Here is a 56,225-nt window from a genome sequence, read left to right as displayed (position 1 = left end):
GGAAAAAATGGAAGTTCCTTGATAACGCGCGGTCCAAGCACGGGGCGAGCAGAACCGTTGGCGCGCCGGCAGCCTACGTGACGGGCTGGAAGCCGGTGAGCCGAACGGGCTCGGCATCCTCGTTCGCAACTGTCTGCACCCTCACATGGCTGCCGATGACGAGGCCGGCGAGCGAGAGCATCAGGCCCAGCGCGAGCGGCGCGAACAGGGCCTCTTCCTGAAACAATCCGTTGAGTACAACGACCAGGACGCCGAAACCGGCAAGGCCCTGGGTCAGATATCCGGAGGAGGCGTACAGGCGCCAGGCCTTGAGGGCCATCGCAAAATAGAAGGCCAGCGGCACGAAGGCCGCGATTCCCATCTGGTACAAGAGAACGCCGATCGCGCTTTCGACCGCGCCGTCGATCGTGCCGGCGGCCTGCGCAGCGCTCCAGTCGATGGAAAAATAGCTCTCCGACAGATTGCCGCCGATGCCGAGGCCACGGCCGTAAGGTCTCTGCACGAATCCGTCGAGACCGCCCATCAAGCCGATGACGTGATAGTCGCCGATCTGCAGGCCGAGGCGGATCGCCAGGATCGCAAAGGCGATCATGCCGGCGAACCCCAGCAACAACGTCGCTACGGCACCGATGAGGCGAGTCCCGATCCAGCCCGCAGCCACGAAGACGACGGTGATGAGCGCTCCCTTCACGCTGCAAAAGACCAGCAGCGGCAGGGCTGCCAGGGCGAGCAGCGGGCGTCCGACCGAGAACAGGAACAGGGCGAGAAAGCCGATCCCATAGGCGAAGCTGATCGGGTGCATGTTCGGACCGTTGATGCGCAGCATCTTCGACAGGCCGAAGCCTTCGAGCAAAGGCGTGTTCAGGAAGTCGAAGCTGAAACGATCCTTGAGCGTGACCGGCACGTTGCCGGTCTGCCGCATCTGGGCCTCCCAGACGCCGGAATGGGTCGCCTTGAGCTCGTCGAAGCCCCAGAACGTATGGCCGTTGGTGACGGCCAGCCAGACATCGCGCAAGACCAGCTCGACATAGCCGCACAGCATGAGGATGACCGCGAGCGCGACCAGGAACGGCGTGATGCGCACCTCAAAGGTTGCCGCGGTCAGGAGCGACAGCTGAAACAGAAACAGCGGCAGGACGATGTTGCGCAAATAGACCGCCGCCGGCTGTCCATCCTGGACGAACCCAATCGCGAAATAGAGCGAGACGACTGCGAGGGTGAAGACGCCCCAGCGCATGATCTGATTGATTTCCCTCGACTGACTCCTGCGGCCGAGCACGTAAAGCCCGAACGTCGCCAGCCACATCACGGAGCAGACCAGGAAATTGTAGCCCTTGATGAAGTCGAGATCGGACGGAAGCGGGACCAGCGGCGACAGCACGGAGACGAACAGGTTCTGGAAGAACAGGACGAAGATCGCGACGGCCGGCGCGGAGGTCGGGACCGCAACGACGATGGCGATGCCGATCAGGACCTCGACGGTGATGGCCAGGGCCGGATTGGCGAGGTGCAGAACCGGCGCAGAGCCGATCGTCGCGATGGCGACGCAGAAGGTCACGGCCAGCTCGCGCCAGGCCGGAGGCGACGGCGCGGTCTGCACGCTGTGGCCTTGCGGTGAGTACCCGGCGCTCATCAATGGTCCTTTGGCATCGCGCCGGGACACGATAGCCGCGCGAGGGGTAAGGATCCGTTAACGATCACCGCGCGCGGCGGGAGACCTTTCAAGCCGGCCGGGCGCTCCGAGCAGCGCCCGCATCACGTCGGGATCGGGCTTGCCGGTTCTGGCATCGACGAGACCAAAGCCCTGCGCCAGTTCCCAATGCGCCCAGCCCCAGCAATGTGCGCGGGCATAGGCGGTGACCTCCGCCAGCCAGCGCAACCGGCTCTGCCTGGGGGCGCCGGCTTTCAACACGCCGAACTCGTTGACGATGATCGGCCGCGAAAATTGCTGCTGCCATGCGAGCGCGGGCGCGAGCCAGCGATCGGCCCCCGGCTTGTCCTTGGCGGCGGCAATCGCGGTATCGAGCATGGCGAGCGCCTTGACCGCGCCCCTCGCCTGCAAATCCTGCCGAAGCGCCTGAACCTTGGGATCGCCCGCATTGATCGGGTAAGGCAGATCCATGATGTCGTGCAGCGGATCGCGCGCGTCCCAATGGCCCTGATGGCTGAACACCATCGGATCGTAGAAATGGATGGCGTAGACGACGTCAGGGTCCGCCAGCGGACGAAACCGCGGCAGCGAGTCCGCGCGCTGCCAGTTGACCGGACCGACGATGAGCGTGGTGGTGGGCAGCAACCCGCGAACGAACGCGGCGAGCGCCTCGACCTCCTTCTGCCATCTGTCCGCTTCGATATCGGGCTCGTTGAGCAGCTCGGCGAAGATTCGATCGGCAGGATGGGATCGAATGACCTCTGCAAGTCCGCGCCAGGCCTCCTGCATCTCACCCATCGCCGCATCCGGATCATCCTTGTGCAGGCGATTGAAGCGCTCGCCCGGATGAAGGTCGACCGAGCTGGAATAGCCGAGCGAGGTCAGCTGCTTCAACGCGCTGTCGAGCACGCGCAGGGTCGCCGCGCGCTCGTCCGTTGCGGCAAAGCGCGGCATCACGCGCTCCGCCGGCACCGGCAGGCGGACATGGCTCATGCCGGCCTTGCGCAGCTGCTGCAGCAGCGCGCGGCTCGGCGGCGCACCGTTGATCCAGCCGTCGGCGTTGAAGCCGCGCGAGAGCGCGGCAAGCCGCTCGGGGGAAACCGTCGACGGCAGGGGCACGCAATCCTCGGCGAACACCGGCCGGCCGGCCGCGATCGACACCAGCATCGCCGCAGCCAGCAGACGGCGGCGCAAGGCTGTCATCGTCACACCGCAAGGCCCAGAGCGCCACCGTCGGGCTGAGGTGCCATTGAACCGGCGGGCACGTGATTGACGACGAGGCCGGTTGGCACGGCCGCGTATCTCGACAGCGCCGCGGTCACCCTGCGCATCGCGGACGAACCAAGCTCGCCGGCGCGCGCCACCAGGACGATCAGGTCGGCGTGGGCGGCCAGGGCAATGGCGTCGGGCTGCAAGGCGAGATTGCCGGCGTGGACGACGATCAGGTCGAACTCCGAGCGGATATCGTCCTCGGGCCGCGCATCCCCCTTCCGCCCGGCACTGAGCAGCTCGTCGATCGACTGAAGTCCCGCCGTGGTCGAGCCGTCCTGCCATTCGGTCACCGGCGGCTGGGCGCCTGCAAATTCCGCCTGGAGGCGGATCAGCACGCTCATCATGCCCAGGCTCACGGCCGCGCGATTGAGGGAGCGCGCCACGGTGTTGCCACCGGCGCTCTTGCCGACCGACAAGACCAGCGCGACCTTGCAGCCGCGCACCGGCAGGCGGTCGATGCGTTCGAGCAGTGGCCGCAGATGAGGGCCGAGATCGAGCTCGGCCGACGCGCTGACCGGTCTCTGCCAGACCGTGTTGATTCCGGCGCCTGGCGCCAGCTCGGGGATGCGCGCCCAGACAGGAAGGCGGGGCATCGCCTCGGCTGGGCGCGCAGCGGCGGCCGAAGGGGAAACTTGCGGGCCGGGCGCCTCCTCCGCTTCACGTGAGGCAGGCGCCTGAACGGATTCGGGCTTGTCGGCGGACAGGCTCGTCGTCACCGCAACGGCGGCGGTCGAGGTCAGCAGCGAGCCGATCGCCAGCGCCGCAAGCAGCAAAGCGAGCGGCGGACGCGTCGAGCGCAACGGCGGAATCGCAACCGAGGCGATCTTGGTTTGCGAGGCCTGCAGCTGACGCTGCTCATTGGTGGTCTTGAACCGCGACAGGAACTGCTCGTAGATGTTGCGGTTGGCATCGGCGTCGCGCTGCAGCTCCTGCAGCTTCACCAGCGCCTGGCCGTCGCGCAGCATCTTGGTCTCGACCGCCTTGAGCTGCTTTTCCAGCGCGTTCTGCTGCTCCAGCTGGGCCTCGTATTCGGACTTCGCCGTGTCGATGTTCTTCTTTCGCTCGATCTCGATCTGCCGGTTGATGTCCGCCAGCTGGCTGTAGGAGATCGCAAGGTCGGGATGGCGGTCGCCATAGACCGCCTTCTTCTGCGCGATCTGGTCGTTCAGGGCCGAGCGCTGCGCGCGCAGCATGCTGAGGAGATCCTGCTTCACCGGCCCTTCGACATTGGCCTTGACGTCGCGTTGCACCTGCTCGTAGCGCGCCTTGGCCTCCTCGGTGCGGGCGCGGGCGGCAGAGACCTGCTGGGTCAGGTCGGTCACCCGCAATTGCTGCGTGGTGGATTCCTTGCCGGCATTGACGATGTTGTGCTCGAGCCGGAAGGCGGCGACGGCGTCTTCCGAGGCGCGCAGGCGCTCGCTCAGCGTCTTCAGCCGGTCCTGGAGCCAGCCGGCCGCCTCGTCCGTCGCCTCGGTGCGGACGCGGCCCTGGCTGGCGACGAAGGCCTCGGCGATGGCATTGGCATAGTAAGCCGCGCGATCCGGCCGGTTCGAGGTGAAGGAAATCGCAATGACGTAGGTGAGCCCGCGCCGGGTGATCTCGAGCCGGTTGCGGAATTTCTCGAGCAGGCGCGTCATGTCGGTATAGCCGCCCGCGACGTCCTCATCGTCCGCGATCTTGAGCTGCTCGATCAAAGGACGGAGGAAGCCGTCGGACTTGGCGATCTCGATCTGGCTCTGCAGCGCCGCGGCATCCTGGCCGATGCCGGGCAGCACGTCCTGATCCGAGGTCACGCGCAGCTCGCGCGGATCGAGCACGACTAGCGCCGTCGCGGCATAGCGGACCGGAAGGATCATCAGAGCGACGACGCCGAGGGCGAACAGCGCCAGGGCCAGCGTCAGAATGCGCCGGCCATTCTCGCGCAGGAAGGACAGCGTGCCGGAGACGGTCAGCGATCCCTTGGTCAGGCCCGGCGCGGCGCCGTCAGGCTTCGCCTTCGCAGCCCGCGGCGCTTCCCACGAAGCCGCTTGCTCCGTCGGGGCGATGCTTCGCGGAGATGGCCGGCTACCGAACGCCATGGGTTGGACTCGAAATCAACTGACAGTCATAGCTCAGAGGCTTGCTACACCGTAAATATCCATGGTTAACCGGCGGTTACGGCTGGGCTGGCCTTGGGCGGTGAACGCTTCGTTAACGAGACGCGGCCAGCCACGCGCTGTCTGCGCTCGCCGCGATGTGCGTCCGCTCACAAGCCGATGACATACCCGTCCCGCCTCGGATCGGCGGCACCCGTCATCACGCCGGTCACCGGATCGAGCGCGACGGCCTGCATGCCTCCGCAGAGCATGGTCCATCCGGTGTCCAAAATCTCGATCTCGTGGCCGCGGCGCTTCAGTTCGGCGATGGTCTCCGGCGCGATGCGGTTCTCTGCCTGAATGAAGCGGCCGTCCCACAGCCGTGAACGCGGCGCCTCGATCGCCTGCTGCAGCGGAAGGCCGAACTCGATGTGCTGCACATAAGCCTGGGCCTGGGTTTGCGGGATGCCGTAGCTGCCGGGCGTCCCCAGCGCGAGCACCGGACGGCTGCCGCGCGTCGCAATCGACGGTGCCATCGTCACGGGCAACGCGTCGCCCGGCCTGGCGAGGTTCGGGCTTCCCGGCTGCACGTCGGCCCAATGCAGATGATTGTTGAGGCAAACGCCGGTCCCCGGCACCACGACGCCGCTGCCGAACGGGCTGCCGAGACTTTGCGTCATGCAGACCAGATTGCCTTCGGCGTCGGCGATCGAGAACGAGGTGGTGTGGCCGGGATCGGCACGATCCTGCGGCATCCATTGCTCTGTCGGGCCCGTGATCGGCCGGCGGTCGCTCACACGCTGGCGAAGCCGCGCGATCGTCGCGTCGGACATTGCTCCAGCGGCTTGATCCGGTCCCAGATCGCCGTGGGCGATGCGCTCGCCGGCGGCGAGACGGATCGCGCGATAGACCGTATCGAGATGATCGGCGCCGTCCTTCGGCAGACGCCCGAGGTCAAAGCCTTCAAGGATCTTGAGGGTCAGGGCGAACTGGAAGCCGCCGCATTGCTGCGCCGGGACGTGAAGCTCGAGCCCGCGATAGGACACGGTCAGGGGATCGAACCAATGCGGCTTGACGGCGATGACATCGTCCAGCGTCAGGCTGCCGCCGAGCGTGGCGAGATAGTCCACGATCCGCCGGCCGAGCTTGCCGCCATACAGATACTCGGGCCCCAATTCGGAGATCTCGGCAAGAGTCTGCGCGAGATCAGGCTGCGCGACGATGCTGCCAAGCTTCACCGGCATTCCATCCGGGAGATAGTTCCTGACCAGTGCGGCGTGCAGCTCCGGCCAGGGTTCGAGCAGCGGCACCTGCTCGTTGATCTCATCAACACCGAAGTCCGAGAGCGCGAAGCCGTCGCGCGCCAGCGTGATCGCCGGCGCAAAGACGTCTGGAAGCGATTTGCGTCCATAGCGCGAGAGCAGCTCGCACCAGCCCGCGAGATTGCCGGGCGTCGAGGCCGCCTGCGGACCGCGCTCGAGCTCGAATCTGCTGGTGTATCTGCCGACCGGGAAGCTTGCGGGCACCGGCGGAGCGAAGTCGAGCACGCGAATGCGCTGCTCGATCGCCACCCAGATCGTGGCCAGTCCAAACCCGGCAAGCCCCGACATGAACGGCTCGACCACGTTGAGGGCGGCCGCCGTGGCGACGGCCGCATCGAACGCATTGCCGCCCTGCATCAGGATTCGTGCACCGGCCTGTGCCGCGAGCGGATGCGCGGCGGCGACCATACCGTGCCGCGAGAACAGCGTCGGACGCCCATATGTCCTGGCGATTTGCATCCGGTCAGGCCTTTCGCCGATCAGTGCGTCGTCGCAGCAGCCTGGATCGCCTCCGACATGATCTCGAGACCGCGATCGATTTCGGCCTCGGACACCGTGAGCGGCGGCGCGATGCGGAATACGCCGCCCATGCTGGGCAACTTGACGATGTTCATGCTGAGACCGCGACGCATGGTCTCCTCCATGATCCGCGCGCCGAGTTCAAACCCCGGCGTCTTAGACTGCCGGTCGACGACGATTTCGAGACCGAGCAGAAGCCCGCGGCCCCTGACGTCACCGATGCATTCGAACTTTTGCTGCAGCGACAGCAATCCATCCCGGAGCCTGTTGCCCCTGGCGGTTGCCTGCGCCACCAACCCGTCGCGCGCGACCACGTCGAGCACCGTGACGCCGATCGCGGCGGGCAAGGGATCGGAGACATGCGTGGTGTAGAACAGGAAGCCGCGCTCGAACGCGGTCTGCTCGATGGCCTTTGTCGTCATGACGGCGGCGAGCGGCAGACCGGCGCCGAGCGTCTTCGACAGCGTGAGAATATCAGGCACCACGCCGTCACGCTCGAAGGCAAACATGTGCCCGGTGCGGCCGATTCCGGTCTGAGCTTCGTCGAGGATCAGCAGCATGCCGCGCTGCTGGCATTTTTGCTTCAAGGCCGCGAGATAGCCGAGCGGCAGTTCCAGAATGCCGCCGCTGGAGAGGATCGGCTCGGCGATGAAGGCCGCCAGATTACCGGTCGACTGGCTGTCGATCAGTGCGAACGCATCGTCCAGCTCGGTCTGCCAGTCGTTGCTGCCGTCGACGTTCCTGAAGCGCGGCCGATAGGCGTTCGGCGCGGGAATGACGAACGACCCGACCGCGGCCGGCCCATAACCGCGCCGGCCCGCGCTGTAGGTCGCCGACGCCGCCGCGCCGGTCATGCCGTGCCAGCTTTGCGCGAAGGCGACGATTTCGTGCCTGCCGGTGACGAGCTTGGCCATCCGGATCGCCGCTTCATTGGCTTCCGCGCCTGTCGTCAGCAGCTGCACGCGGTCGAGACCGGGCGCAAGCGCAGCGAGACGCTCGGCTAGCGTCACCACCGGACGCGAGAGCATGCCGCTGAAGAGATGAGCGACCGCCCCCATTTGCCGTGCGACCGTGGCGACGATGTCGGGATGCGTGTGCCCCAGCACGGCGCTCATCTGACCCGAGGTGAAGTCGAGGATGGCGCGTCCGTCGGCGTCGTAGACGAAACTGCCGGCCGCACGCTCGATGATGACGGGTTCGAAACTCGGCCCATAGCGGGTCAGATGCGTGTTGGCGGACGCCCAGAAATCGGGATCGGCATTCAAGGTCATGACAGCCACCTGCGCTTGGGACGTCTGACCTCTAGTCAAGAATTTGACTTCAGGCTAATTGATATAATTCAATCTGGATATCAATCTTCCTGATGTCGATGCTGGATCTCACGCTTCTGAGGAATTTCGTCGTCGTGGCCCGCACCGGCTCGATCAGCCTGGCGGCCTCGCAGATTGGCCGGACACAGTCCGCGCTCAGCATGCAGATGCAACGGCTGGAACAGACGATCACGCAGCCGCTGTTTCACCGCAGCGGATCCGGCATGAGGCTGACCGCGGCCGGCGAGAAACTGCTCGCCCACGCCGAGACGCTGCTGGCGCAGCACGACGAGATTCTCGCCGACATGAGCGGCGCGAGTCTCAAGGGGACGCTGGGCCTCGGCTGCCCGGAGGACTATTCGATCGCTTTCCTGCCGGCGCTGCTGAAGGGGTTCTGCGCGCTGCATCCCCATGTCGAGCTGCGCATGGTCTGCGCACCGACCTCCGAGCTGCGCCCGATGCTGGTGCGGCGCCAGATCGACATGGCGCTGGTCTCGCTGTCCGATGCCGGAGCGAGCGAGGTGATCCGCGAGGAGCGCTTCGTCTGGGTCGCGAACGAGGCCGAACCGAAAATACTGACGCAGGATGTGCTGCCGCTGGCGCTGGCGGCGCCGATGAGCCTGGACTACCGGGCCGCCTGCGCCGCGATGGACGCGGTCAATCGGCGCTACAGGGTCGCCTACGCGAGCAACAGCCTCGCCGGCCTGATCGCGATCGCGCGGTCCGGTCATGCGATCAGCGTCCTGACACGAACCGCCGTTCCGTTCGATCTTCACGTCGTCTCGGCCGGACTGCCCCTGCTTCCGACCATCGGCATCGCGCTCGAATTCTCGGAGGCGAAGCCCTCGCTGCTGGCGACGACGCTGGCCGAGCACGTCCGCACCGTGTTGCCCGGACTGAAGACCAAGGCGGAGATCGATTAGTGACCCGCGCGTGCGCGGCGAGCGCAGCGCTCAGCTGATGTTCAGGAGGATCCGTCCCGACGTGCCGCCGCGCATCAGATCCAGGGCGGCATTGATGTCGTCGAGCGCGAATTCGTGGGTCACGATGCCGCGGTAGCTCACCTTGCCGGCGTCGCCGAGACGTACCAGGCGCGGGATATCGCGCGCAGGCTGGCATTGCCCGCCTTCCGAGCCCTTCAGCACCTTCTCGAAGTGCAACGGCAGGGTATAGATCTCGGCCTTCTCGCGGGGCACGCCGACGAGGATGCAGCGGCCTTTCTTGGCCGTGATCTCGTAGGCGAGCTCGATCAGAGTCTTGACGCCGGTGGTCTCGACGACCTTGTCGGGTCCGTCGGCCCCCGTGATGGACCGGACCTCGGCGGCCACATCCTTCACGGTCTCGGAATTGATGAGGTGGGTGGCGCCGAAATCCTTCGCCATGGCCAGCTTGTTGTCGAGGCGGTCGATCGCAATGACCGGCCAGGCGCCGACCATCGCGGCGAATTGCACGATGTTCAAGCCGACCCCGCCGACGCCGAACACGACGACGGCTTCGCCGATCGCGATCTGCGCATCGTTGTTGACGACGCCGAGCGCGGTCGTCACCGCGCAGCCGAGCAGCGGCGCGCTGGTGCGATCGATCGTATCAGGAACGGGGGTGACGCGGTTTTCCGACACCACGGCGTATTCGTTGAAGGTGGTGACCCAGCCGGCGTTGAGGCGCTTGCCGCGCCAGGCATAGACCGGCGTGTTGGACTGGATGCCCTTGCCCGGGCGCCAATGCATGACGACGGTGTCGCCCTGCTGGCAGGAGACGACGCCAGGCCCGGTTTCGACGATGGTCGCCAGCGCCTCGTGCCCCAACAGGTGCGGCAGGAATTTGTCGACGCCTTTGACGGCGTCGATCTCGTTGATCTGTGCGCCGCAAATGCTCGACGTGTGCACATGGGCGAGCACCTGACCGTGCTCGAGCCTGTCAGGCAGATCGAACTCGTCGACGATCAGCGGCTTGCCGGATTCGACGAGGATCGCGGCCTTTGCGGTCTTGATGTCCATGGATCGCGCGCCCGGTCACTCGAAATAGATGAATTCGTAATCGCCGGTGTAGCCGAGCTTGCCGTAAAGCCAGATCCATTCCGAGGTGTGCAGGATGGATTCCGCCGTCAGCGCCCAGCATTCGAGATTGTGCAGCTCGGCGACGTTCCGGTAGCCCTCGACCATGACGTATTTGTTCTTGCCGACCCGCTCGATCTCCTTGAGCGCGGCATCGAGCTCGTAGAGCCTGAGATTGTGCAGGGTGCCGAGCGAGATGACGAGGTCGAAACTGTCGTCACCATAGCGATAGACGTCCTGGGCGCGATAGTTGAACAGATACGGCTTCACCTGCTCGTGCGCATTGGCAAGACCATGCTTGGAGATATCGAAGCCGGTGACCTTCAGGCCCGGCAGGATCTTCTGCATCTCGTAGAGCAGAAAACCCTTGCCGCAGCCGACGTCGAGCACGCTCGATCCATCCTTCAGGCCGTAGGTCTCGATCAGCGCCTTGGCGACCGGGGCCCAGCGCCCCTCGATGAAGCGGTAGCCGCCATAGCCGAAGCGGCGGTCGCCGTCCCAATAATCGGCCTCGTATTCCCGCGCCTTCAGCGAGCAGCCGATCTTGTCGTCGTTCATGCGGCCCATGTAGTCGCGCTTGGTCGCAGTGTGCAGCGGCGTCACGATATTCAGCAGTCGTCCCATTGAGCCCTCGGATTTGCATCACGCACGGAGAGTATCTTGACCGGCCTGGGGAGCCTCGCACGCGACCTCGCGACTCGCCCTAGCATTTGTGGCGAAGACCATCATTGTTTCAGATCAATGATGTGGAAATGCTGCGGCGGCGCCGGTCAAGAACCGGCCGCCGATTCGCCAGACCGGCCAGCGCCAGGTTCCAGCTGCGGCCGCCGCTGGCCGTGACATGGAGACGCTGGAACGAGAAAGCGGCGCGCAGCGTTCGGCAGCAAGGAGATCATGCCATGCCGACCCAGCCGACCATCGCCCGCATCTGGCGCGGCCGTACCCGCCGCGACATCGCCGACGCCTACCAGGCCTATCTGCAAGCCGAAGGCATCCCGCCGCTGCTCAAGACCGCGCTCGGCGTTCAGCAATTGCGCGAGGACCGCGACGAGGAGACGTGGTTCACGACGATCTCCTACTGGGCCGACATCGCGGCCATGACAGCCTTCACCAAGGGCGAGCCGACCAAGGTCCATCATCTCGCCCGCGACGCGGAGTTCCTGATCGAGCTACCCGAGCGCATCGAGATCCATCGCATCCTGATCGACGAGCAGGGCCTGCGGTGAAAGCCGGGGCCGCTGGGCGGTCACCCAGCCCCGTCACATTTTCCCGTACACCCGCGCGGCGACCGCCTTGAGGCGCTCGACCGAGCCGGACTCCGGATGCGGCTTGACTGGTGCGAACACGATCGACGCCTGCCGGCCGTTCTTCCAGACATAGATGGTGACGGCGTTGCCGTTGCCCTTGGTGCAGGAATGCTCGCCGAAGGCTTCGCGGCCGAGCTCGGGAATCGCCACATGCGTGCAAGGGCCCGCGCGCTTCATCATGCCGACGACGGTGTCGCGCGACATCGCGATCACCGCGACCGTCATGGTGTTGGCCTCGCGATCGAACATCATGCAGCTGCCCGCGCCGGTGCGCTGCACCGTCAGCGTGCCGTTGTCGAGAAAGCCGTCGGCATCGGCGGCCGTGAGCCACTCGCAAGTGCCAAAACGCTCGCTGCTCTTGCTCACGCTGGCGATGGCAATGCGTGCGGCTTCGGTGATCGGTCCGAGCAGCGCATCGTCGGCGCGCCGGCCGATCGGATAGACGCTGATCTGCAGAATGTAGTCGCCGGACAGAGCGACGACCGAGGCCTCCTGCCGCTCGGCGCCGGCGGCGCTCGTTCCGCCCTGGCCTTCGTCGCCGATCCCGGCCACAGCGCTCAGCGGCATTCGCTCACTGAGCGTCTTGACGAAGGTTGCGTACAATTCCCTGGCACGGTCCTTGTCGGCATTGCGGAACACGCTCAGCATCATCGTGTCGCCGCGCCCGGCCTGGTAGATGCAGCCGCGGCCGTCCTGATTCGAGATCAGAGACCATTTCAGCGCCGGCATCGCGGCGGCGAGCTCCTTTGCGCTGATGAACGGGCAGGTCTCAGCCGCGCGCGCGGGAAGCACCGGCGCGGCGACAGCAACAAACAGAGCGAGGCAGGAGAACAGACGATCGATTGTGCGCATGCGACTCCTTATTATCGCAAATGCGCGCCATTCAGAATAAAATCACGAACTCATACACAATTGAAATTCCTCGTCATTTTGCAGAGCACCAAATGACGCGATGGTCATCGGTCACCGGTTTTCCGCCCCCAAATCGCGCCTCACAACTCCCCGCGCCATGACGGCTGCGGAATGCTAATATCGTCGAGGCCGCAAGACCGAAGATTTCGCCGAAGCGATTGAATCGCGGTCAAGAAGATGCGCTCGAAGAGGCGCACTCCAAGAACGATGCCCGACCGTAATTGCGGCCCGTCGGCTGGGAAATGGAGGACGCTATGGCTTGGCGTGACGACAAGGCCCGGGCAACTCTGATCCACGAGGCAGCAGGAAGCGTGCAGCCGGGCAAGGCCCCCCGGGCCTTTGCCGAGCTTCTGTTCGCCTTCACCAATGTCGAGGACCTCGCCAGTTGCGATGCCTCCTCGCTTGCCTTCCTCGCGGAGCAAGCCTGGGAGCATGTGCAGCGGCGCACGGCGGGGCGTGCCGATATCCGCGTCGTCAATCCGCTGATGCCGGACGGGCGCGAGATCTCCGTGCTCGAAATCCTCAACGACAACATGCCCTTCCTGTTCGATTCCACTATGGCGGAGCTCACCGAGCAGGGCATCGAAGTCACTCTCGTCGCTCACCCCATCATCGCGGTGGAGCGCGATGATGGGGGCAAGCTCCTGCGCTTCTACGGCGAGGCACTGCCGGAAGGGGCAAAGGGCGCGCGAGAGAGCCTGATTCACCTCCACATCACCCGCCTGGACGCCGACGCGGACCGCGAGAGGCTGATTGACGGCCTCACCAGGACGTTGAACGACGTGCGCGCTTGCGTCGCGGACTGGCGCGCCATGCGCGACCGCGTCGAGGACGCGGTCAAGACGTTCTCGTCCAATCCGCCGCCGCTTCCGATCGACGACGTCGCCGAGGCCAACCAGTTCCTGCAATGGCTGTGCGCCGACAATTTCACCTTTCTCGGCGTGCGCGAATATCGCTTCTCGCCCGGCCGCGACGCGTCGGACGACATCACGACCGCCGAGGGCCTCGGCATCCTCCGAGATCCCGATGTGAAGGTCCTGCGCCGCGGCAGCGAAATGGTGGTGATGACGCCGGAGATTCGCGAGTTCATGCGCGAGCCGACCCTGCTCATCGTCATCAAGGCCAACGTGAGCAGCCGCGTCCATCGCCGCATCCGGATGGATTATGTCGGCATCAAGCTCTATACGCCCGACGGCCGGCTCGAGGGTGAATTGCGAGTCGTCGGCCTGTTCACCTCGGGCGCCTACACGCGCTCGGCACGACAGATCCCCTATGTTCGCCACAAGGTATCGCGGGTGCTCCAGCGCGCCGGCTTCGACCCGAACAGCCATTCTGGCAAGGCTCTCCAGCACATTCTCGAAGACTATCCGCGCGACGAACTATTCCAGATCGACATCGATACCCTCTTCGATTTCGTCATGGAGATCCTGATCCTCTATGAGCGCCCCCGCGTCCGGGCGCTGGCGCGGGTCGACAAGTTCGATCGCTTCGTTTCCATCCTCGTTTTCATTCCGCGTGACAAATACGACACCGACGTGCGCATGCGCGTCGGCGCCTTCCTGTCGCAGAGCTACAAGGGGACACTGTCGGCCTCCTACGTGTCCTTCCCCGAAGGCGCATTGGCGCGCGTCCACTACATCATCGGACGCTATGAAGGTAAGACTCCCGCCGTCGAGCGCGCCACGCTGGAAGCAGGGATCAGCGCCATTGCCGCGACCTGGGCCGACAAGCTGAAGGCCGCGCTGGCTGCGTCGACCGACGGCATGCGGGCGCGCATGCTCGCAAATCGCTACGTCCAGGCCTTTAGCGGCGGCTATACCGAGGCTTCCACGGTAGAACAGGCGGTCGCCGATATCGCCACCATCGAGAAGCTCACACCGGCCCGCCCGGTGACGATTTCGGTTCACCGCTTCGAGGACGATGATCCCAGGCGCTTCGGCCTTAGGGTGTTTTCGGATGCCGCGCCGCTGTCGCTGTCCTACCGCGTGCCGGTGATCGAAAATCACGGCCTGCGCGTGGTCAACGAACGCACCTATCAGATCGTGCCCGGCAACAGGCCCGAGCCGGTCTGGCTGCACGACATGACGATCGAGACCAGCGACGGCCAGCCGATCGAGATCAGCCGGGACTTCAGCCATCGCCTGGAGGCCTCGATCATGGCGGTGGTCACCGATCGCGCCGAATCCGACGGGTACAATGCCTTGATCTTGCGCACGGCCCTGGGCTGGCGGGAAGTCTCGACCATCCGGGCGCTGTCGCGCTATTTGCACCAGATCCGCGCACCGTTCACCCAGGACTATATGTGGGAGACCTTGCGCAAGAACGCCGCGATCACAGCCAACCTCGTCGCGCTGTTCCAGGCCCGCCGCGATCCACGCCTCGTCCTGACCGATCGCGAGCGTTCGGCGCGCGAGATAACTCTCCTTGCCGAGATCGAGGAGCAGCTCAAATCCGTCGCCTCGCTCGATGAAGACCGCATCCTGCGCCGTTTCACCAATCTGGTGCAGTCGACCATCCGCACCAATTTGTGGCAGCTCGGCCCGGACGGACATCCGCGTCCGGTAATCTCCTTCAAGTTCGACGCGCGCAAGATCGAGGATCTGCCCCCTCCCCGACCGCTCTACGAGATCTTCGTCTATTCACCGCGTGTCGAAGGCATTCACCTGCGCTTCGGCAAGGTTGCGCGCGGTGGCTTGCGCTGGTCCGATCGGCCACAGGATTTCCGCACCGAGATCCTCGGCCTCGTGAAAGCGCAGCAAGTCAAGAACGCCGTGATCGTGCCGGTCGGCGCCAAGGGCGGCTTCGTGCCCAAGCGCTTGCCGCCGCCTTCCGATCGCGAGGCGTGGCTCGCGGAGGGCACCGAAGCCTATCGCATCTTCGTGCGCTCGCTGCTCGAACTCACCGACAATCTCGACGGCGACATCGTGGTGCCGCCCGACTTGACCGTGCGGAATGACGGCGACGATCCTTATCTAGTCGTCGCCGCCGACAAGGGCACCGCCACCTTCTCCGACGTCGCCAACGCGATCTCGGCCGAGAAGAACCATTGGCTCGGCGACGCCTTCGCCTCCGGCGGCAGCCAGGGCTACGACCACAAGAAGATGGGGATCACGGCGCGCGGCGCCTGGGAGGCGGTCAAGCGCCACTTCCGCGAGCTCGGCACCGACATTCAGACCGTGCCTTTCACCGTGGTCGGCGTCGGCGACATGTCCGGCGACGTCTTCGGCAACGGAATGCTGCTCTCGCCGGCGACGAAGCTCGTTGCGGCGTTCGATCACCGCGACATCTTCATCGATCCCTCCCCCGACCCGGCGATCAGCTTCACTGAGCGCAAGCGCCTGTTCGACCTGCCGCGATCGAGCTGGCAGGAATATGACAAATCGCTGATCTCGCAGGGCGGCGGCGTGTTCTCGCGCTCTCTCAAGGCGATCCCGCTCGCGCCGGAAGTGCGCACCCTGCTCGATCTCGACAAGGAGCAGGCAACGCCGTTCGAGGTGATGACGGCGATCCTGAAGGCGCGCGCGGACCTCCTGTGGTTCGGCGGCATCGGCACCTATGTGCGGTCGTCGGCGGAGAGCGACGATCAAGCCGGCGACCGCGCCAACGATGCGATCCGCATCACCGGTGCCGACGTTCGCGCCAGGGTGATCGGCGAAGGCGCTAATCTCGGCGTAACCCAACGCGGGCGCATCGAAGCGGCGCAGAAGGGCGTCAAGCTCAACACCGACGCGATCGACAATTCGGCCGGCGTGAATACGTCAGACCTCGAGGTCAACATCAAGATCGCATTGGCGCGCCCCGAGCGCGAGGGACGCCTCAGCCCGGCTGACCGCAACACCCTGCTTGCCGCGATGACCGGCGAAGTCGGTACGCTGGTGCTGCGCAACAACTATCTGCAGACGCTGGCGCTCTCGCTCGCCGAACGCAAGGGCATGGCCGAGACCGGCTTCCTCACCCGCCTGATGCAGTCGCTCGAGCAACGCAGCCTGCTCAGCCGCGCCGTCGAATTCCTGCCTGACGATGCTGCGATCGCCGAGCGCACACGACGCGGCCAAGCCCTGACACGGCCGGAGCTTGCCGTGCTGCTCGCCTATGCCAAGCTGACGCTTTACAGTGACCTGCTCGAAACCGGCGTGCCTGACGATCCATATCTCGCCCGCAGACTGTCCCTGTATTTTCCGCACGAGATTCTCGACAAATTCCCGGCCGCGGTCGAGCACCATCGCCTCCGACGCGAGATCATCGCGACCAGTCTCGTCAATGCCGTGATCAACCGCGGGGGTCCGGCCTGCATCGTACGCCTGACCGACGAGACCGACGCCGATATCTCGACCATCGTCATGGCCCAGGTGGCGGTGGACGCGATCTATGAGCTCAGGCGGCTCAATGACGGGATCGACGCGCTCGACACCCTCATCGACGGCCAGTTGCAGCTCGGCCTCTACGCGGCGATCCAGGATCTCCTGCTCTCCCGCATGGTCTGGTACGTGCGCAATGTCGATTTCAAGGACGGTCTCAGTGCAGTGATCGCTCGGTTTGGTCCTGCCGTCCGTGAGGTCGCAGCCTCGCTCGACAGCGCCCTGCCACCGGACTTGCAAGCCGCGCGCAGCAAGCGCCGGCAGGACCTGATCGATGCCGGCGTCCCGACCGGACTCGCCGGCGATCTGGCCGACCTCGACGCCCTGGTCTCGGCGCCTGATATCGTGACGGTCGCCGAGCGCACCGGCCGCAGCATCGGTGATGCGGCCGCGACGTTCTTTGCCGCCGAGGCCAATTTCCGTCTCGACCGCATCACCGCCGCTGCGCGCAACGTGCCGGCCAGCGATCATTTCGAGCGCCTCGCCATCGACCGCGCCGTCGACCTGATCGCAGCTGCCGAAAGACGCCTGGCCGCGGACATGCTGACCATCGGCCAATCAGGTCAGCAGGCCGCGGAGACCTGGCTTGCAGCTCATCCCGAGGCGACGCGCATCCGCCGGGCGGTCGAGGAGATTGCCGCCGGCGGCCTGACGCTCGCGAAGCTGATGGTGGCGGCGAACTTGCTGGGAGACCTGGTCAAAGTCTGAGGGCGTGCAAGACATGCAATGCTAGCGGAGGAATCCAATGATCCACGCCACTTGCCATACCGCCGACAATGTCCGCTGCATCGAGTTCGATGCCACGCCGTGGTTCAGCGAGGCTGATGCTCCGAGCATCATCGATTTGGCCCAACGAGGATGGACCAGCACGGCGATTGCAGAGTCCCTCGAGCATCGACGAGGATACGAAGGCTTGCACGACCTCGTCGAGTATGCGGCGAAGCGACTGCAAGCGGAATCCCTGGAGGACCCGACCTGGGAAACCTTCGAGTGCGTCGTCGATGGACCCGAGGCCGTCGCCTGGCTCAAGCAGAACCGGCCCAAAGTCGCGGCAAGGATCCGGTAAGCCACAGGAAGCGCAGCAAAGGCCACCATTAGCATCTCCTGAAGGACGAGCTCGATCGAGCGCGATTGCGGCTTCCTCGCCCTCGAATGGCAGTGTCCGATCTTACAAAGCGCGATCCGCGCGTCATCATACTTTGGTCCTGATCGTACTTTGGTCCTGATGCGGGACCGTAGTGGCCCGTGTACATAGCATTGCGCTTGATCAATTCAGGCGGGTCCCGTCCGGACAAATTACCGGCTCTATTGCATTGGAGACGCGTATGGCTGGAAATGGATTGACGTCGATGGCCGCCCCATGCGCGGCTCATCAGAATGCGGCAGATCGAATCGTCTATCTGATCTTCGACAACATTGCCGGACGGCCCGGCAGAGCCGGCCGGAAAACCGAGGTCGAGCGGACTGACATCGAAACCGTCATCTCGAACCTGATCGCCGGCCGTTTCAACGACCCCGTCCGCATCGTCGCCTTCGATCCGCTAGGTCATTGGTCGAAGGACGTGTCGAGAGAGCTTGCGGAAGAAATCCAGACGCGTTGCGACATCGACACCACGCCCGTGCCGGAGCACATCCGGGACTTCGTCAGGAGCCATTGGGCCACCCCGGCAGCGGTCGCTTTTTGATCTGGTCGTGCTGAACGGGTCAGCTTGCGGTTGTCGTCACCGCCCTTGATATTCGGCCCAACAGTCCGCCGTTTCGTAAACTCGTATTGCGGAAAGCTGGTGGAGACGCGAGCCCAACCGGTCCCATATCCAGATCGCGATATTCTCAGCGGTTGGGTTCTCGAGTCCTTCGACGTCGTTCAGGCATCTGTGGTCCAGGGCCTCCAGGACGCCGGCAAAGCATTCTTCAATATCGAAGAAGTCCGCGACGAAACCCGTGTGCGGGTCCACGGGTCCCTCCAACTGAACCTCGACCCGATAGGAATGACCGTGCAGCCGGCTGCACCGGTGCGTTTCCGGCACGTTCGGCAGGCGATGTGCCGCCTCGAATTTGAATGCCTGCGATATCTTCATCTGATTTCCAAGGGCGCGCCCCATCCGCGATCTCGGAAGAGCGACCGGACACTGCATTGCTTTTGCCGGCATCGGAAGAAGCTGGCGCGCCCGGAACGATTCGAACGTCCGACCCTCAGATTCGTAGTCTGATGCTCTATCCAGCTGAGCTACGGGCGCGTTTTTCGCGACAGTGCGGGCGGGGCCCGCAAGCAGCCCCCGGCGGAGCCGGAGGGGGTGCGAAAGAGCGCTCTGACTAACCGCTCTTGTCCCGATTGGCAAGGTCCGGGATGGGGAGATTTTTGCGCATCTCGACTTCACCGTCGTCATTCCGGGATGGCCCGGAGGGCCAGGCCCGGAATCCATAACCCCAGCTGGTGGTTATGGATTCCGGGCTCGCGACTTCGTCGCGCCCCGGAATGACGGCTTCAGTCGGCCGCCGGCCGACTTAAGCCCTCTGCCGCTCGTTGCGGATGGAGAGCAGTTCCACGGGACGGTCGGGGATGACGATGCGGAAGGTGGCGCCGATGGTGCCTTCGACCAGGTGGATGTCGCCGCCATGGGCGCGGACCAGCTCGGCGGCGATGGCAAGGCCAAGGCCGCTGCCGCCGGGGCGACCCGAGGTCTGGAAGGCCTCGAACAGGCGCTCCCGGGTCTTCGGGGGGACGCCGGGCCCGGTGTCGGAAACCTCGAGAATCGCGACGGCGCCTTCGCGCTTCCCGGTGATCCGGATCTGCTGCACACGCCCCTCGCCCGCCGCATGGCTTTCGAGCGCCTGGGCGGCGTTGCGGACGAGGTTGAGCAAGACGCGGAACAGCTGGTCGGGGTCGGCATCGACCGCGAGCCCGCGCTCGATCGCAGCGACCCAGGCGATCGAGGCCTCGTTGGCGAGCCCCGCGGTCTCCCGCACCTCCATCACCACAGGCTCGATCAGGATCATGCGGCGGTCGGGCGCGGCCTCCTGGGCCCGGCCGTAGGACAATGTCGACTGGCAGAAGGCGATGGCGCGCTCGAGCGAGCGCACGAGCTTGGGCGCAAAGCGCTGCACGCGTGGATCCGGCACGCTGGCGAGCTGGTCCGACAGCAGCTGGGCCGAGGCGAGCAGGTTGCGCAGATCGTGGTTGATCTTGGAGACGGCAAGACCGAGGGCGGCGAGCCGGCTCTTCTGGTGCAGCATCGACATCAGGTCGCGCTGCATGTCCGACAATTCGCGCTCGGCGACCCCGATCTCGTCGCTGCGCTGGCTCGGCACGATGATGCCGGCCGAGCTTTCGGGATTTTCGTGGAAGCCGACCAGGCTCGCGGTCAGCCGCCGCATCGGCCGCACGAAGAGATAATGGAGCGCGAGATAGACGAGGCCCGCGGTCAGCACCGCGATGATCAGCGCAACCACGACGACGTTGCGGGAGAAGCGGTACATCTGCTGCCGCAGCGGCAGCTCGTCGGTGACGATCTCGATGAACTGGGCATTGCCGACGCCGGGGCCGACGATGCGGATGGCCTGGTTGCCGGTCTCCAGCATCATGCGGAACGAGCCGGTGATCGCCTCCCAGGCGGTCACGTCGCGCAGGTCGATGTCATGCTCGATGGCGGCGGGAATGTTGTCGCTCGCGAGCAGCCGGCGCTGCTGGCCCATCTTGATGGCGACCGCACGGGCGTTGATGCTTTTCAGGATCTGGCGCGACAGCGAATCGGGGACCATGCCGAGCGGCGCCGCATCCAGCACCAGCGCCGCGGTGTTGGCGGCCGCAACGCGGTCGTTGAGCCGGTTGACCCAGAAATTGGCGATGGCGGGCACGTAAAGCAGGCTGGCGGCGATCATCACCAGGGGCACGGTGAGCAGCAGCAGCTTGCCGGACAGCCCCAGCCCGCGCGAGCCGCGGGGCCGCATCGCCGGCTGGTCCGGCTGATCCAGATCCTGGATCTGCTGGCGATCTGTGGCTGCCACGAAACTCGCCCCTCTTGACCTTGGCTGATGGAGGATGCGACCCGGCCGATGTCCGGTCAAATTACGGATCGCTAATCTGCCGAGGTGGGATGTAAGCGCTGTTAGCGCGAGTCGCTACCTCAAGGGTTAAAAACCTCGCACAAACAGCGATATTCACCAAAATCGCGCGCTTGTGCGGCGTTGACGAAAACAAGGCGCTCCCTTATAAGCCGCGCGAATTGTCCGCGATGACCCGGTGCGACACCGGGAGCGGCTCTCTTGGGGCCGAAAAGGGCCCGTTTTGGGCCGCATCTTCCGGACTTTACCATCAATTCTACAGGCAAATTGCCCGGTCAGCGGAGAAAAACCCGTGAAGCGGACTTATCAACCCAGCAAACTGGTGCGCAAGCGCCGTCACGGCTTCCGCGCCCGTCTCGCCACTGCCGGCGGCCGCAAGGTTCTCGCCGCCCGCCGCGCCCGCGGCCGCAAGCGTCTGAGCGCCTGAGCCGGACCCCCTTTTTGGGATTTCATCATGGATCGGCTGAGGCAGCGGGCGGATTTCCTCGCCGTTGCCAATGGCGCGCGGGTGAATAGTCCCGCGTTCATCCTGCAAAGTCGCCGCCGCGATGATTCCGGCCCTGTCAGGATCGGCTTCACCGTCACCAAAAAGAACGGCAACGCCCCCGAGCGCAATCGCATCCGGCGCCGGCTGCGCGAATTGGTGAAGCGGCTCGATCCGACATCGATGCAGCCCCACCACGATTATGTCCTGGTCGGACGAAGAGACGCGCTCTCGCGCGACTTCGCCACCATGCTCGACGATCTGCGCATAGCGTTCACGAAGCCCGCGCGGCATACGGCCAAGGCGCGCGGCCAGAGGCCGGGTCACGCCGCAGCGACCAGCCGCAAACCGGATTGATGACGAGACAAACGAGATGACCGACAATCGCAATACCATCCTCGCCGTCATTCTGTCCGGCCTGGTGCTGATCGCCTGGCAGTATTTCTACAACGTGCCGCAGATGGAGAAGCAGCGCGCCCAGCAGCAGGCGCAGACCGAGCTCCAGAAGACGACGCCGCAGCCGACCGCCTCGGCGACGCCAGGCGGCGCGCCGGCGACGCCGGGCTCCGCGCCGCAGCCGGGCGGTACGGCCCAGCCGGCAACGCCGGCCGCGAGCCAGCCCCAAGCGGTCGTTCCGCGCGAGACCGCCATTGCAGCGAGCCCGCGCGTCAAGATCGAGACGCCGCGGATCGCCGGCAGCATCTCATTGAAGGGCGGCCGTATCGACGACATCGCGCTGGTGCAATATCGCGAGACGGTCGATCCGAAATCGCCGCCGATCGTCCTCTATTCGCCGTCGGGCACGGCGGAGCCCTATTACGCCGAGTTCGGCTGGGTTGCGGCGACGGGCGTGACGGCAAAGATGCCGGATGCCCAGACCGTCTGGCAGCAGGAGGGCAGCGGCAGCCTGACGCCGTCGACACCGGTGGTGCTGAAATGGGAGAACGGCGACGGCCTGACCTTCCGCCGCACCATCACCGTCGACGACCATTATCTCTTCACCATCAAGGACGAGGTGAGCAATGTCGGCAACGCCCCCGTCACGCTCTATCCGTTCGCGCTGATCTCGCGCCACGGCGCGCCGCATGTCTCCGGCTACTATATCCTGCATGAGGGCCTGATCGGCTATCTCGGCGAACACAGGCTGCAGGAATATGCCTACAGCAAGATCGACGAAGCCAAGCAGGTGAACTTCAAGGCCACCAATGGCTGGCTCGGCATCACCGACAAATACTGGGCCTCCGCGCTGCTGCCCGACACCAACGCCCAGCTCCAGGCACGTTTCTCGTCGAACCCGGTCGGCAAGGTCCATACCTACCAGACCGACTATCTGCTCGACCCCGTCACCGTCGCGATCGGCGGCACCGCGACGGCCAACGCGCGGCTGTTCGCAGGCGCCAAGGAAGCCGGCGTGGTCGGCATCAACTTCCCGCTCGCCGGCCTCGGCGGCTACAACAAGGCGCTTGGCCTCAACCAGTTCGACCTGCTGATCGACTGGGGCTGGTTTTACTTCCTCACCAAGCCGATGTTCCTCGGCCTCGACTTCTTCTACCGCTTCTTCGGCAATTTCGGCATCTCGATCCTGCTGGTGACGGTGATCGTGAAGCTGTTGTTCTTCCCGCTGGCGAACAAGTCCTACGCCTCGATGGCGAAGATGAAGTCGATCCAGCCGCAGCTGCAGGCGCTCAAGGAGCGCTATCCCGACGACAAGGTGAAGCAGCAGCAGGAGATGATGGAGATCTACCGCAAGGAGAAGATCAATCCGGTCGCCGGCTGTCTTCCCGTGCTGATCCAGATCCCGGTGTTCTTCTCGCTCTACAAGGTGCTGTTCGTCACCATCGAGATGCGGCACGCGCCGTTCTACGGCTGGATCAAGGACCTCTCGGCGCCGGACCCGACCAACCTGTTCAACCTGTTCGGGCTGATCCCGTTCGACCCGACCACGATTCCGGTGTTCGGCTATTACCTCGCGCTCGGCATCTGGCCGATCATCATGGGCATCACGATGTGGTTCCAGATGAAGCTGAATCCGACGCCGCCGGATCCGACGCAGCAGATCATCTTCAACTGGATGCCGCTGATCTTCACCTTCATGCTGGCGGGCTTCCCGGCAGGTCTCGTGATCTACTGGGCCTGGAACAACCTGCTCTCGGTGGTCCAGCAGAGCTACATCATGCGCCGCAACGGCGTGAAGGTGGAGTTATTCGACAATCTCAAGGCGACGTTCGCGAGGAAGGCGACGTAAGCGCCGTCATTGCGGGCGCAAATGCCTCCACACCGTCATGCCCGGGCTCGTCCCGGGCATCCACGTTTAGGAGGGTGCTGGACAGCCAGACGTGGATGGCCGGGACAAGCCCGGCCATGACGAGAGGATAGACCGCTCGCATGAACGACAAGACCGACGAGCGACTGATCGAGGCCGGGCGAAAACTGTTCGCCCGCGACTGGCAGTTCATCTGGGCCTCGCCTTCGATCCAATCGCTGCCGCCGATGGCGGGGCTGGAGATCGCCTTTGCCGGACGCTCCAATGTCGGCAAGTCGAGCCTGATCAACGCGCTCACCGGGCGCAACGCGCTGGCACGCACCTCGCATACGCCGGGCCGCACCCAGGAGCTGATCTTCTTCGAGGTCCCCGGCAAGAACGACCTGCGCCTCGTCGACATGCCCGGCTACGGCTATGCCAAGGCGCCGAAGAGCCAGGTCGCGTCCTGGACCGAGCTGATCCACAAATTCCTGCTGGGCCGCGCCAGCCTCGCCCGCGTCTACGTGCTGATCGACGCGCGGCATGGGATCAAGGACGTCGATCTCGAGGTTCTGAAGACACTCGATCGCTCCGCCGTCAGCTACCAGATCGTGCTGACCAAGGCCGACCAGGTGAAGGCCGCCGAGCTGCAGGCGCGCATCGCCGAGACCGAGGCCGCACTCGCCAAGCATCCGGCCGCGTTCCCGACCGTGCTCGCGACCTCGTCACGCAGCGCGACCGGCATGGAGAGCTTGCGCGCCGCGATGGCGAAGCTCCTGGAAGAGCGGGCCGCGTGATGCTGGCGCAGCGCCTGCTGATCGGGCTTGCCGGCTTGATGGGCGCCGCCGGCGTCGCGCTGGCCGCCGCCGCCGCCCATGGCGCGGACGCTAATCGTCTTGCCTCCGCCAGCACCATGCTGCTGTTTCATGCAACGGCCATACTCGCGACGATCGCCTTGCTCACGCGCGGCCTTCTGCACGGCGGAATTGGGCTCGTGGCGGCGTTCGGCTTCGCGATCGGTGCCGCGCTGTTCGCAGGCGACCTCACCTTGCGGCAATATGCCGGGCACACGTTGTTTCCGATGGCGGCGCCGACGGGCGGAACGGTGATGATTTTGGGCTGGCTGGCGGTGAGCGCGGCGGCGGTGGCGGCAAAAAGGTGATGCTCGTGTCCCGGACGCGGTGCGGCACGCAGTGACGCTCCGCAGAGCCGGGACCCAGAAGCGACATGGGCCCCGGCTCTGCAGCGCACCGCTGAAGAAGCGCTGCGCTGCGTCCGGGGCACGAAGACCACTTTGCGCCACGCCCGCCAATCGGATAGAACGCGCAGCATTCGACCCGCCAGCGAGACCCGCGACATGACCGACATCTCTCCGCTCGACCAGGCCCGCATCCTGTCCGAAGCGCTGCCGCACATGCAGCAGTATGACGAGGAAACCATCGTCATCAAATATGGCGGCCATGCCATGGGCGACGAGGAGACCGCGAAGAACTTTGCCCGCGACATCGTGCTGCTCGAGCAGACCGCGATCAACCCGGTGGTGGTGCATGGCGGCGGGCCGCAGATCGCGACCATGCTCAAGCGCCTCGGCATCGTCTCGGAATTCGCAGCGGGCCTGCGCATCACCGATGCCGCGACCATCGAGATCGTCGAGATGGTGCTGGCCGGCTCGGTCAACAAGCAGATCGTCGGCTACATCAACGAGGCCGGCGGCAAGGCGGTGGGGCTATCCGGCAAGGACGGCAACATGGTGAAGGCGACCAAGACGACGCGCACCATCGTCGATCCGGACTCGCATATCGAGAAGGCGGTCGACCTCGGCTTCGTCGGCGACCCCGAGAAGGTCGACCTCACTTTGCTCAACCAGCTGATCGGCTACGAGCTGATCCCGGTGCTGGCCCCGCTCGCGACCTCCAAGGAGGGCCAGACGCTCAATATCAACGCCGACACCTTTGCCGGTGCCGTCGCAGGCGCGCTCAAGGCAAAACGCCTGCTGCTGCTCACCGACGTGCCCGGCGTGCTCGACAAGTCGAAGAAGCTGATCCCGCAATTGTCGGTGAAGGACGCGCGAAAACTGATCGCCGACGGCACCATCTCCGGCGGCATGATCCCGAAGGTCGAGACCTGCATCTACGCCCTGGAGCAGGGCGTCGAGGGCGTCGTCATCATCGACGGCAAGATGCAGCACGCGGTGCTGCTCGAGCTCTTCACCAACCAGGGCACGGGCACGCTGATCCACAAGTGATGCAGGAGCGGCGAAGAAAAGAGGGCGTCATGCCCGGGCTTGACCCGGGCATCCACGTTCTTTCTTTGCCGAAGCAAGGCGTGGATGGCCGGGTCAAGCCCGGCCATGACGAACCGACAGAGCGTCGCCCACGCCGCTCCCCCCTCACCCGCTTCCTGATGACGCTGCCCGCGGCCGTCGTCTCCTTCTTCTTCTCCTCCGCGCCGGCGATCGCCGACCTCAAGATCTGCAACCGCATGTCCTATGTCGTCGAGGCCGCGATCGGCATCGACGACAAGGCCGCCACCGCGACGCGCGGCTGGTTCAGGATCGATCCCGCCGCCTGCCGCGTCGTGGTGCAGGGCACGCTGACCGCCGACCGCATCCTGCTCAACGCCCGCGCGCTCGGCGCCTACGGCGCGTCCCCGATCCCGCAAAGCGGCAACGACATGCTCTGCGTCGCGCAGGACAATTTCGTCATCGCGGCGGCGCGGCAGTGCCGCAGCGGCCAGACGCAGGTCCCGTTCACGCAGGTGACGCCGACGCAAGGCGCGGACGGCAACCTCGTCGCCTATCTCGCCGAGGATTCCGAATATGACGACGAGCAGGCGCGCCTCGCCGGCATCCAGCGGCTCCTGGTGATCGCAGGCTACGACGCCGCGCCGATCGATGGCGTCGACGGGCCGAAGACGCAAGCGGCGCTGGCCGCCTTTCTGAAGAGCCGCGGCTTGTCGGCCGACATCGTGGGCTCGCAAAACTTCTTCAAGACCATGGTCGATGCGGTGCAGACGCCGTCCGCGACCGGCCTGACCTGGTGCAACGACACGCCGCACAAGGTGATGGCGGCGATCGCGACCGACGACGGCAAGGCCGTGACGAGCCGCGGCTGGTATCGCATCGATCCCAAGACCTGCCTGCACCCCGATGTGAGCGGCCAGCCGAAGCAGATCTTCAGCTTCGCCGAAGCGGTCGACGCCGACAACCGCGTCGTGAAGCTGAAGGACAAGCCGTTGAACTGGGGCGGCGACAGGCAGCTCTGCACGCGCGAGACCAAGTTCGAAACCAGCGAGCAGACTGATTGCGGCGCGCGCGGCTTTGCGCCAACGGGCTTCGGTGCGGTGGACATGTCGAGCGGCGGCAAGACGCTGCGCTTTGCCGTGCCGTGAACGAGAGACTTGTGATGAGCCCACCCCGCAGCTTCAGCCATGTCGACACCTGGGTGTTCGACCTCGACAACACGCTCTATCCGCATCACGTCAATCTGTGGCAGCAGGTCGATGCGCGGATCGGGGAGTTCGTCTGCAACTGGCTGAATGTCGGGCCGAAGGAAGCGCGGGCGATCCAGAAAGACTATTACCGGCGCTTCGGCACCACGATGCGCGGCATGATGACTCTGCATGGCGTTCGCGCCGACGACTATCTCGCCTATGTCCACAAGATCGACCACTCGCCGCTGGAGCCGAACCCGGCGCTCGGTACGGCCATCGCAGGACTGCCGGGGCGAAAACTGATCCTGACCAACGGATCGGTCGACCATGTCGATGCCGTGCTGGCGCGGCTCGGCTTCGCCGGCCATTTCGACGGCGTGTTCGACATCATCGCCGCCGAGTTCGAGCCGAAACCGGCGGAGCAGACCTACCGCAAGTTCCTGAGGGATCATGTGGTCGATCCGACCCGCGCCGCCATGTTCGAGGATCTCGCCCGCAACCTCACCGTCCCCTACCGGCTCGGCATGACCACCGTGCTGGTGGTGCCCGACGGCACCAAAGAGGTGGTGCGCGAGGATTGGGAGCTGGAAGGCCGCGACGCCGCCCATGTCGACCACGTCACGGATGATCTGGCGGGGTTTCTGGCGGGGCTGTCACCACAATAACCGCTGTCGTCCCGGGGCGCGAAGCGAGCCCGGGACCCATAGCCACAGGAGTGATTGTGGCCCGAGATCGATAACTCCGAGTCCTCGCCAAACGAATTCCTGTGGTTATGGGTCCCGGGCTCGCGCTTCGCGCGCCCCGGGACGACGGTGGAGTATGCCTTGACTCTGCCCCTTCAAATCCCGAAAAAGCGCTCCAATTCCCGCGAAACCACGCGCTCCCCAGAGGAAATCACGATGTCCCTTGCAGCCCTCGAATCCACCATCAACAGCGCCTTCGAGGCGCGTGACGGCATCTCGACCTCGACCAAGGGCGAGGTGCGCGAGGCCGTGGACCAGGCGCTGGAGACCCTGGACAAGGGCGAGGCGCGTGTCGCCGAGCGCGGGGCTGACGGCAAGTGGAAGGTCAATCAATGGCTGAAGAAGGCCGTGCTGCTGTCGTTCCGCCTCAACGACATGGACGTCATTGGCGGCGGCCCCGGCAAGGCAAGCTGGTGGGACAAGGTGCCCTCGAAGTTCGAAGGCTGGGGCCCGAACCGCTTTCGCGATGCCGGTTTTCGCGCGGTGCCGGGCGCGGTGGTGCGCCGCTCGGCCTTCATCGCCAAGAACGTCGTCTTGATGCCGTCCTTCGTCAATCTCGGCGCCTATGTCGATGAGAGCACGATGGTCGACACCTGGGCCACTGTCGGCTCCTGCGCTCAGATCGGCAAGCGCGTGCACATCTCCGGCGGCGCCGGGATCGGCGGCGTGCTCGAGCCGCTGCAGGCCGAGCCCGTCATCATCGAGGACGATTGCTTCATCGGCGCGCGCTCGGAGGTCGCCGAAGGCGTGATCGTGCGCAAGGGCGCGGTGCTGGCGATGGGTGTGTTCCTGGGTGCCTCGACCAAGATCGTCGACCGCGAGACCGGCGAGGTCTTCATGGGCGAAGTGCCCGAGTACTCCGTGGTGGTGCCCGGCGCATTGCCCGGCAAGCCGATGAAGAACGGCCAGATCGGCCCGAGCACCGCCTGCGCCGTCATCGTCAAGCGCGTCGACGAGCGCACGCGCTCCAAGACCAGCATCAACGAGCTGCTGCGGGATTGATGCAAGGCGAGTAGCGAATGGCCAGTGGCGAATAGGGCGCGCGCCCTACGCGATTGGCTATTCACCATCAGCTGCCAGGATCGAACCCACCCTCCCTCTATCGCGACCAATTTCCGGGCGGTCCCGTTCCGCCCGGAGCCGTTCGCATGAACTGGACCTGGTACCTCTTCCGCTTCGACGGCCGCATTGGCCGCGCCGAGTTCTGGTACAGCCTGATCTTTGTCCTGTCCGGCATGATCCTGCTGCTCTTGCTCTGCCTGAGCGTCATGTCCGCGCTCGGCAGCGAGGTCAAATCCTTCAATCTGAATGCTGAGGACGTCTTCAAGATCGTCGATCCCGCGGCCTATCGATGGTCGCTGCTGGACGATTTGCCGCTGCTGCTGCTCAAGCTGGCCGCAACCGGATTGATGCTCTGGATCGATCTCGCGATCATGGTGAAGCGCCTGCATGACCGCAACAAGAGCGCATGGTGGCTACTTGCCTATTTCGTGCTGCCGGGCCTCTACAAGCAGTTCGAGGACCGCCTTCCGGACAGCTATTGGATGCTGCCGCTCGCGTTGGCGAGCGTCATCCTCCCCCTCGCCGCTTTCATCGAGACCGGCTTCCTGCGCGGCATCGTAGGGCCCAATCGGTTCGGTCCTGATCCGGCAGCCGAGGGCGATTCCACATCCGCCGCGCCTCCTGCGAAACGCTGGGACCAGAGCCGCGAGATCGAATTTGTCCCGCCCAGCGCTAGCCCACCCGGCGGCATGCATGTTAAGCGGGGCGCATGACCGATGCTCTCTCCATTGCCCGCGATCTGATCCGTTGCCCCTCAGTCACTCCGGCCGATGCCGGCGCGCTCGGGGTGCTCGAAAAAGCCCTGAACGAAGCCGGCTTCACCTGCCACCGCGTGACCTTCAGCGAGCCCGGCACGCCTGACGTCGACAATCTCTATGCGCGGATCGGCACTGAAGGCCCGCACATCACCTTTGCAGGCCACACCGACGTGGTGCCGCCGGGCGATGAGAGCGCCTGGAGCGTCGGCGCCTTCTCCGGAGAGGTGAAGGACGGCGTGCTGCACGGCCGCGGCGCGGTCGACATGAAGGGCGGCATCGCCTGCTCGGTCGCAGCGGTGCTGGAGCATCTGGCCGCCAACGGCGGCAAGCCGCGCGCGGATGGGACAGGCTCGATCTCGTTCCTGATCACCGGCGACGAGGAAGACGTCTCCATCAACGGCACCATCAAGCTGCTCAATTGGGCCGCCGAGCGCGGCGAAAAATTCGATCATTGCGTGCTCGGCGAGCCTTCCAACGTCGAGACGCTCGGCGACACCATCAAGGTCGGCCGGCGCGGTTCGCAATCCGGCACGCTCGTCGTCGACGGCGTGCAAGGCCATGTCGCCTATCCGCACCGCGCCTCCAATCCGGTGCCGGATATTTCGCGGCTGATCGTTGCGATCTCCGACGAGCCGCTCGACCATGGCAGCGCGCAATTCCAGGCCTCCAATCTCGAATTCGTCTCGGTGGATGTCGGCAACAAGGCCTTCAACGTCATTCCCGGCGAGGCCCGCGCGAAATTCAACATCCGTTACAACGACAACCACACCCAGGCGAGCTTGCGCGAATTGGTCGAGACGCGCCTCGCCAAGGCCTGCGGCAACCGCATCAAGGCCCGCATCGTCTGGGAGCCCTCGAACTCGAACGTGTTCGTGACCAAGCCGGGTCCGTTCACCGATCTCGCAGTGTCCGCAATCGAGGAGGTGACGGGCCGCAAACCCGAGCTGTCGACGTCAGGCGGCACGTCGGATGCGCGGTTCATTTCCAGCTATTGCCCCGTGATCGAGTTCGGCCTGGTCGGGCAGACCATGCACCAGGTCAACGAGCGCGTGCCGGTGGCGGATCTGGAAAAGCTGACGAAGGTGTATCGCGGGATTTTGGCAAGGTATTTTGCTTGAGGCACTGTTGCCTCCATAAACACAAGTGTCATCGCCCGGCTTGACCGGGAGATCCAGTATTCCAGAGACGGCAGCGATTGAGCCGAGAGGCCGCGGCGTACTGGATGCCCCGCCTTCGCGGGGCATGACACCGAGGGTTTAGTAAGAGCGTGCCCGCTCTCTGCGCCGCGCGCCTAATAATCCACCTTCATCAGATACAGCCCCTCGGGCGGGGCGACGATGCCGCAGGCGGCGCGGTTGCGGGCTGCGAGGGCGGCGGAGAGATCGTCGGCGGTCCAGCGCCCTTCGCCGACCCAGACCAAAGATCCCACCATCGAGCGCACCTGGCTGTGCAGGAACGAGCGTGCCGAGGTGATGATCGTGATCTCGCGGCCATCGCGCAGCACGTCGAGCTGGTCGAGCGTCTTCTCCGGCGATTTGGCCTGGCACTCGGTGTCGCGGAAGGTGGTGAAATCGTGCTTGCCGAGCAGGCGCTGCGCCGCCGCATGCATCGCGCCAGTATCGAGCTTGCGCGGCACGCGCCAGGCGTGGCCGACATCGAGCGCGAGATTGGCGCGGGTGTTGACGATGCGATAGCGGTAGTGGCGCTTGACCGCCGAGAAGCGTGCTTCGAAGGTGTCAGGCACGATCTCGGCCTCGAGCACCGCGATCGGATGCGGACGCAGATGCGCGTTGAGACCGTCGCGAAAACGGCCCGGCGGAAACTGCTTGTCGACGTCGACATGGGCGACCTGACCGCGCGCATGCACGCCGGCATCGGTGCGGCCGGCGCCGTGCACGCGCAAATCCGCTCCGGTCATCGCCTTCACGGCCGCCTCGAGCGCGCCCTGCACCGACGGCAGCGTGTCCTGCACCTGCCAGCCGAAGAACGGCGCGCCGTCATATTCGATGGTGAGCTTGTAGCGGGGCATCGTGTCCAGTTTCGCCGTCATTGCCCGCGAAGGCGGGCAATCCAGTACTCCGTAGCCTATCCGATTGACCGAGAAGCCTCGGCGTACTGGATACCCCGCCTTCGCGGGGTATGACAGTGTCAGGTGAATTTGGATCCCGACCTCAACGGCACGCCGCGCAGGAAGTCCGCGGCCTGCATGCGGGCCTTGCCCTCGCGCTGCAGCTCGATGATGCGGATGGCGCCGTCGCCGCAGGCGACGGTGAGGAGATCGTCGAGCACCTCGCCAGGGGCGCCGGCGCCTTTCGCCAATTCGCAGCGCAGGATTTTTACGCGCGCATTCTCGAGCTCGGCCCAGGCGCCGGGGAACGGCGACAAACCGTGGATGTGGCGCAGCACCGCGCGCGCGGGCTTGCTCCAGTCGATCCGCGCCTCGGCCTTCTCGATCTTGGCGGCGTAAGTGACGTCGTCCTCGCTCTGTGCCTTGAGCTGGAGGCCACCGCGTTCGAGCGCGGCCATGGCGCGCACCATCAGGTCGGCACCGAGGCGCGAGAGGCGATCGTGCAGATCGAGCGCGGTCATGCTGTCGGTGATTGCGATGCGCTCGGCCATGGCGACGTCGCCGGTGTCGAGACCGACATCCATCTTCATCACCATCACGCCGCTCTCGGCATCGCCGGCCATGATGGCGCGGTTGATCGGCGCCGCGCCGCGCCAGCGCGGCAGCAGCGAAGCGTGCAGATTGTAGCAGCCGAGCTTTGGTGCATCGAGGATCGCCTGCGGCAGGATCATGCCATAGGCGACGACGACGGCGGCATCGGCCTCGAAGGCGCGGAACTCCGCCAGCGCCTCCTCGGTCTTCAGCGTCTTCGGCGTCAGCACGGGAATTCCGAGCTTTCGCGCGGCGTCCTCGACCGGCGTCGGCTGCAATTGCAGGCCCCGCCGGCCGCCCGGCTTCGGCGCGCGGGTGTAGACCGCCGCGATGTCATGACCATGCGCGACCAGCTCGAGCAGCGTCGGCACGGAGAAATCGGGCGTGCCCATGAAGATGAGGCGGAGGGGCATCGACGGAGACCCCTACTCCGCCGCGCGCTTGGCGGCTTTCTCGAACTTCTTCATGACGCGGTCGCGCTTGAGCTTCGATAGATAGTCGACGAACAAGACGCCGTTGAGATGGTCGATCTCGTGCTGGATGCAGGTGGCGTAGAGGCCTTCGGCATCCTCCTCATGCACCTTGCCGTCGAGATCGGTGAAGCGCACGCGCACCTTCGCGGGCCGCTCGACCTCCTCGTAATATTCGGGGATCGAGAGGCAGCCTTCCTCGTACACCGACAGCTCCTCGGACGAGGCGATGATCTCGGGGTTGATGAAGACCCGCGGCAGCGGCTTGGTCTCGCCGTTCTCGTCGCGCTTGGCGAGGTCCATGGTGATGAGACGCAAGGGCTGCGCGACCTGGATCGCCGCCAGGCCAATGCCGGGCGCGTCGTACATGGTCTCGAACATGTCGTCGGCAAGCTTGCGGATCTCGGCCGTGACCTTCTCGATCGGCTTGGAGACCAGACGCAGCTGCTTGTCGGGCAGGATAATGATTTCTCTGAGGGCCATGGCCGCGATTTAAGCCGCGCGCCGGATGCGGTCAATGCGGCCAGGAACCCGTTAACCCCTCGCTAACCATAAAACTTCGCCTTTCGTTAACCATAAAAATTAGGGGGTGGTTAACCCCGATCGTTCCCTCTTCGTTCGCGAATATCGGCGAATCGCGTTAGAAGGGCCCATGAACGAGATCATTTTCATGCTGGGCGACTGGCCGGTGCGCACAATCGATGCGCTGATCGGCTTCGGCGCCCTCGTCCTCATCCTGCTGCTGGTCATCGCGGTGGTGATCGCGCGCTCGGGGCGGCGTGGCGCGGAACTCGCCATGGCGCATGCGATCCGGGCCGACGAGCTCGAGGAGCGCCTCAGCCAGGTGCTGCACGCCCAGAGCGAGGCCTCGGGGCGGGTCGACGCCATGACCCAGGCGCTGGCGGGACGTCAGGCCGAGATGGCGCGGGCGGTCAACGAGCGGCTGGATTCGGTGACGCATCGCGTCGGCCAGTCCATGGAACATTCGACCCGCAACACCATGGAGAGCCTGCGCGCGCTGCATGAACGGCTCGGCATCATCGACAACGCGCACAAGAATCTCACTGATCTCACGACGCAGGTGACGACGTTGCGCGACGTGCTCGCCAACAAGCAGTCGCGCGGCGCGTTCGGCCAGGCGCGGATGGAGGCGATTGTCCAGGACGGTCTCCCCAAGGGATCCTACGAGTTCCAGTTCACGCTCTCGACGGGCAAGCGGCCGGACTGCGTCGTGTTCCTGCCCGACCAGCGCCCGCTCTGCATCGATGCAAAATTCCCGCTGGAGGCGATGACGGCGCTGCACGACGCCCGCACCGACGAGGAGCGGCGCGTGGCCACGCAGCGGCTGCGCAGCGACGTCATGAAGCATGTCAGCGACATCGCCGAAAAATATCTCGTCACCGGCGAGACCCAGGAGATGGCGCTGATGTTCGTGCCGTCGGAATCGGTCTACGCCGAGATCCACGACGGCTTCGACGACGTGATCCAGAAGGCCTATCGCGCCCGCGTCGTGCTGGTGTCGCCGTCGCTGCTGATGCTCGCGATCCAGGTGATGCAGCAAATCATGAAGGACGCGCGCATGCGCGATGCCGCCGACCAGATCCGCACCGAGGTGATCAAGCTCGGCGACGATCTCGGCCGCCTGCGCGACCGCGTCCTCAAGCTGCAGAAGCATTTTGCCGACGTGAACGAGGACGTGCGCCAGGTGCTGATCTCCGCCGACAAGATCGAGAAGCGCGCCGGGCGGATCGAGGAGCTCGATTTCAGCAAGAGCGATGCGGTGGAGGGACCGCGGCTGGTGGCGACTGGCGCGGGCGAGTTGTTCCCGCGGAAGCTCCAGGCGGGGGAGTGAGATGTTCACCTCTCCCCGCTTGCGGGGAGAGGTCGGATGAGGGGGTACAGGTCTCACGGCCACCTCCCGTGTGGAGAGAAGCCCCTCACCCCAACCCTCTCCCCGTAAGAACGGGGAGAGGGGGAAGAGGCAGCGCCCCCAGAATCTGCTAACACCTCCCCATGACCGCACCCGACGCGACCTCCTCCGCCGTGACCGCCGCCCCTGCGCCCTCCTGGCGCGAGAGCCTTGCCGTTTACCTGCAGCCGCGGGTGCTGATCGTGCTGTTTCTCGGCTTCTCCTCGGGGCTGCCGCTGGCGCTATCAGGGTCGACGCTGCTGGTGTGGATGCGGGAGGCTGGGGTCGATCTCAAGACCATCGGGCTGTTCGCACTGGTCGGCACGCCCTACACGCTGAAGTTCCTGTGGGCGCCGCTGGTGGATGCGATGCATGTGCCGCTGTTCACCCGCGCCTTCGGCCGGCGGCGCGGCTGGCTGGTGTTCTCGCAGTTGCTCTTGATCATCGCGATCCTGCTGCTGGCGATGACCGACCCCGCACGCTCGCCGTTCTATGTCGCGCTCGGCGCGCTGCTGGTCGCAACCATGTCCTCAACCCAGGACATCGTGGTCGACGCGTTCCGGGTCGAGAGCCTGCCGGAGAGCGAGCAGGCCGCGGGCATGGCCGCTTACGTCGCGGCCTACCGCATCGGCATGCTGGTCTCGACGGCGGGCGCGCTGTTCATCGTCTCGGGCTTCGAGGGCACCGGCATTCCGCGCCAATCAGCCTGGATGTGGGGCTATGTGGTGATGGCGGCGATGGTGCTCATCGGGACGATCACGGCGCTGCTCGCGACCGAGCCCGAGCAATCGGCGCGGGCCGAGGCCGCGACACAGGCCGATACGGCTTTCGCGCGGGTTCTGCATGCGGCCATCGGCGCCTTCTCGGAGTTCCTGTCGCGCAAGGATGCGCTCGCTGCACTCGCCTTCGTGGTGCTGTTCAAGTTCACCGACGCCTTCTCCGGCACGATGACGGCGCCGTTCGTGATCGACCTCGGCTTCACCCGCAACGACTATGCGGCGATCGTGAAGGGCGTCGGCCTCGCGGCGACGCTGATCGGCGGCTTTGCCGGCGGTTTTGTCGCGCGGCGCTATCCGCTGGCGACGAGTCTGTGGATCGGCGGCGTGGTGCAGGCGCTCGCCAACCTCTCCTTCTCCTGGCTGGCCATCGTCGGCACCAACCAATGGGCGCTGGCGCTCGCCATCTGCGCCGAGAATTTCACCAGCGCCATCGGCACCGTGATCTTCGTCGCCTACCTCTCTGCGCTGTGCCAGAACCCGCTGCACACGGCGACCCAATATGCGCTGCTCACGGCGCTCGCGGCGGTGGGGCGGACCTATCTCTCATCCGGTGCAGGCTTCGTGGCGGATACCACGGGCTGGGCGATGTTCTTCGTGATCTGCGTGCTGGTGGCGATCCCGAGCCTGATGCTGCTGGCGTATTTGCAGAAGCGCGGGCATTTCGAGGCGCTGGGGCCGGTGAGGGTTTAAGCTGACGCTCTCACCACCGTCATTGCGAGCGAAGCGAAGCAATCCAGACTGCCCCTGCGGAACGATTTCTGGATTGCTTCGCTTCGCTCGCAATGCCGGCCGAGGGAGTGGAGCGCCCCTACTGCTTCTTGATCAAGCTCCACTTCGTGATCACGGCTTCGCTCATCTGGCCGGGATCGCTGGCGCAGGCGACCTCGTCCACCTTCACGGAGATCTCCTTGCCGACGAAGGATTTCAGCTGCGCGGCCTGCGCGTCGCTGGAGGTGACGAGCTGGAACGTCTCGGGGCCGGTTTCGAGATTGCACAGCCCGTTCGGCGGCGGCAGGCGGCGCGGTTCCGACGTGATCTGGTAGGTCGCGACGCGCTTGCCGTTCTTGACGTCGCGCACCTTCATCGCGTTGAGCTCGCCCGAGAGCACGTCGCCATTGTTGATCGGCTTGCCGGGCTTGGACGGCGGCGGCGCCTCGTCGCGTTGCTGCGCGGAGATGGCCGGGGTCACCAGCATCAGCATCGTCGCGACCAAAGCGAAGCGTGTGGCGAAAAGTTTCGTCATGTCGTCCGTTCCGTGGAAAGTCTGGATGGCTAGAACAGGGTGCGCTGCCGCATCGCAGCCGATAGCGTACCTTCGTCGAGATAATCAAGCTCGCCGCCGACGGGAACCCCGTGGGCGAGCCGCGTCACCTTCACATTGGCGTCCTGAAGCAGGTCGGTGATGTAATGCGCCGTGGTCTGGCCGTCCACCGTCGCATTCAGCGCCAGGATGATTTCATGCACCTCGGCTGCGTGGGCACGCGCCACCAGTGCGTCGATGGTGAGGTCCTGCGGGCCGACGCCGTCGAGCGGCGACAATGTCGCGCCGAGCACATGATAGCGACCCTGGGTCGCATTGGCCCGCTCCAGCGCCCAGAGGTCGGCGACGTCGGCGACAACGACGATGATGGAGGGGTCGCGCTTCGGATCGGTACAGACCGTGCAGGGATTTTGCGTGTCGATGTTGCCGCAGGTCTTGCAGACCTGGACCTTGTCCAGCGCCACCTGCAAGGCGCTCGACAGCGGCATCATCAGCGCTTCGCGCTTCTTGATCAGATGCAGCGCCGCGCGCCGCGCCGAGCGCGGACCGAGGCCCGGCAGCCGCGCGAGCAGCTGGACCAGCCGCTCGATCTCAGGACCTGCAACAGCGCCCATCTTATTGGCCGAACAGCCCCGGCGGCAGGCCGAGCCCGCCGGTGAGGGCCTGCATCTTCTCCTGCATGGCGGTCTCGGCCTTGCGGCGCGCATCACTGAGGGCGGTGACGAGCAGGTCTTCCAGCACCTCGCGCTCTTCGGCCTTCATCAGCGAAGGATCGATCCTGACTCCCTTGACGTCCATCTTCGCCGTCATGCGCACGGCGACGAGGCCGCCGCCGGAGATGCCCTCGACCTCGACGTTGGCGAGCTCGTCCTGCATCGCCTGCATCTTGGATTGCAGCTGCGCCGCCTGCTTCATCATGCCGAGAAAATCAGCCATGGGTGCGTGTCCTTGAAAACAAAGAATTGGCGCTAGAGATCGTCGTCGCCGTCGGAACCGTCAGGCGGATCGTCGCTGCCATAGTCGGCGTTAATATTGGTCTCCGGCGCCTCGGGGGCAAGCCTGCGGACCTCGACGACCTTGGCGCCGGGGAAACGCGACAGCACCTCCTGCACGCGCGGATCAGCTTCCGCGGTACGGGCATGCTCCTGCTTGGCCGCCTGGTTCACCGAGCGCAGCGTCGGCTGTCCCTGCTCGTTCGAGACGATCACGGTCCAGCGGCGGCCGGTCCACAGCTCGAACTTCTTCGCAAGCTCCGAGATCATGGTCTTGGAGGCGTTGGGCTCGAGCGCGACCTCGAGCCGGCCCTCCTCGAAACGCACGAGACGCATGTCGCCTTCGAGCGCGCCCTTGGTCATGAGGTCGCGCTTCTGCCCGGCGAGCGCAACCAGCTGGGTGAAGCTCGTGATCCGCAGCTGGGGTGCCGCCCCTTGCGGATCCGGCGCGGGCGCCGCCATCTGAGGTCGGGCGCCACCGCCAAACGCAGTCGGAGACGATGTCGGCATCCGCACAGGTGCTGGCGAAATCGGCGCAGCGGAGGCAACCGGCGCGGCGGGGGCGCCGCTGCGCGCGCTACTTCCACCGCTCACGACCGGCGAGCCGCCGCCGTTCTGCTCGAGCATCTTGATCGCTTCGTCGGGCGTCGGCAGGTCGGCGACATAGGCGATGCGCACCAGAACCATTTCCGCCGCGACCGCGGGGCGCGTTGCGGCCTGCACCTCGGTGATGCCCTTGAGCAGCATCTGCCACATCCGCGACAGCACGCGCATCGAGATCTTCGAGGCGAACTCCTTGGCGCGCACGCGCTCGGTCTCGCCATAGGCGACGTTGTCGGCAGTCGCCGGAATGACCTTCACACGGGTGACGAAATTGACGAACTCTGCGAGGTCCGAGAGCACGACGATCGGGTCGGCGCCGACATCGTACTGGTCACGGAACTCCTTGAAGGCGGCCGCGATGTCGCCGCGCGCCAGCGACTCGAAGAGGTCGATGACGCGGGTGCGGTCGGCGAGGCCCAGCATCTGCCTGACCGCATCGGCCTTCACCTGCCCCGCCGCATGCGCGATCGCCTGGTCGAGCAGCGACAGCGAATCGCGCACGGAGCCTTCCGCGGCCCGCGCGATGATGCCGAGCGCCTCCGGCTCGATCTCGACGTTCTCCCTGGCCGCAATACTGGCGAGGTGCTTCATCAGCACGTCGGCCTCGACGCGGCGCAGGTCGAAGCGCTGGCAGCGCGACAGCACCGTGACCGGAACCTTGCGGATCTCGGTGGTCGCGAACACGAACTTGGCGTGCTCCGGCGGCTCCTCCAGCGTCTTCAGGAAGGCGTTGAACGCCGCCGTCGACAGCATGTGGACTTCGTCGATGATGTAGACCTTGTAGCGGGCGCTGGCGGGGGCATAGCGGACGCTGTCATTGATCTGGCGGACATCGTCGACGCCGGTATGGGAGGCGGCGTCCATCTCCAGCACGTCCATGTGCCGGCTTTCCATGATCGCCTGGCAATGCACGCCCAGCGTCGGCATGTGAATGGTCGGCCCCTTCACCGATCCATCCGGCATCTCATAGTTGAGGGCACGGGCGAGGATTCGCGCAGTGGTGGTCTTGCCGACGCCGCGGACGCCGGTGAGGATCCAGGCCTGCGGGATGCGCCCGGTCTCGAACGCGTTGGAGACGGTGCGGACCACGGCCTCCTGCCCGATCAGGTCGTCAAATGAGGAGGGGCGGTATTTGCGCGCCAGCACCCGGTAGGGCGCGTTGCCGGCCTGACCGGCGCTGTCGGGATTGGGAGGGGCGCCAGCGTCGGTCATCGGTCGATCCGCAATGAAATGTCTCTTGGCCGGCTTTTGCGGAAAGGAGCGCGCTGGCGGCTGGTGCCGCCGGCGCTGGTTCGCTCGGAAAAACAGGTAGGAGACTGACGAGCGACCCGATCCGGACCTCGTTAGGGCTGCTTCCTTCCGGACCTGACCCGGTTGGCGAGTGGCTCGTCCACCGCCAATCTCCCGGTCCCTATTTGGGGCCAAAGGGAGCGGAAAGCAAGCGGGTATCGGCTCTTGCCGCTTGATCCTGCCCAGCATCCGGGCAAATTTCGGCCTGCCCAGCCGATAGGCTGTGCTTTCGCTGCCGGGACCACCTTGCTAAGAACGCTGCCGGAACTCCACCCAACCAGAAAAGCGATTGATCCCAATGGTTACACGTCGTGATGTTGCATCGATTGTCGGACTTGGCGCCGTGGCCGCGGCCGCGCTGGCTGCGCCGGCGGTAGCCCAGACCGCCGATCCGAACGAATCGACCTTCGCCCGCATCCGCCGGACCAAGAAGATGCGGATCGGCGCCGTCGGCGGCGGCGCGCCCTATTACATGAAGGATCTGTCCAGCGGCCAATGGAAGGGCTTCTACATCGACATCGCCAAGGGCCTCGCGGACGACATGGAGGCCGAGCTCGAGATCACCGAGACCACCTGGGGCAATTCGGTGCTCGACCTGCAGGCCAACAAGATCGACATCTTCTTCGGCCTCAACCCGACCCCAAAGCGCGCGCTGGTGATCGACTTCTCGGTGCCGGTCTTCAACAACGCCTTCGCCATCCTCTGCAAGAAGGATTTCAAGCCGAAGAGCTGGGCCGAATTGAACTCGCCCGACATCAAGATCGCGGTCGACCAGGGCTCCTCGCATGACCAGGTCGTCAGCCGCCTGACGCCGAAGGCGCAGATCACGCGGCTGAAGACCGCCGACGATGCCACCGCCGCGCTGCAGACCGGCCGCGTCGACGCGCAGTGCCTGATCACCATGCTGTCGCTGACCGTGCTGAAGAAGAACCCCGCGCTCGGCCAGCTCGTGCTGCCGACGCCGATCTTCGCCACCACCTCGAATGCCGGCTTCCGCCGCGAGGCCGACAAAACATGGCGCGACTACGTCAACACCTGGATAGACTTCAACAAAGGCCTCGGCTTCATCCGCAACGCCATCATCACCAACATGGAGCTGGTCGGCGTGACGGAAGCGGACATTCCGCCGGGCGTGTCGCTGTAAGAGTAATGTTCGAGGCCGGCTCGCTCCGCACACTCCACTCCGCCCCCTCCACCGCTTGCGGGGGAGGGTCGGGGAGAGGGTGCCTCCACGGAGAGACTCCCCCAGAGGAAAGAGCCCTCACCCGCATCGCATCTTCGATGCGATGCGACCTCTCCCGCAAGCGGGAGAGGTGAAGAAGAGAGCACGCATGTATCAGTGGGACTTCGGAATCCTCTGGAGCTATCGCTGGCTCTTTCTCAACGGGCTCGGCGTCACGGTCGGCTTCACGATCGTCATCGTCGTGTGCGGACTGCTGTTCGGCCTGCTCGGGGCGTTCGGCAGCCTGTCGCGGATCAAGGCATTGCGGCTGACCGCGCTCGCCTTCATCGAGGCGTTCCGCTGCACGCCGATCCTGGTGCAGCTGATCTGGTTCTATTACGCGCTGCCGATCCTCGCCGGTGTCGAGATGACCCCGATCACGGCTTCCGCGCTGGCGCTCTCGCTCTATGGCGGCTCGTTCTATTCGGAGATCATCCGCGGCGGCATCGTCTCGATCGACAAGGGTCAGTCCGAAGCCGGCGCGGCGCTCGGCATGACGCCGAGCCAGAGCATGCGCCGCATCGTGCTGCCGCAGGCGATCAAGCGCATGATTCCGGCGCTGATGAACCAGTCGATCATCCAGTTCAAGAACACCTCACTGGTCTCGGTGCTGGCCGTGCCTGATCTGGTCTATCAGAGTCAGGTCGCCGCCCATGACAGCTACCGGCCGCTGGAGACCTACACCGCGGTCGCGCTCGCCTATGCGGCAATCCTGATTCCGCTCACCATCCTCGTCCGCCGCGGCGAGAAGCAACTGGCGGTGAGCGAATGAGCGAGACGCCGAAAATCGAGATCCGCAGCCTTCGCAAGAGTTTTGGCAGCAACGAGGTCCTCAAGAACATCAATCTCGACGTCACCAAGGGCGGTGTCGTCGCGCTGATCGGGCCATCAGGCTCGGGTAAATCAACGCTGCTCCGCTGCATCAATCTCCTGGTCGTGCCCGACGGCGGCAGCGTCCGCGTCGGCGACACCCGCTTTGCGTTCGGAGACGGCGCCAAATTGCCCGATGTCAAAACGCTGGCGAGATTCCGCGCCACCACCGGCATGGTGTTTCAGCACTTCAACCTGTTCCCGCACATGACGACGCTGCAGAACGTGATGGAGGGGCCTGTCACGGTGCGGCGCATGGCCAAGGCGGAGGCCGAAACGCTCGCGCGTGCGCAGCTCGCCAAGGTGGGACTTGCGGAGAAAGCGGACCAATATCCGGCGACGCTCTCCGGCGGCCAGAAGCAGCGCGTCGCGATCGCGCGGGCGCTCGCGATGGAGCCCGATGTCATGCTGTTCGACGAGGCCACCTCCGCGCTCGATCCCGAATTGGTCGGTGAGGTGCTGAACGTGATCCAGCAACTCGCGTCGGAGGGCATGACCATGGTGATCGTGACGCACGAGATCGCGTTCGCCCGCGAGGTGGCCGAGCGTGTCGTGTTCATGCGCGACGGAATCGTGGTCGAGGAGGGTTCGGCGCGGCAGGTGATCGACAGCCCGCGGGAGGCTGCGACGCGCGCCTTCCTCAGCCATTTCCACCGCACCGGCGCGCTGCCGCCGGCAAATGCGATATCGTGATGTCCGGCATCAATCGCGTCTATCTCGTCACTGGTGCCGCCAGCGGCATCGGCCGCGCCACCGCAAAGCTCCTTGCGGCGCCGGGCACTGCGCTGCTGCTCCACACGCGCGCGAACACAGAAGGCCTCGACGCGAGCGCGGCTGAGGCCGAAGCGAAAGGTGCTATCGTCGCAAAGTGTCTCGGCGATCTTGCCGAGAAAGCCGCCATTACTGCTGCCGTCACCGCCGCGAATGCCGCCTTCGGCCGGCTCGATGGACTGGTTCTCGTCGGCGGCCACGCCCGCCGCGGCAGCGCCATTGGCACGCCGGCGGATGAATTCCGCAAGGCGATGGACGAATCGGCGCTGGCGTTCACGCGGCTGGTCGATGCCGCGCTGCCGCTGCTGCGCGCCGGACGTGATGCGCGCATCGTCGCGATGTCGTCCTTCGTCGCGCACGCGATCCGACCCGAATTCGCGCCCTTTGCTGCGACCGCCGCGAGCCGTTCCGCGCTGGAGGCGCTGGTGCGGCTGGCCGCGATCGAGCTCGCGAAGGACGGCATCACCGTCAATGCGGTATCACCCGGCCTCATCGTCAAGGACAGACCGAGCGAGAGTCGGCTGTCGCCCGAACAGATCGCCGCAACCGAAGCGCTGATCCCGATGCGCCGCCGCGGGCGGCCGGAGGAAGTCGCCGAGATCATCGCCTTCCTGGCATCACCGAAGGCGTCCTACGTCACCGGCCAGGTCTGGCACGTCAATGGAGGCCTGACATGACCGAAGCAACCATCGAGCGCATCAGGCTGTTCCTGATCGAAAGCCCGATCAAGATGGCGCGCCTGCAGGGCGTCGGCAACGTCAAGGGCACCGTGAAGCGCGTGCTGATCGAGCTGACGTCGAGCGACGGCGTGATCGGCTGGGGCGAGGCGGCACCGTGGGAAGTGTTCACGGGAACGCCGGAAGCCGCGTTCGCCGCGCTCGATATCTATTTGCGTCCGATCGTGCTCGGCAAATCCGTTCGGCGCATACGCGCGCTGATGGCCGAGCTCGACCGTGCGCTGGTCGGTCACGCCGAAGCCAAAGTCGGCATCGAGATGGCGCTGCTGGACATCGTCGGCAAGTCGTCTGGGCTCTCGGTTGCCGACCTGCTCGGCGGCCGCGTGCGCGACACCATCCCCCTCTCCTTCTCGATCGCCGATCCGGATTTCGCGGCCGATCTCGAGCGCATGCGGAAAATGGTTCCGGACGGCAATGTCATCTACAAGGTCAAGGCCGGCGTGAAGCCGCATCGCGAGGACCTCGATCATCTCGAAGCGATCCGCAAGGAATTCGGCGACAAGGTCGACCTGCGCGTCGACTACAACCAGGCGCTGGCGCCGTTCGGCGCCATCAAGATCCTGCGCGACGTCGAGGAATTCGCGCCGACCTTCATCGAGCAGCCGGTGCCGCGCAAATATCTCGACGTGATGGCGCAGCTCACCGCGGCATTGGAAACGCCCGTGCTGGCCGACGAAAGCTGCTTCGACCGCCGCGACATGATGGAGGTGGTGCGGCGCGAAGCGGCCGATGCCGTCTCGATCAAGCTGATGAAGGCCGGCGGCCTGTTCGAGGCCCAGGCGATCATGGCGATCGCCGACATCGCCGGCCTGCCCGGCTATGGCGGCACGCTGTGGGAGGGCGGCATCGGCCTTGCCGCCGGCACGCAGCTGATCGCGGCCACGCCGGGCATCTCGCTCGGCTGCGAATTCTACATGCCGCATCACGTGCTGACCGAGGACGTGCTCGAAGAGCGCGTTGCGAACCGCGCCGGCCATGTCGTGGTGCCCGACGGCCCGGGCCTCGGCATCCGCGTCAGCGAAACATCGGTCCGCGCCAATGCAAGGGTGCTGGCGGAGGCGTGAGATAGGCGCCAGCGCTGCCACAAACTCGATTGTCGTCCCGGGGCGCGAAGCGAGCCCGGGACCCATAATCACAGGATCGAGTTTGGCGAAGATTCGGAGTTGCCGCCTCGGCGCAACAACTACTCCCTGTGGCTGTGGGTCCCGGATCTGCGCTTCGCTTGTCCGGGACGACGAGCGCGTATGCGGTGACAGCGGGGCGCCATCCTTCCCCTCCGGGAATCCCTATCGTATGGTCGCACCCAACAAGCCCGTTTCCCATCGGGCCATCCGGAAACGCATATGCCCGAACCCGCCTGGTCGCTGCACTCCCGCCTGAAAGAGGACACCATCGATATCGGCGATCTGCCGCTGTCGAAGGTGCTGGTCATCAAGGACGCGCATTATCCCTGGCTGCTGCTGGTGCCGCGGCCGGGTGGATGCGATCGAGATCATCGATCTCGACGAGGTGCAGCAGGCGCAGCTGATGACGGAGATCTCCCGCGTCTCGCGCGCGCTGAAGGAGATCACCAAATGCGACAAGCTCAACATCGCCGCGCTCGGCAACCTCGTGCCGCAGCTGCACGTCCACATCATCGCGCGCCGGACCAGTGACGCGGCCTGGCCGCGGCCGGTGTGGGGCGTGATGCCGCCATTGGCGCATGACGCCGCGGAGGTTCAGAATTTCATCAGCGCGCTTCGCCGCAAGATCTGGCTGGGTTGAAAGAGCAATAATGTCAGCATTCGACGCATTTCCGCTGGGGCAGCCGGCCTTCGTCACCAACGTCCTCGACCGCGCCGCGCATCTGCGCCGCGACGACGAAAAACTGTTCGCGCTGGAGCAGAAGCCGTCCTCGCGCGCCTATGTGGTCTATCGCGACTCGCTGCTGGTGAAGCGCGAGGGCGACAAGGTGCGTGCGCTGCTCGGAATCGACGAAGCGCTGAAATGCGGTGCCAATCCCGGCACGGTGTTCCTCGGACTTCGCGAGGGTGCGGCCGTGTTCGGCATGGGCCTGTCGCAGGCGGCCGCGGAGAAGCTGGTCGGCGGCGGTGACTACACCGTCACCGAGCTGCGCGGCATGGCGATGCAGGGCGCGATCCCGCCCGAGGAGCTCTCGGCCGTGGCGATGGCGAAGTCGATGGTGGGCTGGCATCAGCGCCACGGCTATTGCGCCAATTGCGGCGCTCGCACCAGCATGAAGGAAGGCGGCTGGAAGCGCGACTGCCCGGCTTGCAAGGCCGAGCATTTTCCGCGCACCGATCCGGTCGTGATCATGCTGGTGGCGTCCGGCGACAAGTGCCTGCTCGGCCGCCAGAAGCAGTTTCCGGCAGGCATGTATTCGTGCCTCGCCGGCTTCGTCGAGGCCGCCGAGACCATCGAGGACGCGGTGCGCCGCGAGATCCTGGAAGAGTCGGGCATTCGCTGCACGGACGTGCAATATTACATGGCCCAGCCGTGGCCCTATCCATCGTCGCTGATGATCGGCTGCAGCGCGCGGGCGCTCAACGAGGACGTGGTGGTCGATCACGCCGAGCTCGAGGATGCGCGCTGGTTCACGCGCGAGGAGGCCGCCAAGATGCTGACGCGGACGCATCCCGACGGGCTCGCCGGACCGCATCCCTTCGCCATCGCCCATCATCTGCTCGGCCGCTGGGTGCACGACAAGAACGGCGCCTGAGCCGAGGCCGACGATGGCCGGGATCGCGCCGCGCATCCTCTGCATCGGCATGCCGGTGCGCGACCTCATCCTGCGCGTCGAGGCCCTGCCCGAACGCGGCAGCAAGGCGAACGCCAGCCATCTCGCCGAGATCTGCGGCGGCAACGCGCTCAATGCCGCGATCGCCATTGCGCGGCTCGGCGGCCGCGTCGCCTTCGCGGGGCCGATGGGCGATGCGCGGGAGACGTCCAGCGGCTTCATTCTCGCGCAGATGGCGCAGGAGGGCATCGATGGCACGCACATCGTGCGCATGCCGGGCCTGGGCACGCCGGTCTCGGCAATCTTGATCGAGCCCTCGGGAGAGCGGACGCTCACGATCTATCGCGATCCCGCCTTGTGGACGGTGAAGCTGCCCGAGGCCGACGCGTTGCTCGCTGATTGTCAGGCGGTGCTCGTCGAAAGCCGCTGCGCGGCGTTCGCAACCTCGCTTTGCGCCGAGTCACGCCGGCGCGGCATTCCCGTCATCGTCGGCGTCGACCGCGCGATGGCGTTGCAGGACGGTCTGCTCACAGCCTCCTCGCATCTGCTGTTCGCCAGCGCCGAGCTGCAGGAGACGGCTGGCATCACCGACGACGGCGCGGCCTTGAGGCGCCTGGCGGAGCTGACGCCCGCCTTCCTGGCGGCCACAAGGGGCCCGCGCGGCACGATCTGGCTGAACCAGGCGGGCGCGCTGGAGGAAACACCGGCCTTTCCCGTCCAGGCGGTCGATACGCTGGGCGCGGGCGACGTCTTCCATGGCGCGTTCGCGCTGGGCCTCGCCGAGGGTAAGGGGGTGCGGGAAGCGCTGCGATTCGCGGCGGCCGCTGCGGCGCTGAAATGCACCCGCCATGGCGGCGGCCCGGCTGCCCCGCAACGCGTTGAAGTTGAAGAGCTTTTGCGCAATCGCCGGTAGAGCCATTCCACTGTAACGTCGAGATTATAGGCTTGCCGTGGAAAGATTTTCTCTATATCAGGGAAATCTGCCCCTGAAATGGAACAAAGTTCTTCAAATGACTGATGTCGCCGTCCAGATCCCTGAGACCAGCCGCCGCCTCGACGCCATCGACCGCAAGATCCTGATGGTTCTCCAGGAAGACGCCTCCCTCTCCGTCGCCGAGATCGGCGACCGGGTCGGCCTGTCCTCGACCCCCTGCTGGAAGCGCATCCAGCGCCTGGAGGCCGACGGTGTGATCATCAAGCGCGTCGCCCTCGTCGACCAGAACAAGATCGGGCTCGGCATCTCCGTGTTCGTGTCGGTCGAGAGCTCCGACCATTCGGATGCCTGGCTGAAGCGGTTCGCCGAAGCAGTCAGCGCCATGCCGGAGGTGATGGAGTTCTATCGCATGGCCGGCGACGTCGATTACATGCTGCGCGTCGTGGTCGCGGACATGCAGGCCTATGACGTGTTCTACAAGAAGCTGATCAGCGCCGTGCCGCTGAAGAACGTCACCTCGCGCTTCGCGATGGAGAAGATCAAGTCGGTCACCGCGCTGCCGATCCCGGCGGTGGTGGCGGCTTAGGATTCACTACACGAAAACTGTCATCGCCCGGCTTGACCGGGCGATCCAGTACTCCGAGGCGGCTGTGATCGAACCGAGAGGCCGCGGCGTACTGGATGCCCCGGTCAAGCCGGGGCATGACAGCGAGATTGCGGCGCGGGCTGTGTTTCCCTGACGCCTCACCTCAAATCTTCTGATTGTACTCGCCGACCTCGGGATGCGTGCGCAGCACGCTGTTCACCATCTCGAACATGTCGTGCATGCGCTGCTCGGAGACCGGGCTCTCGACCACGACGACGAGCTCGGGCTTGTTGGAAGAGGCGCGCACCAGGCCCCAGCTGCCGTCCTCGACCGTGACGCGCACGCCGTTGACCGTGACGAGATCGCGGATCGCCTGATCGCCGATCTTGGCGCCCTTCGCTTGCAAACCTTCGAAGTGCTTCACCACCTTGTCGATGACGCCGTATTTGACCTCGTCGGCGCAGTGCGGCGACATGGTCGGCGACGACCAGGTCTTCGGCAGCGCATTCTTCAAATCGGCCATCGACTTGCCGGGCGCGCGATCGAGCATGTCGCAGATCGCGATCGCCGAGACCAGGCCGTCGTCATAGCCGCGGCCGAACGGCTTGTTGAAGAAGAAGTGGCCCGACTTCTCGAAGCCCGCCAGCGCGCCCATCTCGTTGGTGCGGCGCTTCATGTAGGAATGGCCGGTCTTCCAATAGGCGACCCTGGCGCCCTGCTTCTGCAGCACGGGATCGGTGACGAACAGGCCGGTGGACTTCACGTCGACGACGAACTGCGCATCCTTGTGGATCGCCGATATGTCGCGCGCCAGCATCACGCCGACCTTGTCGGCGAAGATCTCCTCGCCGGTGTTGTCGACGACGCCGCAGCGGTCGCCGTCGCCGTCGAAGCCAAGGCCGACATCGGCCTTGTGATGCAGCACCGCATCGCGGATCGCGTGCAGCATCTCCATGTCTTCCGGGTTCGGATTGTATTTCGGGAAGGTGTGGTCGAGCTCGGTGTCGAGCGGGATCACCTCGCAGCCGATCGCCTCCAGCACCTGCGGCGCGAACGCGCCGGCGGTGCCGTTGCCGCAGGCCGCGACCACCTTGAGCTTGCGCGTCAGCTTCGGACGGGAGGTGAGATCGGCGATGTAGCGCGCCGGATAATTCTCGTGGAACTGGTAGGAGCCGCCCGCCTTGTTCTTGAACTCGGCATTGAGCACGATCTCCTTCAGCCGTGTCATCTCGTCGGGGCCGAAGGTCAGCGGGCGGTTGGCGCCCATCTTCACGCCGGTCCAGCCATTGTCGTTGTGCGAGGCCGTGACCATGGCGACGCAGGGCACGTCGAGGTCGAACTGCGCGAAATAGGCCATCGGCGTCACCGCAAGGCCGATGTCGTGGACCTTGCATCCCGCCGCCATCAGGCCGGAGATCAGCGCGTATTTGATCGAGGCGGAATAGCCGCGGAAATCGTGGCCGGTGACGATTTCCTGCTTGACGCCGAGCTCGGCGATCAGCGCGCCCAGCCCCATGCCGAGCGCCTGCACACCCATCAGGTTGATTTCCTTCTGGAACAACCAGCGCGCGTCGTATTCGCGAAAGCCCGTCGGCTTCACCATCGGCTCGGATTCGAAGGCGTAGGTGTTGGGCAACAATACGGATTTCGGCTTCGGGAACATTGAGTCGATCTCGTGGAAAGGGGGCGGGATTTGCTGCAGGCTTAGCGAATGCCGGACCGCAGCGAAAGGCGGGAATGAAGGCTTATGGCCGATAATTGCGGCAGTTTGGTAACGCGAAATAGTGCGCCGGCAGAGACTTCCATGTCCGGTCAGATCGGCTATGGGCGTGCCATCTCATCTTCGGGGAGGGCCTGTTGAACGGTCTCCCACACAAGATTGGCTGCAACGTCCTCATAATTGTCGCGATAGACATTGCCTGCGGCCGCCATCTGCCTCCATGCGATCGCTGGATGCCTGGCCTTCAGCTCCTCTGGCAAACGGCGAGACGCCTCTGAAATTATCTCCAGACAGCGCGTAACGGCATAGACCGCCCGCAAGTCCGCCGCGAATGCTTCGCGGTCGAGACCTCCGGCGAACTCAGTCGCCAAATCGATGTGATGCAGGATGTCCCGCAGCGTCCCGTCGATGCGATCAGAAGGCATAGATGGCGTCGGCCGTCGCCGCAGGTGCGACGTATGATTTCAGACCGTCGCGATTGACGACATCAACCGGCCCGTCAAAAAGGTTGGAAAGGTATTCCTTGAGCTCGACGTAGTCGAAGACCGTGATCCGCGCCTCCGGATCGATCTCGACCATGATATCGACGTCGCTGCCGGAGTGATTTTCGCCCCTTGCGACCGAACCGAACAATGCGGCATGCAAAACGCCCCGTTCGCGCAGGGCGCGCTCGGACCGTCGCAGGATGGCAATCGCGTCGGGGCTGTTCATGGACGGAATATAGCACCCCGTCCGGCCTTAAGGGAGGCCCCACAAGGCCAATTGGAGCAGACCTACTGCTCCAGCACCATCTGCCCGTTCGCGTATTCGAAACGCTTCAGGCGGGACAGGAAGGAGAGGCCGAGCAGGTTCTCCGACAGCGCTTCGTCCGGCAGCACCATGGCATCGACGTCGCGCACGATGAGGCCGCCGACATCGAGCATGGCAATGCGGGTGCGCGCGGCCTTGATGGTGCCGTTGGCGGTGGAGACGGTGGCGTTGTAGTCGCCGCGCGAGGGACGGAGACCAAAGCGGGCGGCTGAGGTCTCGTTGAGCGCAACGACGGACGCGCCGGTATCGATCATGAAGCCGATGCGCTGGCCGTCGATCCGGCCCTCGGTCTGGAAATGACCGCGGCCATCCCGGGAGATGGCCAGGCTGCGGCCGGCCGGCGCGGTGGCCGCGACTGCGACCGTCGTGCGCGGCACTGACGTGGCGGAAGCCGAGCTCATCTTGTCCGCCATCTGCGCCATGAAGGTGCCGAGGCCGATCATGACGGCCGCGATGATCATAATGTTACGCATCACACCACTTCCGAGCCGAAAGCTCGATTTCATCACGCGACAAGGCCGACCGCGAGCGAAGGCACGCCGGGGCTCCTGTCATTTTGACGAAAAGGATGAGCGGAGGGTTAATGCCGGTTGCGAGTTCTCACGTCCCGCGCGGCTTCGCCCGCCTGGTCGGCACGGCGCTCGCGGGATCGTCGGGCCAGGGGTGACGCGGATAGCGGCCGCGGAGGTCGGAGCGGACGGCGGCGTAGCTGCCGCGCCAGAAGCCGGGCAGATCGCGCGTCACCTGCACCGGGCGCTGGGCCGGGGACAGCAATTCCAGAACCAGCGGCACCTTGCCGGCGGCGATTGAGGGATGGGTGTTGAGGCCGAACAATTCCTGCAGCCGGACCGCGATGGTCGGCCCCTGCTCGGCCTCGTAGTCGATCGCAAGCACGCTTCCGGTCGGCGCCTCGAAATGGGTCGGCGCCTCGCGGTCGAGCCGCGCGCGCATCTGCCACGGCAATAGCGCCATCAGGGCATCGGAGAGATCGCCCGCGGAGATGTCCTTCAATGCGATCTTGTCGTAGAGCGCCGGCACCAGCCAGTCGTCGCGCCGTGCGATCAGGCCGTCGTCCGAGAGATCGGGCCAGCTGTCGCCCTCGGCCTTGCGCAGGAACATCACGCGATCACGCCATTGCTTGGCGGCCTTCGACCAGGGCAGCCGGTCGAGGCCCGCGGTGATCAGGCCATCTGCAAAGATGCGTGCGGTGTCCTCCGAGGGCGACACGGCAAGCGTCGCTTCGGACAGCGTGATCGCGTGCAGCACGCGCCTGCGCCGCGCCCGCAGCGCCATCGCGCCACGATCGAACGAGACTTCGTCGGTGGTCTCGATATGCTCGGCGAAATGCCGCTCGATCTCGTCCTCGGTGATTTGCGCGGCGAGCAGGATGCGTCCACTCGCGGCCGTCCCCGTCATCTCGCCGATGGCGATGTAGGGCGCGCGGGCGAGCGAGGAGGTCTGCTCGACGGACGCGCCGCGCCCGTTGGCCAGCACGAAGCTGCCATTGCCGCGATTGCGCGCGACGCGGTCCGGAAACGCGTAAGCGAGCATCAGGCCGCTCGAGAGATCCTCCTGCTGCGCCACCTTCTCCGCAGCCGCGACCTGCGAGGCCCAGCGGCGGGCCAGATCGCGCGCGCTTGCCGCGCGCGGCGAGCGGTCCCGGCGGAACTGGTCGCGGCGGTGCTCGAGATCGACGCTGTCGCCGCCAAGGCCGCGCTCGGTGATGACGGCTGCGATTTCGGCGGCGGCCTCGCCGCTGCCGGCGCGATGCGAATCCACGATCATGCGCGCCAGCCGCGGCGGTAGCGCCAGCGCGCGCAGGCTCTTGCCTTCCACGGTGATGCGGCCATCGCCGTCGAGCGCGTTGAGCTCGGTCAGCAGGCTCTTGGCTTCCTTCCAGGCCGGCTGCGGCGGCGGATCGAGGAACGACAATGCGGCGGGATCGCTGACGCCCCATTGCGCGAGATCGAGCACCAGCGAGGAAAGATCGGCGCTGAGGATTTCCGGCTGGGTGTAGGGCGCGAGCGAGGCGGTCTGCGGCTCGTCCCAGAGCCGGTAGCAGACGCCGGCCTCGGTGCGGCCGGCGCGGCCGCGGCGCTGGTCCACCGCCGCGCGCGAGGCGCGCACGGTCTCGAGCCGCGTCAGGCCGATATCGGGCTCGTAGCGCGGAACGCGGGCGAGACCGGAGTCGACCACGATGCGCACGCCTTCGATGGTGAGCGACGTCTCGGCGATCGAGGTCGCCAGCACCACCTTGCGCGTGCCCTTGGGGGCCGGCGCGATGGCACGGTCCTGCACGGCGGCATCGAGCGCGCCGAACAGCGGCACGATCTCGACGGAGGCGTCCTGCACGCGCTCGGAGAGGAAATTCTGGGTACGGCGGATCTCGGCGGCGCCCGGCAGGAAGGCCAACACCGAGCCGCTGTCGGCGCGCAGTGCGGATGCGATCGCATCCGCCATCTGCCGTTCGATCGGCGCGTCGGCCTTGCGGCCGAGATAGCGCGTCTCGACCGGAAACGCGCGGCCCTCGCTTTCGACGACGGGGGCATCGCCGAGCAGCCTTGCCACCCGCGCACCGTCGAGCGTTGCCGACATCACCAGGATGCGCAGGTCTTCGCGCAAGCCGGTTTGCGCATCACGCGCCAGCGCGAGGCCCATGTCGGCGTCGAGCGAGCGTTCATGGAATTCGTCGAACAGGATCGCGGCAACGCCGGAGAGTTCGGGATCGTCGAGGATCTGACGGGTGAAGATGCCCTCGGTCACCACCTCGATGCGTGTGGCGCGCGAGATCTTCGAGCCGAAGCGGACACGATAGCCGACGGTTTCGCCGGCGCGCTCGCCGAGCGATTTGGCCATGCGGTCGGCACTGGCGCGCGCGGCGATGCGGCGCGGCTCCAGCACGATGATCTTTTTGCCTTTAGCCCAGGGCGCATCGAGCAAGGCCAACGGCACGCGTGTGGTCTTGCCGGCGCCCGGCGGCGCCACCAGCACGGCGGCGTTATTGCCCTCCAGCGTGCGCGACAAATCGTCGAGCACGGCGTCGATCGGGAGGGGCGTGTCGAAGCTGCGGGGCAAGGAAGCATCCGGTCGTCATGCCCGGCCTTGTGCCGGGCATCCACGTTCTTTCAAGCGAGAGTGAACAAGACGTGGATGGCCGGGACAAGCCCGGCCATGACGGTTTCGTTCAACGAGAATGTGCAGCTATCAGCCCTGCACCGCCGGCCGCCCGACGCTCTCATAGGTGAAGCCGGCGGCTTCCATGTCCTCGGGGCGGTAGATGTTGCGGAGGTCGACGACGACCGGCTGCGCCATGGTCGCCTTCAGCCGGTCGAGATCGAGCGCGCGGAACTGCACCCATTCGGTGACGATGACGAGCGCGTCGGCGCCTTGCGCGCAGACATAGGCGTCCTCGCAATAGGTGATATCGGGCAATTCGCCCTTGGCCTGCTCCATGCCGACGGGATCGAACGCCTTCACCTTCGCGCCCATGTCGATCAGACCGGTCACCAGCGGAATCGACGGTGCATCGCGCATGTCGTCGGTGTCGGGCTTGAAGGTGAGGCCGAGCACGGCGACGGTCTTGCCGCGCAAATTGCCGCCGAGCGCCTGGCTCACCTTGCGCGCCATCGCGCGCTTGCGGTTCTCGTTGACCGCCAGCACCGATTCGACGATGCGCAGGTTCACGTCGTAATCCTGCGCGATCTTGATCAAGGCCTTGGTGTCCTTCGGGAAGCACGAGCCGCCGAAACCGGGACCGGCATGCAGGAATTTTGTGCCGATGCGGTTGTCGAGGCCGATGCCGCGCGCGACCTCCTGCACGTTGGCGCCGGCTTTTTCGGACAGATCGGCGATCTCGTTGATGAAGGTGATCTTGGTCGCCAGGAACGCGTTGGCGGCGTATTTGATCATCTCGGCAGTGCGGCGCTCGGTGAACATCAGCGGCGCCTGGTTCAGCGACAGCGGGCGGTAGATGTCGCCCATCACCTTGCGGCCGCGCTCGTCGGAGGTGCCGACCACGATGCGGTCGGGGAATTTGAAATCGCGGATTGCCGCGCCCTCGCGCAGGAACTCGGGATTGGAGGCGACCACCACGTCCGCCGACGGATTGGCCTCGCGGATGATGCGCTCGACCTCGTCGCCGGTGCCGACCGGCACGGTCGATTTCGTCACCACCACGGTGAAGCCTTGCAGCGACTGCGCGATCTCTTTCGCGGCGGCATAGACGTAAGACAGGTCGGCATGACCGTCGCCGCGGCGCGAGGGCGTGCCGACCGCGATGAACACGGCGTCGGCATCGGCAACCGGCTTCTTCAGGTCGGTAGTGAAGTCGAGCCGCTTGGCTTTGACGTTGTTCGCGACCAGCTCGTCGAGGCCAGGCTCGTAGATCGGGATCTCGCCGCGATGCAGGGCCGCGATCTTCCTCTCGTCCTTGTCGACGCAGGTGACGTCGTGGCCGAAATCCGCAAAGCAGGCGCCGGACACCAATCCCACATAGCCCGTGCCGATCATCGCAATTCGCATGAAAAATCCTGTTCCAGCTTGGTTAACGGAAGCCCAATTGGGGGCGGTTTAGCATTTTCCCGAGGTCATGGAACAGTCCGCATGCAAAAACCGGCCCGCGATTTGAACCGGTAAAGAAGTCGGAAACCACTGGGCTCCAAACTGCCCCACGCCCACACAGGGACGGGCGGAACGCGCCTCGAAAAGGGACACCATGGCACGATCAGGCACAATCGCGGCGGCCAGCCCTTCCAAGGCGCCTTCGGCCGCGCGTATCGACTGGGTCGACTATGCCAAAGGCATCTGCATCGTCATGGTCGTGATGATGCATTCGGTGCTGGGGGTCGAGCTTGCCGCCGGGCAGATCGGCTTCATGCATGCCGTCGTGGCCTTCGCAAAGCCGTTCCGGATGCCGGATTTCTTCCTGATTTCGGGCTTGTTCCTGTCTCTGGTGATCGATCGGGACTGGCGATCCTATCTCGACCGCAAGGTGGTGCATTTCGCCTATTTTTATGTCGTCTGGGTGACAATCCAATTCGGCTTCAAGGCGCCGGCCTTCGCGGCCGAAACCGGCTGGCATCAGGTTGGCCTGTTGTATCTCGAATCCTTCGTCGAGCCGTTCGGCACGCTGTGGTTCATCTATCTGCTGCCGATCTTCTTCGTCGTCACGAAACTGACACGCAAGGTCCCGCCGCTCGCGCTCTGGCTAATCGCCGCCGCGCTGGAGACCGCGCGCATCACGACCGGCTGGACCGTCATCGACGAGTTCTGCGCACGCTTCGTCTATTTCTATTCGGGCTATTTGCTCGCGCCTTACGTGTTCGCCCTGTCGAATCGCGCGCGGAAGCATCCGGCGCTGGCGCTTGCAGCGCTCGCCAGCTGGGCGCTGGTCAATGCCGGCCTCGTCGCATCGGGCGCCAGCGAGTGGGCGATCGTCTCGCTCGCGCTCGGCTTCGCCGGCGCCTGCGCCATCATCGTGGCGGGCACGCTGCTCGCGCGTGCGCACTGGCTCAATTTCCTCCGCTTCTGCGGCGAGCATTCGATCGTGATCTATCTCGCCTTCTTCCTGCCGATGGCGTCGACACGGACGCTGCTGCTGCGCACGGGTGTCATTGCCGATATCGGCACGGTGTCGCTGCTCGTCACCGTCGCCGGCGTGCTGGGTGCGCTGGCGATCTGGCAAGGCGCATTGCGGCTTAATGCGCGCTTCCTGTTCGAGCGGCCCGATGCGTTCTGGATCGCGCCGAGGAAAACGGGCGCGGTGTTGCAGGCGGCGGAGTAGCCGCGCCCACGGTGTCGTCGCCCGGCTTGCCGTCTTCGCTAAAGCTTCACCGGCCGAGCACCGCTGTGGGCCCGGCGTAGCCTCGCGGAGACGGGACCGGGCGACCCAGTACGCCGAGACGCCAGTCATTGAACCGAGAAGCCGCGGCGTACTGGATTCCCCGCTTTCGCGGGGAATGACAGCGGGGGATAGTCGCGCTACCAGCGCAAAAATCCCCCTTCCAAGGCTGTCAAAGCCCGCAAAAATTCATACATTGCGGCCATGCCCAAGACATCTCCGAAGACCACCGCCAAAGCTGACACCAAGGCCGCGCCGAAAGCTGCCGAGACCAAGCCCGCTGCTGCCAAGACGATACCCGCGACAGCTGCTGCCAAACCGGTCGCGGCGAAGGCGGCCGGCAAGGGCGACCATGTCTTCTTGGTCGACGGTTCCTCCTACATCTTCCGCGCCTATCACGCGTTGCCGCCGCTGAACCGCAAGTCCGACGGGCTCCAGGTCAACGCCGTGCTCGGCTTCTGCAACATGCTGTG

Annotated in this window: 51 protein-coding genes, 1 tRNA gene, 1 other RNA gene and 1 pseudogene (1 of these 54 cut by a window edge); 29 read left to right on the top strand and 25 right to left on the bottom strand. The window is 65.4% G+C overall.

From position 1 onward, the window contains the following. Positions 1–73: 73 nt before the first annotated feature. From AB7M16_RS22335 to AB7M16_RS22315, 5 genes are all read right to left on the bottom strand, one after another. Positions 74–1,633 carry a hypothetical protein gene (locus AB7M16_RS22335; RefSeq protein WP_453945245.1) on the bottom strand — a complete coding sequence of 520 codons (1,560 nt, stop codon included), beginning with the start codon at positions 1,631–1,633 and terminating at the stop codon, positions 74–76. Positions 1,634–1,690: 57 nt separating this feature from the next. Then, the gene (locus AB7M16_RS22330; protein WP_453945244.1) at positions 1,691–2,854 is read right to left on the bottom strand and encodes a glycoside hydrolase family 5 protein; all 1,164 of its coding nucleotides are present in this window, start codon (positions 2,852–2,854) and stop codon (positions 1,691–1,693) included. Between the two features lie 2 nt (positions 2,855–2,856). After that, positions 2,857–5,001 (bottom strand): GumC family protein, encoded by a 2,145-nt coding sequence (locus tag AB7M16_RS22325; RefSeq protein ID WP_453945243.1) that lies wholly within the window; start codon positions 4,999–5,001, stop codon positions 2,857–2,859. A gap of 167 nt (positions 5,002–5,168) precedes the next feature. Further along, positions 5,169–6,779: a gamma-glutamyltransferase family protein gene (locus AB7M16_RS22320; RefSeq protein ID WP_453945242.1), complete on the bottom strand. Its 1,611-nt coding sequence runs from the start codon at positions 6,777–6,779 to the stop codon at positions 5,169–5,171. 20 nt (positions 6,780–6,799) lie between these two features. Further along, on the bottom strand, positions 6,800–8,110 hold the full coding sequence (locus tag AB7M16_RS22315) for an aspartate aminotransferase family protein (protein WP_453945241.1): 1,311 nt from the start codon (positions 8,108–8,110) through the stop codon (positions 6,800–6,802). A gap of 98 nt (positions 8,111–8,208) precedes the next feature. Here AB7M16_RS22315 and AB7M16_RS22310 point away from each other — a divergent pair, with 98 nt between their 5' ends. Beyond that, complete coding sequence (locus AB7M16_RS22310) at positions 8,209–9,072, top strand: LysR family transcriptional regulator (RefSeq protein WP_453947242.1); 864 nt, start codon at positions 8,209–8,211, stop codon at positions 9,070–9,072. Positions 9,073–9,102: 30 nt separating this feature from the next. On the opposite strand, the gene AB7M16_RS22305 is transcribed toward AB7M16_RS22310, so the two are convergent. Next, positions 9,103–10,146, bottom strand: coding sequence for a zinc-binding dehydrogenase (locus tag AB7M16_RS22305; RefSeq protein WP_453945240.1), 1,044 nt, complete (start codon positions 10,144–10,146; stop codon positions 9,103–9,105). 15 nt (positions 10,147–10,161) lie between these two features. Next, complete coding sequence (locus AB7M16_RS22300) at positions 10,162–10,827, bottom strand: class I SAM-dependent methyltransferase (protein ID WP_453945239.1); 666 nt, start codon at positions 10,825–10,827, stop codon at positions 10,162–10,164. A 275-nt stretch (positions 10,828–11,102) separates the two neighbouring features. Between AB7M16_RS22300 and AB7M16_RS22295 the strand changes: the two genes are divergently transcribed. Next, the gene (locus tag AB7M16_RS22295) at positions 11,103–11,429 is read left to right on the top strand and encodes a hypothetical protein (protein ID WP_172786724.1); all 327 of its coding nucleotides are present in this window, start codon (positions 11,103–11,105) and stop codon (positions 11,427–11,429) included. A gap of 33 nt (positions 11,430–11,462) precedes the next feature. Here the strand turns inward: AB7M16_RS22295 and AB7M16_RS22290 are convergent, their stop codons facing one another. Beyond that, the gene (locus tag AB7M16_RS22290) at positions 11,463–12,362 is read right to left on the bottom strand and encodes a hypothetical protein (RefSeq protein ID WP_453945238.1); all 900 of its coding nucleotides are present in this window, start codon (positions 12,360–12,362) and stop codon (positions 11,463–11,465) included. Between the two features lie 302 nt (positions 12,363–12,664). Here AB7M16_RS22290 and AB7M16_RS22285 point away from each other — a divergent pair, with 302 nt between their 5' ends. From AB7M16_RS22285 to AB7M16_RS22275, 3 genes are all read left to right on the top strand, one after another. After that, positions 12,665–17,488, top strand: coding sequence for an NAD-glutamate dehydrogenase (locus tag AB7M16_RS22285; RefSeq protein WP_453945237.1), 4,824 nt, complete (start codon positions 12,665–12,667; stop codon positions 17,486–17,488). Positions 17,489–17,525: 37 nt separating this feature from the next. Next, the gene (locus AB7M16_RS22280; protein WP_453945236.1) at positions 17,526–17,846 is read left to right on the top strand and encodes a hypothetical protein; all 321 of its coding nucleotides are present in this window, start codon (positions 17,526–17,528) and stop codon (positions 17,844–17,846) included. 283 nt (positions 17,847–18,129) lie between these two features. Continuing rightward, positions 18,130–18,465 carry a hypothetical protein gene (locus AB7M16_RS22275; RefSeq protein WP_453945235.1) on the top strand — a complete coding sequence of 112 codons (336 nt, stop codon included), beginning with the start codon at positions 18,130–18,132 and terminating at the stop codon, positions 18,463–18,465. 36 nt (positions 18,466–18,501) lie between these two features. Here AB7M16_RS22275 and queD read toward each other — a convergent pair whose 3' ends face one another. The 3 genes from queD to AB7M16_RS22260 all read right to left on the bottom strand — a co-directional run bounded on the left by queD (position 18,502) and on the right by AB7M16_RS22260 (position 20,785). Then, on the bottom strand, positions 18,502–18,858 hold the full coding sequence (gene queD, locus AB7M16_RS22270) for a 6-carboxytetrahydropterin synthase QueD (RefSeq protein WP_211407620.1): 357 nt from the start codon (positions 18,856–18,858) through the stop codon (positions 18,502–18,504). Positions 18,859–18,940: 82 nt separating this feature from the next. Continuing rightward, a tRNA-Arg gene (locus tag AB7M16_RS22265) sits at positions 18,941–19,017 on the bottom strand. Between the two features lie 268 nt (positions 19,018–19,285). Beyond that, a complete protein-coding gene (locus tag AB7M16_RS22260; protein WP_172786718.1) occupies positions 19,286–20,785 on the bottom strand; it encodes a sensor histidine kinase in 1,500 nt (499 codons plus the stop codon). A 349-nt stretch (positions 20,786–21,134) separates the two neighbouring features. On the opposite strand from AB7M16_RS22260, the gene rpmH reads away from it, so the two are divergent. From rpmH to dapE, 11 genes are all read left to right on the top strand, one after another. Further along, a complete protein-coding gene (gene rpmH, locus AB7M16_RS22255; protein ID WP_008542748.1) occupies positions 21,135–21,269 on the top strand; it encodes a 50S ribosomal protein L34 in 135 nt (44 codons plus the stop codon). A gap of 27 nt (positions 21,270–21,296) precedes the next feature. Continuing rightward, positions 21,297–21,683, top strand: coding sequence for a ribonuclease P protein component (rnpA, locus tag AB7M16_RS22250; protein WP_453945234.1), 387 nt, complete (start codon positions 21,297–21,299; stop codon positions 21,681–21,683). A 16-nt stretch (positions 21,684–21,699) separates the two neighbouring features. After that, entirely contained in the window at positions 21,700–23,571 is a 1,872-nt protein-coding gene (yidC, locus tag AB7M16_RS22245) for a membrane protein insertase YidC (RefSeq protein ID WP_172786716.1), read from the top strand. Positions 23,572–23,711: 140 nt separating this feature from the next. Next, entirely contained in the window at positions 23,712–24,365 is a 654-nt protein-coding gene (gene yihA / locus AB7M16_RS22240; RefSeq protein ID WP_453945233.1) for a ribosome biogenesis GTP-binding protein YihA/YsxC, read from the top strand. After that, on the top strand, positions 24,365–24,730 hold the full coding sequence (locus AB7M16_RS22235) for a DUF423 domain-containing protein (protein WP_453947241.1): 366 nt from the start codon (positions 24,365–24,367) through the stop codon (positions 24,728–24,730). Before yihA ends, AB7M16_RS22235 begins: the two co-directional genes overlap by 1 nt. Before the next feature lie 195 nt (positions 24,731–24,925). Then, on the top strand, positions 24,926–25,813 hold the full coding sequence (argB, locus tag AB7M16_RS22230) for an acetylglutamate kinase (protein WP_130363552.1): 888 nt from the start codon (positions 24,926–24,928) through the stop codon (positions 25,811–25,813). Positions 25,814–25,842: 29 nt separating this feature from the next. Next, positions 25,843–26,958, top strand: coding sequence for a DUF1036 domain-containing protein (locus AB7M16_RS22225; RefSeq protein ID WP_453945232.1), 1,116 nt, complete (start codon positions 25,843–25,845; stop codon positions 26,956–26,958). Positions 26,959–26,972: 14 nt separating this feature from the next. Continuing rightward, positions 26,973–27,665, top strand: a complete 693-nt coding sequence (locus AB7M16_RS22220) for a pyrimidine 5'-nucleotidase (RefSeq protein WP_453945231.1) — start codon at positions 26,973–26,975, stop codon at positions 27,663–27,665. A 234-nt stretch (positions 27,666–27,899) separates the two neighbouring features. After that, entirely contained in the window at positions 27,900–28,745 is an 846-nt protein-coding gene (gene dapD / locus AB7M16_RS22215; RefSeq protein WP_025032495.1) for a 2,3,4,5-tetrahydropyridine-2,6-dicarboxylate N-succinyltransferase, read from the top strand. Between the two features lie 146 nt (positions 28,746–28,891). Then, positions 28,892–29,518, top strand: a complete 627-nt coding sequence (locus AB7M16_RS22210; RefSeq protein ID WP_453945230.1) for a DUF805 domain-containing protein — start codon at positions 28,892–28,894, stop codon at positions 29,516–29,518. Then, positions 29,515–30,681, top strand: a complete 1,167-nt coding sequence (gene dapE / locus AB7M16_RS22205) for a succinyl-diaminopimelate desuccinylase (protein WP_439402081.1) — start codon at positions 29,515–29,517, stop codon at positions 30,679–30,681. The genes AB7M16_RS22210 and dapE overlap by 4 nt, the downstream gene beginning before the upstream one ends. A gap of 173 nt (positions 30,682–30,854) precedes the next feature. Here the strand turns inward: dapE and truA are convergent, their stop codons facing one another. From truA to def, 3 genes are all read right to left on the bottom strand, one after another. Beyond that, entirely contained in the window at positions 30,855–31,592 is a 738-nt protein-coding gene (gene truA, locus AB7M16_RS22200; protein ID WP_439402080.1) for a tRNA pseudouridine(38-40) synthase TruA, read from the bottom strand. 119 nt (positions 31,593–31,711) lie between these two features. After that, a complete protein-coding gene (gene fmt, locus AB7M16_RS22195) occupies positions 31,712–32,635 on the bottom strand; it encodes a methionyl-tRNA formyltransferase (protein ID WP_453945229.1) in 924 nt (307 codons plus the stop codon). A 12-nt stretch (positions 32,636–32,647) separates the two neighbouring features. Then, positions 32,648–33,175, bottom strand: coding sequence for a peptide deformylase (gene def, locus AB7M16_RS22190; RefSeq protein WP_036041776.1), 528 nt, complete (start codon positions 33,173–33,175; stop codon positions 32,648–32,650). Positions 33,176–33,344: 169 nt separating this feature from the next. On the opposite strand from def, the gene AB7M16_RS22185 reads away from it, so the two are divergent. Then, a complete protein-coding gene (locus tag AB7M16_RS22185; RefSeq protein WP_439365475.1) occupies positions 33,345–34,544 on the top strand; it encodes a DNA recombination protein RmuC in 1,200 nt (399 codons plus the stop codon). A 161-nt stretch (positions 34,545–34,705) separates the two neighbouring features. Beyond that, a complete protein-coding gene (locus AB7M16_RS22180) occupies positions 34,706–36,070 on the top strand; it encodes an AmpG family muropeptide MFS transporter (RefSeq protein ID WP_172786705.1) in 1,365 nt (454 codons plus the stop codon). Positions 36,071–36,188: 118 nt separating this feature from the next. On the opposite strand, the gene AB7M16_RS22175 is transcribed toward AB7M16_RS22180, so the two are convergent. From AB7M16_RS22175 to ffs, 5 genes are all read right to left on the bottom strand, one after another. Continuing rightward, on the bottom strand, positions 36,189–36,623 hold the full coding sequence (locus AB7M16_RS22175; RefSeq protein WP_172786704.1) for a hypothetical protein: 435 nt from the start codon (positions 36,621–36,623) through the stop codon (positions 36,189–36,191). A gap of 29 nt (positions 36,624–36,652) precedes the next feature. Then, positions 36,653–37,255 (bottom strand): recombination mediator RecR, encoded by a 603-nt coding sequence (gene recR, locus AB7M16_RS22170; RefSeq protein ID WP_025032504.1) that lies wholly within the window; start codon positions 37,253–37,255, stop codon positions 36,653–36,655. Between the two features lies 1 nt (position 37,256). Continuing rightward, a complete protein-coding gene (locus AB7M16_RS22165; RefSeq protein ID WP_172786703.1) occupies positions 37,257–37,577 on the bottom strand; it encodes a YbaB/EbfC family nucleoid-associated protein in 321 nt (106 codons plus the stop codon). 32 nt (positions 37,578–37,609) lie between these two features. Then, positions 37,610–39,448, bottom strand: coding sequence for a DNA polymerase III subunit gamma/tau (locus AB7M16_RS22160; protein ID WP_453945228.1), 1,839 nt, complete (start codon positions 39,446–39,448; stop codon positions 37,610–37,612). A gap of 96 nt (positions 39,449–39,544) precedes the next feature. Next, an RNA gene (gene ffs, locus AB7M16_RS22155) (signal recognition particle sRNA small type) lies at positions 39,545–39,641 on the bottom strand. Between the two features lie 183 nt (positions 39,642–39,824). Here ffs and AB7M16_RS22150 point away from each other — a divergent pair. The 9 genes and pseudogenes from AB7M16_RS22150 (at position 39,825) to AB7M16_RS22110 (ending at position 47,383) form a co-directional block, all read left to right on the top strand. Beyond that, positions 39,825–40,670 (top strand): transporter substrate-binding domain-containing protein, encoded by an 846-nt coding sequence (locus AB7M16_RS22150; protein ID WP_212259598.1) that lies wholly within the window; start codon positions 39,825–39,827, stop codon positions 40,668–40,670. A 187-nt stretch (positions 40,671–40,857) separates the two neighbouring features. Then, entirely contained in the window at positions 40,858–41,520 is a 663-nt protein-coding gene (locus AB7M16_RS22145; protein WP_172786700.1) for an amino acid ABC transporter permease, read from the top strand. Beyond that, the gene (locus AB7M16_RS22140) at positions 41,517–42,311 is read left to right on the top strand and encodes an amino acid ABC transporter ATP-binding protein (RefSeq protein ID WP_260381836.1); all 795 of its coding nucleotides are present in this window, start codon (positions 41,517–41,519) and stop codon (positions 42,309–42,311) included. The genes AB7M16_RS22145 and AB7M16_RS22140 overlap by 4 nt, the downstream gene beginning before the upstream one ends. After that, positions 42,311–43,066, top strand: coding sequence for an SDR family NAD(P)-dependent oxidoreductase (locus AB7M16_RS22135; RefSeq protein ID WP_453945227.1), 756 nt, complete (start codon positions 42,311–42,313; stop codon positions 43,064–43,066). Before AB7M16_RS22140 ends, AB7M16_RS22135 begins: the two co-directional genes overlap by 1 nt. Beyond that, positions 43,063–44,190, top strand: coding sequence for a muconate cycloisomerase family protein (locus AB7M16_RS22130; protein ID WP_453945226.1), 1,128 nt, complete (start codon positions 43,063–43,065; stop codon positions 44,188–44,190). Before AB7M16_RS22135 ends, AB7M16_RS22130 begins: the two co-directional genes overlap by 4 nt. Positions 44,191–44,469: 279 nt before the next feature. Continuing rightward, a pseudogene (locus AB7M16_RS22125) lies at positions 44,470–44,890 on the top strand (HIT domain-containing protein). A gap of 10 nt (positions 44,891–44,900) precedes the next feature. Beyond that, a complete protein-coding gene (gene nudC, locus AB7M16_RS22120) occupies positions 44,901–45,845 on the top strand; it encodes an NAD(+) diphosphatase (protein ID WP_453945225.1) in 945 nt (314 codons plus the stop codon). Positions 45,846–45,858: 13 nt separating this feature from the next. Beyond that, positions 45,859–46,776, top strand: coding sequence for a sugar kinase (locus AB7M16_RS22115; RefSeq protein ID WP_453945224.1), 918 nt, complete (start codon positions 45,859–45,861; stop codon positions 46,774–46,776). Between the two features lie 97 nt (positions 46,777–46,873). After that, on the top strand, positions 46,874–47,383 hold the full coding sequence (locus tag AB7M16_RS22110) for an Lrp/AsnC family transcriptional regulator (protein WP_025032510.1): 510 nt from the start codon (positions 46,874–46,876) through the stop codon (positions 47,381–47,383). A 163-nt stretch (positions 47,384–47,546) separates the two neighbouring features. On the opposite strand, the gene AB7M16_RS22105 is transcribed toward AB7M16_RS22110, so the two are convergent. The 6 genes from AB7M16_RS22105 to AB7M16_RS22080 all read right to left on the bottom strand — a co-directional run bounded on the left by AB7M16_RS22105 (position 47,547) and on the right by AB7M16_RS22080 (position 54,434). Continuing rightward, positions 47,547–49,046, bottom strand: a complete 1,500-nt coding sequence (locus AB7M16_RS22105; RefSeq protein WP_453945223.1) for a phosphomannomutase/phosphoglucomutase — start codon at positions 49,044–49,046, stop codon at positions 47,547–47,549. 158 nt (positions 49,047–49,204) lie between these two features. Then, positions 49,205–49,528, bottom strand: coding sequence for a HepT-like ribonuclease domain-containing protein (locus AB7M16_RS22100; protein WP_453945222.1), 324 nt, complete (start codon positions 49,526–49,528; stop codon positions 49,205–49,207). After that, complete coding sequence (locus AB7M16_RS22095) at positions 49,518–49,814, bottom strand: nucleotidyltransferase family protein (RefSeq protein ID WP_172786691.1); 297 nt, start codon at positions 49,812–49,814, stop codon at positions 49,518–49,520. The genes AB7M16_RS22100 and AB7M16_RS22095 overlap by 11 nt, the downstream gene beginning before the upstream one ends. A 62-nt stretch (positions 49,815–49,876) precedes the next feature. Next, a complete protein-coding gene (locus AB7M16_RS22090) occupies positions 49,877–50,386 on the bottom strand; it encodes a TIGR02281 family clan AA aspartic protease (protein ID WP_453945221.1) in 510 nt (169 codons plus the stop codon). 127 nt (positions 50,387–50,513) lie between these two features. Further along, complete coding sequence (gene hrpB / locus AB7M16_RS22085) at positions 50,514–52,988, bottom strand: ATP-dependent helicase HrpB (protein ID WP_453945220.1); 2,475 nt, start codon at positions 52,986–52,988, stop codon at positions 50,514–50,516. Positions 52,989–53,117: 129 nt separating this feature from the next. Continuing rightward, positions 53,118–54,434, bottom strand: a complete 1,317-nt coding sequence (locus tag AB7M16_RS22080) for a UDP-glucose dehydrogenase family protein (RefSeq protein WP_172786688.1) — start codon at positions 54,432–54,434, stop codon at positions 53,118–53,120. A gap of 193 nt (positions 54,435–54,627) precedes the next feature. Here AB7M16_RS22080 and AB7M16_RS22075 point away from each other — a divergent pair, with 193 nt between their 5' ends. Both AB7M16_RS22075 and polA read left to right on the top strand, forming a co-directional pair. Beyond that, positions 54,628–55,695: an acyltransferase family protein gene (locus AB7M16_RS22075; protein ID WP_453945219.1), complete on the top strand. Its 1,068-nt coding sequence runs from the start codon at positions 54,628–54,630 to the stop codon at positions 55,693–55,695. A 261-nt stretch (positions 55,696–55,956) separates the two neighbouring features. Further along, positions 55,957–56,225 carry the start of a DNA polymerase I gene (gene polA / locus AB7M16_RS22070; RefSeq protein WP_453945218.1) on the top strand. It continues 2,824 nt past the right edge of the window, so the window shows 269 of its 3,093 coding nt (coding positions 1–269); its start codon is at positions 55,957–55,959; its stop codon lies off the right edge, out of view.

Source organism: Bradyrhizobium sp. USDA 372 (genome assembly GCF_053629095.1).
Note: the sequence above shows the minus strand (reverse complement) of the source record. Positions and strands in the feature narration are given on the sequence as shown.

Excerpts from the sequence above, each read along its gene's own strand:
- yihA (WP_453945233.1), top strand. The coding sequence starts at position 23,712 with ATGAACGACAAGACCGACGAGCGACTGATCGAGGCCGGGCGAAAACTG.
- AB7M16_RS22135 (WP_453945227.1), top strand. The coding sequence starts at position 42,311 with ATGTCCGGCATCAATCGCGTCTATCTCGTCACTGGTGCCGCCAGCGGC.
- AB7M16_RS22105 (WP_453945223.1), bottom strand. The coding sequence starts at position 49,046 with ATGTTCCCGAAGCCGAAATCCGTATTGTTGCCCAACACCTACGCCTTC.
- AB7M16_RS22235 (WP_453947241.1), top strand. The coding sequence starts at position 24,365 with ATGCTGGCGCAGCGCCTGCTGATCGGGCTTGCCGGCTTGATGGGCGCC.
- AB7M16_RS22160 (WP_453945228.1), bottom strand. The coding sequence starts at position 39,448 with ATGACCGACGCTGGCGCCCCTCCCAATCCCGACAGCGCCGGTCAGGCC.
- AB7M16_RS22295 (WP_172786724.1), top strand. The coding sequence starts at position 11,103 with ATGCCGACCCAGCCGACCATCGCCCGCATCTGGCGCGGCCGTACCCGC.
- queD (WP_211407620.1), bottom strand. The coding sequence starts at position 18,858 with ATGAAGATATCGCAGGCATTCAAATTCGAGGCGGCACATCGCCTGCCG.
- AB7M16_RS22130 (WP_453945226.1), top strand. The coding sequence starts at position 43,063 with ATGACCGAAGCAACCATCGAGCGCATCAGGCTGTTCCTGATCGAAAGC.
- AB7M16_RS22300 (WP_453945239.1), bottom strand. The coding sequence starts at position 10,827 with ATGGGACGACTGCTGAATATCGTGACGCCGCTGCACACTGCGACCAAG.
- AB7M16_RS22115 (WP_453945224.1), top strand. The coding sequence starts at position 45,859 with ATGGCCGGGATCGCGCCGCGCATCCTCTGCATCGGCATGCCGGTGCGC.
- AB7M16_RS22335 (WP_453945245.1), bottom strand. The coding sequence starts at position 1,633 with ATGAGCGCCGGGTACTCACCGCAAGGCCACAGCGTGCAGACCGCGCCG.
- AB7M16_RS22150 (WP_212259598.1), top strand. The coding sequence starts at position 39,825 with ATGGTTACACGTCGTGATGTTGCATCGATTGTCGGACTTGGCGCCGTG.
- AB7M16_RS22285 (WP_453945237.1), top strand. The coding sequence starts at position 12,665 with ATGGAGGACGCTATGGCTTGGCGTGACGACAAGGCCCGGGCAACTCTG.
- AB7M16_RS22110 (WP_025032510.1), top strand. The coding sequence starts at position 46,874 with ATGACTGATGTCGCCGTCCAGATCCCTGAGACCAGCCGCCGCCTCGAC.
- AB7M16_RS22145 (WP_172786700.1), top strand. The coding sequence starts at position 40,858 with ATGTATCAGTGGGACTTCGGAATCCTCTGGAGCTATCGCTGGCTCTTT.
- AB7M16_RS22220 (WP_453945231.1), top strand. The coding sequence starts at position 26,973 with ATGAGCCCACCCCGCAGCTTCAGCCATGTCGACACCTGGGTGTTCGAC.
- AB7M16_RS22180 (WP_172786705.1), top strand. The coding sequence starts at position 34,706 with ATGACCGCACCCGACGCGACCTCCTCCGCCGTGACCGCCGCCCCTGCG.
- AB7M16_RS22275 (WP_453945235.1), top strand. The coding sequence starts at position 18,130 with ATGGCCGCCCCATGCGCGGCTCATCAGAATGCGGCAGATCGAATCGTC.
- AB7M16_RS22305 (WP_453945240.1), bottom strand. The coding sequence starts at position 10,146 with ATGGACATCAAGACCGCAAAGGCCGCGATCCTCGTCGAATCCGGCAAG.
- AB7M16_RS22330 (WP_453945244.1), bottom strand. The coding sequence starts at position 2,854 with ATGACAGCCTTGCGCCGCCGTCTGCTGGCTGCGGCGATGCTGGTGTCG.
- AB7M16_RS22175 (WP_172786704.1), bottom strand. The coding sequence starts at position 36,623 with ATGACGAAACTTTTCGCCACACGCTTCGCTTTGGTCGCGACGATGCTG.
- AB7M16_RS22225 (WP_453945232.1), top strand. The coding sequence starts at position 25,843 with ATGCCCGGGCTTGACCCGGGCATCCACGTTCTTTCTTTGCCGAAGCAA.
- recR (WP_025032504.1), bottom strand. The coding sequence starts at position 37,255 with ATGGGCGCTGTTGCAGGTCCTGAGATCGAGCGGCTGGTCCAGCTGCTC.
- AB7M16_RS22075 (WP_453945219.1), top strand. The coding sequence starts at position 54,628 with ATGGCACGATCAGGCACAATCGCGGCGGCCAGCCCTTCCAAGGCGCCT.
- def (WP_036041776.1), bottom strand. The coding sequence starts at position 33,175 with ATGGCCCTCAGAGAAATCATTATCCTGCCCGACAAGCAGCTGCGTCTG.
- AB7M16_RS22100 (WP_453945222.1), bottom strand. The coding sequence starts at position 49,528 with ATGCCTTCTGATCGCATCGACGGGACGCTGCGGGACATCCTGCATCAC.
- yidC (WP_172786716.1), top strand. The coding sequence starts at position 21,700 with ATGACCGACAATCGCAATACCATCCTCGCCGTCATTCTGTCCGGCCTG.
- AB7M16_RS22165 (WP_172786703.1), bottom strand. The coding sequence starts at position 37,577 with ATGGCTGATTTTCTCGGCATGATGAAGCAGGCGGCGCAGCTGCAATCC.
- AB7M16_RS22290 (WP_453945238.1), bottom strand. The coding sequence starts at position 12,362 with ATGCGCACAATCGATCGTCTGTTCTCCTGCCTCGCTCTGTTTGTTGCT.
- argB (WP_130363552.1), top strand. The coding sequence starts at position 24,926 with ATGACCGACATCTCTCCGCTCGACCAGGCCCGCATCCTGTCCGAAGCG.
- AB7M16_RS22310 (WP_453947242.1), top strand. The coding sequence starts at position 8,209 with ATGCTGGATCTCACGCTTCTGAGGAATTTCGTCGTCGTGGCCCGCACC.
- AB7M16_RS22320 (WP_453945242.1), bottom strand. The coding sequence starts at position 6,779 with ATGCAAATCGCCAGGACATATGGGCGTCCGACGCTGTTCTCGCGGCAC.
- rnpA (WP_453945234.1), top strand. The coding sequence starts at position 21,297 with ATGGATCGGCTGAGGCAGCGGGCGGATTTCCTCGCCGTTGCCAATGGC.
- AB7M16_RS22210 (WP_453945230.1), top strand. The coding sequence starts at position 28,892 with ATGAACTGGACCTGGTACCTCTTCCGCTTCGACGGCCGCATTGGCCGC.
- AB7M16_RS22090 (WP_453945221.1), bottom strand. The coding sequence starts at position 50,386 with ATGCGTAACATTATGATCATCGCGGCCGTCATGATCGGCCTCGGCACC.
- AB7M16_RS22280 (WP_453945236.1), top strand. The coding sequence starts at position 17,526 with ATGATCCACGCCACTTGCCATACCGCCGACAATGTCCGCTGCATCGAG.
- fmt (WP_453945229.1), bottom strand. The coding sequence starts at position 32,635 with ATGCCCCTCCGCCTCATCTTCATGGGCACGCCCGATTTCTCCGTGCCG.
- AB7M16_RS22315 (WP_453945241.1), bottom strand. The coding sequence starts at position 8,110 with ATGACCTTGAATGCCGATCCCGATTTCTGGGCGTCCGCCAACACGCAT.
- nudC (WP_453945225.1), top strand. The coding sequence starts at position 44,901 with ATGTCAGCATTCGACGCATTTCCGCTGGGGCAGCCGGCCTTCGTCACC.
- AB7M16_RS22095 (WP_172786691.1), bottom strand. The coding sequence starts at position 49,814 with ATGAACAGCCCCGACGCGATTGCCATCCTGCGACGGTCCGAGCGCGCC.
- dapD (WP_025032495.1), top strand. The coding sequence starts at position 27,900 with ATGTCCCTTGCAGCCCTCGAATCCACCATCAACAGCGCCTTCGAGGCG.
- AB7M16_RS22080 (WP_172786688.1), bottom strand. The coding sequence starts at position 54,434 with ATGCGAATTGCGATGATCGGCACGGGCTATGTGGGATTGGTGTCCGGC.
- AB7M16_RS22140 (WP_260381836.1), top strand. The coding sequence starts at position 41,517 with ATGAGCGAGACGCCGAAAATCGAGATCCGCAGCCTTCGCAAGAGTTTT.
- dapE (WP_439402081.1), top strand. The coding sequence starts at position 29,515 with ATGACCGATGCTCTCTCCATTGCCCGCGATCTGATCCGTTGCCCCTCA.
- AB7M16_RS22185 (WP_439365475.1), top strand. The coding sequence starts at position 33,345 with ATGAACGAGATCATTTTCATGCTGGGCGACTGGCCGGTGCGCACAATC.
- truA (WP_439402080.1), bottom strand. The coding sequence starts at position 31,592 with ATGCCCCGCTACAAGCTCACCATCGAATATGACGGCGCGCCGTTCTTC.
- AB7M16_RS22325 (WP_453945243.1), bottom strand. The coding sequence starts at position 5,001 with ATGGCGTTCGGTAGCCGGCCATCTCCGCGAAGCATCGCCCCGACGGAG.